Origin of the sequence: Kitasatospora gansuensis, from assembly GCF_014203705.1 — a bacterium.
Classification (GTDB): Bacteria; Actinomycetota; Actinomycetes; order Streptomycetales; family Streptomycetaceae; genus Kitasatospora; species Kitasatospora gansuensis.
The window spans coordinates 4620822-4676795 of sequence record NZ_JACHJR010000001.1; the positions used below are offsets into that span (position 1 = coordinate 4620822).

A 55974-nucleotide genomic window follows, 5' to 3' on the forward strand; every position below is an offset into this window, starting at 1 on the left:
CCGCCGCCAGACCGTCGAGGACCTGCTCGCCCTCGAGGACTGACGGAGCGTCGCCCGGTGGTGCTGCGGCTACTCGTGCCGCAGCCCGCTGGGCCGCATCAGCCGGAGCACCAGCGGCAGCCCGGCCGTGGTGACCAGCAGGACCGAGGCGGCCGCCACGCCCGACAGGGTCAGCATCGAGCCCCAGTCGAAGGCGAAGTCCAGCCCGGCCGTGTACTGGAGCACCGCGCCCATCAGCACCCCGCCCGCCGCGGCCAGCGCCAGCCCGAGGGCCATCGGGATCGCGGTCTGCCACAGCACGGACAGCGCCAGCACCCGGCGCCGGGTGCCGAAGGCGTACAGCACGCCCAGGATCCGGCGCTGCTCCCGGAGCCGTTCCAACTGGCCGACCAGCAGGCTCAGGCTGACCAGCAGCAGGGTCAGCCCGGCTCCGGCGGTGAGCACCCGCTTGACGGCGAGATAGGTGTGGTCCGCCTCGAAGGTGAGCGGGAAGCCGGTCCGGGCCTGCGGGGAGATCACCATGGCGTCCGTGATCAGCTGCTCGGCTTGCTCGGCCTGGTCGGCCTGGTCGGCCTGGTCGGCTTGCTCGGCCGTCCCGGCGGACATCGTCACCAGGACGGTCGCGGGCTGTCCGCGCAGCACGCCGGCCGGGACCGCGCCCGGGGTCAGCAGCAGCTGACCGCCCGTCCGCGGCGTCCCGAACGGCGAGACGCCGAGCCGGGACGGCACGGTGGCGGTGATCGCGGGCACCGTCCAGGCCGGTGCCTCGCCCTCGCCCTGGAAGTACTGGGCCCGGACCTGACTGCCCGCCACCACCACCGGCTCGGCCTGGCCGCTCCCGCCGGTCGGCCCGGTCAGATAGGCGTCGCCGTCCCGGCAGCCGGACAGGGTCGCCAGCTCGGCCAGCGCCGCGCAGTCGGCGACCCGCACCACGGTGCCGTCCCACTCCCGCCCCGCCGGACCGGCCAGGTAGAACTCGGCGTAGCCGAGCGTCCCGGCCACCCCGGGCGAGCGGCCGAGCCGGGCGGCCAGCGCGGCCGCGTCGGCTCCGGCGCCGGGAAAGTCCACGCTCTGCTGGTAGCGGTAGGCCGCCGGGGGCGTCCGCTGCGAGGTGAAGTGGTCGCTGACGCTGAGGAACAGCGTCTGCAGCGCGATCGCCCCGGCCACCGTCACCACCACCCCGCTCACGGCGGTGGCGGCCGGACCGGCGCCGAGCTGGAGCCGGCGGACCGCCAGCTGCCAGGACAGCGAACCGCCCCCGGCCCGCCGGATCACCGCCTCGACCAGCCAGGGCAGCAGGGTGCAGACCGCCGCCAGCATCAGCAGCACACCGAACGAGACCAGCAGCGAACCCCTGGTGTCCTGCACCGGGTTGAACAGGTCGTCGCGGGCGTCACCGGCCGGGTTGTACCCGCTGGGCAGCGCCATCGCCGCGCCGACCACCAGCAGCCCGAGCAGCAGCAGGGCCAGCCGCCACCACAGCCGGCGCTTGTCCGCACCGCTGCGCCGCACCACCCCGAGCGGGTCCACCGTGACCCGGCGCATCGCCAGCAGCGTGACCAGGACGGCCAGCGCGGGCACCACCAGCGCCACCGCGACCGCGATCAGCGGCTCGGGCGAGATGTCGGAGGCGTAGAAGCTGAACCCCGCCACGGTCAGCCGCTCGATCAGCTGACGCCCGATCAGGAACAGCGCCGCCCCGGCGACGAGCCCGAGCACCGAGCCGACCAGTGACTCGCCCGCGGCCAGCCGGGCGGTCATCCGCCGGTCCGCCCCGGCCAGCCGGAGCGCGGCCAGCCGCCGGTCCCGGCGCTCGCCGCCGAACCGCGCGGCCGCCGCCAGGAACACCCCGACCGGCGCCAGCATCACCATCAGCCCGACCACGTTGAGCAGCACCAGCCGGGGGTCCATCGGCTTGGGCGGCGAGAAGTGCCCGTACTCGGTGATCCGGTGCGCCCCACCGTCCACCGACAGGCCCGAGCCGCCCAGCACGAAGGCGTACTGGCCGGGGCCGAGCAGCCCGTCCGGGCCGATCGTGCCGGTCACCGGGTACGGCAGCCGCTCCCTGAGCAGTCGGCTCCCTGGCTCGTTCAGCAGGTCCGCGAGCGCGGGCGAGACGGCCATCCGCCCCGGCCCCGGGAAGGCGGCCAGGCCCGGTGGGAGGGCGGCCCGCTGCCCCTCGGGCTGCACCACCCGTCCCCGGATCGGGCGGTCCCGGTACGTGGTGTCCGCACCGGCGACCAGCACGCTGTGGTCGCTCGGGGCGGCCCGCTCGTCCTCGAAGGTGTCGTTCTGCACGTAGAGCCGGTGGTTGCGCTGCTGGACGATGCCGGGAAAGGAGGCGGTGAACAGCAGCAGCGCCACCCCGAGGCCGACCCCGGCGGCGGTCAGCAGCAGCCGGCCCCAGCCCTCCCGTCCGCTGCCCAGCGCGAGCCGGGCGCCGAGCGCGAACTGCGCCAGCAGCCGGGACCTGACCCGGTCGCCGGGCGGCGGCGCGGGCCTCTCCAGAGTCGGGGCGCTCATGCGGCCGCCGCCAGGGCCTGGGTGCGACCGTCCCTGACCACGACCTCGCGGTCCGCGTACGCGGCCACCCGGGGCTCGTGGGTGACCAGCACGATCGCCGCGCCGGTGTCCTTCGCGGCGCTCGCCAGCAGCGCCATCACCCGCTCACCGTTCAGCGAGTCCAGCGCGCCGGTCGGCTCGTCCGCGAACACCACCGACGGTTCGGTGATCAACGCCCGTGCCACGCCCACCCGTTGGCCCTGCCCACCGGACACCTCGCCCGGCCGCTGCGCCGCCACGTCCCCGACCTCCAGCCGCTCCAGCCAATCCCGCGCCCTGGCCTCGGCGGCCGGCCGCCGCATCCCGTTCAGCCGCAGCGGCAGCGCCACGTTCTCCAGGCAGCTCAACTCCGGTACCAGCTGCCCGAACTGGAACAGGAAGCCGAACTCGGTCCGCCGCAGCGCACTCAGCTCGGCATCCGTGCACCCGGTCAACTCCCGCCCCCGGTACGCCACACTCCCGCCGTCCGGCCGACTGATCCCCGCCAGACAGTGCAGCAACGTGGACTTCCCCGACCCAGACGGCCCCATCACGGCGACGAGTTCACCCGCCGCCACCGAGACCGAGGCGTCCTCCAGCGCGGGCGTCAGCCCGAAGTTCTTGCGCAGCCCTCGGGCCGAGAGCAGCGTGGCAGGTGCGGTCATCGCACGGCTCCGTGTCATGTCGGTCGTTCACAGTACGGCCACCACCACCCCGGGCAGCCCGTCGGGGCCGACTATACACACGGGGTATACATCAGGTGTATACGGCCCTGGCCTCGGGGAATCGCAGTGACCCCCGACCGGGCGCGGGATTGGAAGGGGGCAGGCAGAACGACAGCCGAGCGGTTCGGCCGCTCAGGCGCTGACGAAGCAGAACTCGTTGCCCTCCGGGTCGCGCATGGTCTGGAACGCCCCCTGGTCGTCCCGCAGCAGCTCCCCGGCCCGGGTGGCGCCGAGGCCGACCGCCAGCCGGGCGGCCGCGTCGACGTCGTCCACCGCGAGGTCGAGGTGCAGCCGGTTCTTCCCGGCCTTGCCCTCGGGCACCGGCTGGAACGCGAGCCGCCCGAAGCCGGGCGCCTCGACGTGCGACCACCCCCGCTCCCGGTCCACCGGCTCCCCGCCGATCACCCCGGCCCAGAACCGCACCAGCACCCTCGGCTCCCGGCAGTCCACCACGATCTGACGCAGGCTCACTCGCATGGCCGCGAGCCTACGACGTCCGGAGGCGACGCGGCTGACGGGCGGTCATCCCGGGACGCCGCCGCGACACGTGGCCGGGAGGGGCGCGGCTTCGGGGCGGGGCCGGTGTCCGCAGGTAGCGTTCGACGGGGATCACCGGGTGGTCGCGAAGGCGCTGCCTGCCGTCGTCCGCCCGCCGTTCGGGAGGGAGCGTTACGGGTGGCCGAGCCGCAGTTGGCGCCGGAGATCTTCGACCGGGCGATCGTCGCGATCGCCCTGACCGCGGGGCCCGAGCACCGTCTCGCGTACCGGAACGAGGCTTTCGAGGAGCTCTTCGGGCCCCGGTCGCCGGGGGTGCCGGTGGGGGAGCTGTTCGCCGGGCCCGAACAGGAGGGCTTCGCGCGCACCCTCGACCTGGTCCTCGCGGACGGCACCGCCCGGCAGGTCACCACGCCCCGCACCCTGGACGGCGCGGGCGAGGCCGGCCACCGGCACTGCGTCTACAGCTGTTCGCCGGTCTCCTCCCGGTACGGCCCCGGGGTGCTGATCGCCGCCATCGACACCACCGCGCAGGTGCACTCCACCCAGGACGCCGAGCGGCTCTCCGTCGAACGCCTGCACGCGGTCGAGCGGTACGAGGCCCTGATGACGGCGGTCTCCCAGCTGGTGTGGGTCGCCCGCCCCGACGGGTCGATGACCGAACTGGTGCCCGGCTGGGAGCGACTGACCGGACACCCCTGGCGGGACACCATGGACGAGACCTGGCTGGAGCTCGTCCACCCCCGCGACCGCGAGGGCCTGGTGGAGCAGTGGATGCGCGCGTCGGCGGGCGAGCCCTCGAAGTTCGAGTACACCTACCGGCTGCGGTTCGCCTCCGGGACGTACCGGCACATCACCGCCCGCATCGTGCCGGTGGTGCGCGACGGCGAGCTGGTGGAGTGGATCGGCGCGACCGCCGACGTCGAGGACCGCTGGCGCACCCGGCAGCGCGAACGGCTGCTGGCCGCCACCGTCGCGGTGACCGGGAGTGCCCGGCCCGAGGACGCCTTCGCGGCCGTCGCCGAGCTGGTGGTACCCGATCTCACCGACGCCTGCACGGTGTTCCTGCTCTCCACCCGGCAGAGCACCGGCAGACCCGACCAGACCATCGGTACCCGGATCGCCTCCGCCGCCCGGTCCGGCCTGCCACCGCTGCCCCCGCTGCGCGAACAGACCTTCCGGCTCGGACCGGCCGCCCTCCGGGCCGTCCTCGAACGGACCCCGGTGCTGCTCACCTTCCCGCCCGGGGAGGTGCCGCCCGGCGTGGTGCCCGAGGAGTCCGCCCGCTGGCTGGCCGAGGCCCACGCCACCAGCCTGACCCTGCTGCCGCTGGTCATCGACGGCACCACCGCGGTCCTCGCGGCGGCCGCCACCTGCCAGGACGGTCCGCCGCCGGGCCCCGGCGACATCGAACTCCTCCGCGACGTCCTGCAGCGCACCCAGAGCACCCTGGGCCAGACCCTGGAGCTGCAGCGGACCCGGCAGGTCGCGCTGGTCCTGCAACGCGCGCTGCTCACCGACCCGCCCACCGTCCCCGGCACCGGGATCACCGCCCGCTACCAGCCCGGCAACCGGGCCGCCGAGGTCGGCGGCGACTGGTACGACGCCTTCCTGCTGCCCGGCGGACCGCTCGCGCTGACCATCGGCGACGTGTCGGGCCACGACCTCACCGCGGCCACCACCATGGGCCAACTCCGCGCCATGCTCCGCTCCCTGGCCTACAACCTGACGCCGGACCAGACCCCCGCCGACGTGCTGGCCGCGCTCGACCGGGCCGCCGACGGGCTCGGCGTGGGCACCTTCGCCACCGCCGTCCACCTGCACCTCACCCGCACCGGCCCGGGCTGGCGGGTCGCCTGGTCCAACGCCGGCCACCCGCCGCCCCTGCTGCTGCCCGCCACCGGCGAACCCCGCTTCCTCGCCGCGGCCGAGGCGGACGTCCCGCTCTGCGTGGCCCCGGCCGAGCGGCGCCGTACCCACCACGCCGACATCGCCCCCGGCGACACCCTGCTGCTCTACACCGACGGCCTGGTCGAAGTCCCCGGCGAGGACCTCGACACCGGCCTCGACCGCCTGCTGGCCGCGGCCCGCCGGGCCCGGGCCGGATCCCTGGACGACCTCTGCGACCATCTGCTCGCCCAGGTCCCCGACACCCGCGACGACATCGCCCTGCTCGCCTTCCGGGCTCTCCCCCACAGTCAGTGACGCCGGTCGGTACCACAGTCGGACCGCGAACTGGTGAGACACCGTCAACTTTCCACCGGTCCGGCTGAACTCCGGACTGGGCCGTTCCGGGTCGGGAAGGATCACGGTCGCCCGCGCGTGCCGCGCCGCCGCCCGGCGGACGCCGGTCGGCGCCGGGTCACCGGGAAGGACGGGACGCCGTGTCGGCACGGGACAGCGCGGGGCAGCACACCGATCGGGGGGCCGATGCGGTCCAACTCCTGGCCGGGGTGGTCGATCTCGGGCTCGAACAGGCGGAGGGGCTGCTGCGGCGGGCGCGCGGGGTGCTGGGCCGGGCCGATCTGCACGAGGTGGTGGCGGACGGGCAGGAGGAGCTGAGGGTCCGCGGCGAACTCCTGCTGGGCCGGCTCGCGCCCGCGTCCGAGTCGCACATGGAGGCGGTGGCCCGCCGGGTGGCGGCCGCCCGGCGGGCCTCGCCCGATGGCTGAACCGGTGCGGGACTCGGAGCTCAAGGCGCGGATCGACCAGGTGCTGTCCGCCTTCGTCGAGCAGGAGGCCGGGCTGCTGGTCGCCATCGACGCCCAACTCAAGCCGGTGGCAGACCAGTTGCGGACGGCGGTGGCGGACGGCAAGCGGCTGCGGGCGGCGTTCGCCTACTGGGGCTGGCGGGCGGCGGGGCAGCCGGACAGTGAGGCGATGGTGCGGGCCGCGGCGGCGATGGAGCTGGTGCACGCGGCGGCCGTGGTGCACGACGACCTGATCGACGAGAGCCCGATCCGCCGGGGTGCGCCCACCGCGCACCTGGCCCTGCGGTACGCCGTGGCCGAGGGGCCGGGCCAGGACGCCGCGGGCCGGGCGCTGGCGATGCTGACCGGCGATCTGCTGATGTCCTGGGCGGGGCAGCTGTTCGCCGGCTGCGGGCTGCCCGCCGCCTACCTGGCGCGGGCCCGTCCGCTCTGGGCGACGCTGGCCCGCGAACTGGTCGCGGGGGAGTGCCTGGAGATCCTGCGCACCCGCGCGGCGCCGTCCGAGGCGAGCTCGCTGGAGATCGTCCGCTACAAGACCGCCAAGTACACCGTCGAACACCCGCTGCACCTCGGCGGGCTGCTCGCCGGGGCGCCGCCCGCGCTGCTGGACACCTTCACCGCGTACGGGGTGCCGCTGGGCGAGGCGTTCCAGCTCCGGGACGACCTGCTCGGCGTCTTCGGCGACCCGCGACGCACCGGCAAGTCCAACCTGGACGACCTGGCGGGCGCCAAGCCCACGGCGCTGCTCGCCCTCACCCTGGCCGGCGCGACCGGGCCGGACCGGGCGCGGCTGCGGGCCCTGCTGGGCCGGGACGACCTCGGTCCGGCCGAGTTGGACGGGCTGCGCGGGATCATGATCCGCTCCGGCGCCCGCACCCGGGTCGAGGAGCTGATCGCCGAGCGGGCCACCGCCGCCCGCGGCGCACTCGGACGGGCCGCACTGCCGTCCCAAGCCGCCACCGCCCTGGCCGAGTTGGTCACGGCCGCCACCGCCCGTACCTCCTGACCCCTCAGAAACCGGAGACGACCGTGACACCCGAAGCGATGGACGCCCTGCGTCTGCAGGGCGACCCGATGGCCGACGCCGTGGTCACCGCCCTGTTCGAGCGCGGCGAGATCGGCAAGTTCAACACCGTGATGCGCTGGTTCGCCCAGACCGGCCAGCCGCTGCCCGACGACACACCGGCCGAGGCACGCGCCTACCTGGAGGCCACCGCCACCCCGCCCGACTGGGTGGACTGGGACCAGATGGAGCGGGCCCGGCTGTTCTTCATCGACAACAACGTCCACATCTCCACCGCGCTGTCCTTCGCCTCGATGCCCGCCTGCTACGTCGTCCCGCACATCGCCCAACTGCTCAGCGCGACGCACTCGCTGGCGTACCCGTCCAAACGGATGGCGGAGACCGGGCAGTTCACCCTCTACCTGATGCGGCCGGACGCCTTCGAGGCCGGCGGCCGGTTCATCCCCGCCGCGCAGAAGGTCCGCCTGCTGCACGCCTCGATCCGCCACCACCTGCGCCGGGAGAACCGCTGGGACGAGGCCGCCCTCGGGGTGCCGATCTGCCAGGAGGACATGATCGGGGGTCAGATGATGTTCTCCATCCAGGTGCTGGACGCCCTGCACCGGATGGGCATCCACATCTCCAACGAGGGCGCCGAGGCGTACTTCTACGCCTGGCGGGTGGTCGGCGCGATCCTCGGCATCGACACCGCCGCCGCTCCCGCCGACCTGGAGCAGGCCCGCGACTTCTCCGACCTCTACATGGCCCGGCACATGGGCCCCTCCGAGGAGGGCGTCGCCCTCACCCGCCAGCTCATCGACCTCTACGAGGAGGTGGTCCCGGGCACGCTGCTCGACCCGGTGGTGGCCGCCCTGATCCGCTACCTGATCGGCGACACCTGCGCCGACTGGCTCCAGGTGCCACGCTCCGCCTGGGACAAGGCCATCGGCCTCACCCCGACCCTGCTCGGCGTCCTCGAACGCATCGAGGACGTCTCCCCCCTGGGCGCCTGGGCCCTGGACCGACTCGGCGACCTCACCGCCCGCCTCGAGCTCAGCTCCCTCACCCGCGGCCGGGTCATGCAGTACGCCATCCCCGAACACCTCAAGAACGACTACGGCATCACCTCGGCCAAGCCCCGCACCGACCCCTGGACCCCACCACCGCTCTCCACCAGGCTCCCGGCCTGACGGACGGTCAGGCACCCGTCCGAGCGCCTGGGTGTGCAGGGCCGAGTCCGGGTCGTCGGGCGGTGTCCCGACGGGAACGACCGCAGGAGGCGGAGCGCTCCACGCCTCCTGCGGTTGCCCGTCAGCCGCAGTGCGACCAGCCGGAGGACCAGCTGATGCCCTCCGCGTAGCCGCCCCACGAGATGCACGTGTTCGGGGCGTAGAGCTCGACCGCGCCGGCGTAGTAGAGGTAATAGCCGGCATCGGGGGCCGTCTGGAGGTCGCTCTGCCGCTCGATGTGCACCCGCAGGTCGTACCTGGTGGTCCCGTTCGGGTTTCGCTTCCAGGTGACGGCACAGTTGCTCGACCCGTTGTAGAACAGGTAGATGTCGGCCACCGTGCCGAGGGCGTGGTGGTCGATCTGGTAGTAGCCGCTGCCGCAGGCCCCGCTCGGCGTGCTGGCCGCCTCGGCCGGAGCGGCCACGAACATCGTTCCCGCGGCCATGCCCAGAATGCTGAGCGCGAGGGCCGCCGTCCGCTGTATCTTGCGCACGAATCTCCGTTTCATACATCCATGCCCGGATCTGCCGCAGGCACGATAGCAGCGACCAAGATCGTCTGACTATGGGTCAGTACGCACGATGACCGGAGGTTCGCAGAGCCTGCGGCGATTGCCTCCCGGGCACGGGAGATCACCGAAGCAGGTCAGGGCCAGACCAGGCAGTACAGCTGGTGGCCCGCGTCGTGGAGCCGGTTCGCGAAGTCCTGCCATTCGTGGAGCATCGTGTAGATCACGAAGGCGTCCCGGGGGCCCCGGCGGTCGGGGACGGTGGACCAGATGAAGGCGGCGGCGCCGAGTTCGGTCTCGTCGGCCTTGCGGAGGGGTTCGACGACCGTGTGGGGGAGCTGGACCACGGCGTAGTCGGGGTGCAGGACGACCAGCTCCAGGGGCGGGACCTGGTGCAGGGGGACGCCCTGAATGCCCGTCAGGACCATGGCGGACATGGTCTCGGGCTTGATCTTGGTGGAGAGGTGGCCGTTGGGGGAGCCGCTGGTCTCCATCAGGTCGCCGAGGCGGCCGAGCGAGCCGAGCTCGCCGGCGTCGAGGCCGAGGCCGCCGGGGCCGAGGGCGGTGGGGACTCTGGCGGCGGTGGCGCGGTCGGGTGCGCCGAAGTACTTGTAGGTGACCCCCACTCTGCCTTCGCCCCGCCTTCCCCTGCCGCCCGCACCGGTACCCCCGCCCGCCGCTCCGGCACGCCGACGTGAGCCACCCACGGCCTCGTCGGGGCCGTCCTGCGCCTCGGACACTCGGACCATCCTCACCGGAATTCGCCGCAACCGACAGACCCCCGCACGCTCGGTGTCCCTCCGAACGTGCCCACTACCCGTTCCGCGCTGCCGTACACGGACCGGTCGGTCACAGTCTGACCCATCGGAGTGGGCCGCCGAACGCGGTAGTACGGATAACCGTACCCACGACGCTACAGACCGTACAGTCCGTTCGGGTCACATCGGGCCGCACCCGTCCGGTACCAGGATCATCGTTCCAGATGATCGGGTCCGACATGCGGAGGTGCAGGACACGATTTGAGACCATGTCCGGGTGACCATCCCGAAGAGCTACCCCTACGAGGCCCCGCAGAGCCAGTCGCTGTTCGACCGCGCGTCGGTCGTGACCCCCGGCGGCGTCAACTCCCCGGTGCGCGCCTTCCGCGCGGTCGGCGGCACCCCGCGCTTCATGGTGTCAGGCACCGGCCCCTATCTCACCGACGCCGACGGCCGTGAGTACGTCGACCTGGTCTGCTCCTGGGGTCCGATGATCCTGGGCCACGCGCACCCGGCGGTGATCGAGGCGGTGCAGCAGGCGGTCAGCCGCGGCACCTCCTTCGGTACGCCCGGCGAGGGCGAGGTGCTGCTCGGCGAGGAGATCGTCTCCCGGGTCGCACCGGTGGAGCAGGTCCGGCTGGTGTCCAGCGGCACCGAGGCGACCATGTCGGCGATCCGGCTGGCCCGCGGTTTCACCGGCCGGGCGAAGATCATCAAGTTCGCGGGCTGCTACCACGGCCACGTGGACGCCCTGCTGGTGGCGGCCGGCTCCGGCGTCGCCACCTTCGGCCTGCCGGACACCCCCGGGGTGACGGGGGCTCAGGCGGGCGACACCATCGTGCTGCCCTACAACGACCTGGACGCGGTCGAGGCCGCCTTCGCGGCCAACCCGGGCCAGATCGCCTGCGTGATCACCGAGGCGTCCCCCGGCAACATGGGCGTGGTCCCGCCGCTGCCCGGCTTCAACAAGGGGCTCTCGGAGCTCTGCCGCGACAACGGCGCGCTGTTCATCTCGGACGAGGTGATGACCGGCTTCCGCACCTCCAAGTCCGGCTGGTACGGCGTCGAGGCGGCCGTCGAGGGCTGGGCGCCCGACCTGCTGACCTTCGGCAAGGTGATGGGCGGCGGCTTCCCGGCCGCCGCGTTCGGTGGCCGGGCCGACGTGATGGCGTACCTGGCCCCGGCCGGCCCGGTCTACCAGGCGGGCACGCTGTCCGGTAACCCGATCGCCACCGCCGCCGGTCTGGCGCAGCTGCAGCACTGCACCGACGAGGTGTACGAGAAGGTGGACATGGTCGCCGCCGAGATCTCCGCCCTGGTGAGCCTCGAGCTGACCAAGGAGGGGGTGGCGCACCGGCTGCAGAACGCGAGCAACATGTTCTCGGTGTTCTTCACCGACCAGGCCGTCACCAACTACGACGAGGCGAAGCAGCAGGAGTCGTTCCGCTTCACCGCGTTCTTCCAGAGCATGCTGGCCCAGGGCGTCTACCTGCCGCCGTCGGCCTTCGAGTCCTGGTTCGTCTCGGCCGCGCACGACGAGCGCGCGATCGAGTGGATCGCCGCCGCCCTGCCCGCCGCCGCCCGCGCGGCGGCCGAGGCCCGGCCCGCGTAAGTCCCCGCGTCAGTCATCGCGTCAGTCTTCGAGGAGCGAGCACAGTGAGTGCGAAAGAGATCACCGTCGTCCACCTGATGCGGCACGGTGAGGTGCACAACCCGGAGGGCGTGCTCTACGGCCGGCTGCCGGACTACCACCTCTCCGACCTGGGGCGGCAGATGGCGGACCGGGTGGCCGAGCACCTCGCGGACCGGGACGTCACGTACGTGGTGGCCTCCCCGCTGGAGCGGGCGCAGGAGACCGCCGAGCCGATCGGGAAGGCGCACGGCCTGGAGATCGCGGTCGACGACCGGCTGATCGAGGCGGACAACATCTTCCAGGGCAAGACCTTCGGCGTCGGTGACGGTTCGTTGAAGAACCCGGCCTACTGGCGGTACCTCACCAACCCGCTGCGGCCGTCCTGGGGCGAGCCGTACGTCGAGCAGGCGGTCCGGATGATGGGCGCGCTGGCGGCGGCCCGGGACGCGGCGCGCGGGCACGAGGCGGTCTGCGTCAGCCACCAGCTGCCGATCTGGATCGCCCGCAGCTTCGCCGAGCGGCGCCGGCTCTGGCACGACCCGCGCAAGCGGCAGTGCTCGCTGGCCTCGCTGACCAGCTTCACCTACGAGGGCGACCGGATCGTCTCGATCGGCTACCGCGAGCCGGCCAGGGACCTGCTGCCGGCCCACCTGGTGGGCAAGGGGAAGAAGGGCGACGCGCCGGTCGGCAAGAGCTTCGGCGCCTGACCGGGAGCCGCTCGCGACCGCTCCGGACTGACGGCATGTCAACGCCGATTTGTCTGAATTAAGTGGATCGTAAGCATAAGAACCGCAGGTCAAGGGGGGTCCGATGGCTAACGTCGGACCCCCCTAAATCTGCCCAAAGTCTCATGCGAAACTTTTCACATGTCTGGGACGACCCGCCGTTACCTCCGCCCGGCCGCCGCGCTCGCCGCCGCCGCCGCGCTGACCCTCACCGGTTGCACCGCGGACTCCAGCAGTTCCGACGGTCAGACCGGGTTCATCTCGGGCACGGGCGGTCTGGACACGGCTCCGGCCGGCTCCCGGCAGGCCGCGCCCGCGATCTCCGGCACCACGCTGCACGGTGACAAGGCGGCCCTCGCCGACTACCGCGGCAAGGTCGTGGTGCTCAACGTCTGGGGCTCCTGGTGCAACCCGTGCCGGGCCGAGGCGAAGGGGCTGCAGGAGGTCTGGGTGAAGCACCAGGACCAGGGCGTCCAGTTCCTCGGGATCAACACCCGGGACCCCGACGTCAACAACGCCACCCGGTTCGAGGACAGCTTCGGGATCACCTACCCGAGCCTGTTCGACCCGGACGGCACCGAGATCCTCAAGTTCCCCAAGGGCAGCCTCAACCCGCAGTCCATCCCGACCACGATCGTGGTGGACCGTCAGGGCAGGCTGGCTGCCCGCTCGATGCGGCCGATCTCGGCGGAGGACCTGGAGAAGCTGATCCAGCCCGTCCTGGCCGAGCCGAAGTGAGCGCCGCCCTCCTCCTCGCGGCGGGCCAGAACGAGACCGTCGCGAGCGGCGCGATCCTGCTGGCCGTGCCGATCGCGCTGGCGGCCGGGCTGGTCTCGTTCTTCTCGCCCTGCGTGCTCCCGCTGGTGCCCGGGTACCTGAGCTACGTCACCGGGTTCTCCGCCGCCGACCTGGCCGACGCCACGGGCGCCAAGCGGGGCCGGATGCTGCTCGGCTCGGTGCTGTTCATCCTGGGCTTCACCGCCGTCTTCGTCTCCGGCGGCGCGCTGTTCGGCTACTTCGGGCAGACCCTGCAGGCGAACCAACGCACCATCAGCATCGTGATGGGCTCCCTCACCGTCGTGATGGGGCTCGCCTTCATGGGCCTGCTGCCGGGCCTGTCGATGCGTGAGGTGCGTTCGCACCACCGCCCGGTGATCGGCCTGGCCGGGGCCCCGCTGCTCGGCATCGTCTTCGGCGTGGGCTGGACCCCGTGCGTCGGCCCGACCCTGGCGAGCATCCAGGGGCTGGCCTGGAACCAGGCCTCGCCCTGGCGCGGCGCGCTGCTGATGGCCGTGTACTGCATCGGCCTCGGCGTACCGTTCGTGGTGGCCGCGCTGGCCTTCCGCCGGGCGCTCGGCGCCTTCGGCTGGGTCAAGCGGCACTACCAGTGGGTGATGCGGATCGGCGGCGGCATGCTCGTCGTGGTCGGTCTGCTGCTCGTCACCGGTGCCTGGGACTCGATGGTCCGTGAGATGCAGTCCTTCGCCGCCGACTTCTCGATCGGAATCTGACCCGTGAGCACCCAGACAGACCTCGAGACCGAGGCGGAGCGTCTCAGCAGCGCGCCGACCGAGCAGGACGGACCGTCCGGCATCGGCCTGCTCGGCTGGCTGCGCTGGACGTGGCGTCAGCTGACCTCGATGCGGGTCGCGCTGATCCTGCTGTTCCTGCTCTCGCTGGCCGCGATCCCCGGTTCGCTGATCCCGCAGAACAGCCAGAACAGCTTCAAGGTACAGACCTGGAAGGCGGCGCACCCCGGCGTCAGCCCGGTCTACCAGAAGCTCCAGCTGTTCGACGTGTACAGCTCGGTCTGGTTCTCGGCGATCTACATCCTGCTGTTCGTCTCGCTGGCGGGCTGCATCATCCCGCGCACCTGGCAGTTCGTCGGCGTGCTGCGGGCCAAGCCGCCGGCCGCGCCGAAGAACCTGACCCGGATGCCGGTCTACGCGGCCTGGCACACCGGCGCGGGCCACCAGGCGGTGAACGCCGCCGCGTACGCGCAGTTGAAGCGCCGCGGCTTCCGCACCCACCTGTCCGACGGTGCGGTGGCGGCCGAGAAGGGGTACCTGCGCGAGGTCGGCAACCTGGCCTTCCACCTCTCGCTGTTCGCCCTGCTGACCGGCTTCGCCTGGGCCAGCGTGGCCAGCGGCGAGGGCGGCAAGCTGGTGATCGAGAAGCAGGGTTACTCCAACACCGCGACCCAGCTGGACGACTTCAAGGGCTCCCAGTTCTACGGCCTGAACGACCTGGACCCGTTCGGCTTCAAGCTGGACGGCTTCACCGCCAAGTACGCCACCAGCGGCCCGCAGGTGGGCAGCGCCCGGCAGTTCACCGCGCACGTCCGGTACTGGACCGGCAGCGACACCGGGAAGCTGACCAAGGGTGAGATCGAGGTCAACCACCCGCTGGAGATCGGCGGCAGCAAGGTCTTCCTGATCGGCCACGGCTACGCGCCCGTGGTGACCGTGAAGAACGCCAAGGGCGAGAAGGTCTACTCGGGCCCGACCGCCTTCCTGCCGCAGGACGCCAACCTCACCTCGACCGGCGTGCTCAAGGTCAACGACTACGGCGAGAAGGACGGCAAGAAGACCCAACTGGGCTTCAACGGCTACTTCCTGCCGACCGCCCCGGAGAGCTTCGAGAAGACCGGCCCGGTCTCGCTCTTCCCGGACGCGGCCGACCCGATGCTGGTGCTGACCGCGTACGCGGGCGACCTCGGCACCGACTCCGGCCTGCCGCAGAACGTCTACCAGCTGGACACCAAGCACCTCACCCAGCTCACCCAGGACGGCAACCCGGCCCGCGCCCGGCTCAAGCCCGGCCAGGCCTGGACCCTGCCGGACGGCTACGGGACCCTCACCTTCGAGGGCTACCAGCAGTGGGCGAGCTTCACCGTCTCGCACCGGCCGGGCAACTCGGTCGCCCTGATCGGCGCGGTGGCCGCGATCCTCGGCCTGATCGGCTCGCTGTTCGTCCAGCGCCGCCGGGTCTGGGTGCGCGCCACCGCGGGCCCCGACGGCCGCACCCTGGTCGAGGTCGCCGGACTGGCCAGGAGCGAGTCCGCGAAGATCGCCGAGGAGCTGGCCGAGATCGCCGTCGACCTCCAGGACCACGCCCCGGCCATCGACGACGATGACCCACCCTCAGAAACCGCCGCCCCTGCCGCCCCCGCTGTCCCGGACTCCAAGGAGTAGACGGTGAATCTCGCCTCGTCGGTCGACCCAAGCCTGGCCGCCCTGTCCAACAAACTGATCTACTCGGCGATGGCCGTGTACGTCATCGCGATGTTCGCCCACATCTTCGAGTGGACGTTCGGCAGCAAGGGCGCCGTCGCGGTCCGCTCGGTCGAGCAGGCCGGACTCGCCGCCGCCGTCGCGGCCGCCCAGGCCCCCGCCAAGGGCGCCAAGAAGGTCACCGTCACGGTCGCCTCGGCCGACGGCGGCACCACCACGCTGACCCGCACCGCACTCGCCGACGCCGGCGCCACCGTGGTCACCAGCGGCCGTGACACGGTCGTCGACGTGGACGGCCCCGGCGCGGCCGGCACCAGCGAGAAGGGCGACCTGGCGGGCCGGATCGCGATCTCGCTGGCCGGCCTCGGCGTGGTGCTGCACGCCGGCGCGGTGCTCACCCGGGGCCTCTCGGTGGTGCGCTGGCCGTGGGGCAACATGTACGAGTTCTCCTGCGCCTTCGCGCTCGCCATGGTGGTCGCCTACCTCGGCCTGCTGGCCGCCAAGAAGCAGGTCCGCTGGCTCGGCCTGCCGGTGATGGTCGCCGTGGTGCTCACGCTCGGCCTCGCGGTCACCGTGCTCTACACCGAGTCCGAGCAGCTCGTCCCGGCCCTGCACTCGTACTGGCTGGCGATCCACGTCTCCATGGCGATCTTCTGCGGCGGCGCCTTCTACGCGGCCTTCATCGCCACCGCCCTCTACCTGGGCAAGGACTCCTACGACCGCCGGATCGCCGCCGGGAAGACCACAGGACCGCTCGGCACCCCCGCCTCGATCTGGCAGCGGCTGCCCGCCGCCGCCACCTTCGACAAGCTCTCGTACCGGATCAACGCGATCGTCTTCCCGCTCTGGACCTTCACCATCGTGGCCGGGGCGATCTGGGCCGAGGCGGCCTGGGGCAAGTACTGGGAGTGGGACCCGAAGGAGACCTGGTCCTTCATCACCTGGGTCTTCTACGCCTGCTACCTGCACGCCCGGGCGACCGCCGGCTGGAAGGGCCGCAAGGCCGCCTACCTGGCGCTGCTGGCCTTCGCCTGCTTCTTGTTCAACTACTACGGCGTCAACATCTTCGTCACGGGTAAGCACTCGTACGCCGGAGTCTGACGACCCGTCCGTTCCGCCAAATCCGCGAGGAGGGCCGCACCATGCTGGAGTGCGACGAGGTCATGCTGACCGTCCGAATCACCGCTGCGGAGAGAGCGCTGCTCCGCCGGCTCGCCCAGAGCCATCGGAGCGACGTGTCGGAAGTGATGGCGGACGGACTGCTCGACGTCCTGCCGATGCTGCACCGGCAGGCGGACGCCTACCGGCTGCTGGCGGCGCTCGCGCCGCCGGCGCCGTGCGCGCAGACCGTCTGGCTGCCCGCGGCCCTGGCCGACCTGCTCGTGCTGGCCGCCGCCCGGGTGGCCCAGCTGACGGGGGTCCGGCTCGGCTCGGCCAGCGCGATCCTCGGCGCGGCCGTCCGGCTGTGGCTCTGCCAGGACCCCACCCGCCTGGAGGCCAACCTCAGCGTCATGCACGCGGGGCGGAAAACGTTGGCAGCAGCGTAAGTTGCACTATCCAGGGGCTCGGGGAACTGCGAGGAGATCTGGCGCCGGGGTCACTGCGAAAGTGCCTGACCCCGTAAGCACGTCGAACGCTCCTGAGGTCGGCGTCGCCCACGCGGCGGAGCCGCACATCAGCAGAGCCCCGAGCCCCTGGTGGCTGAGCGCAGCGGTTAGGCGGCCTGCTGCCAGCTGACGGGGGAGTAGTAGGCCGGGCGGCGCTCGATGCGCGACCAGGTGGCGATGGGCTCGACGGGGGCCGCGGTGGCGGTGTGGGCCGCGGCTGCACGGGCCATCAGGACGGCGGTCAGGGCGGCGAGTTCCTCGTCCGACAGGGTGCCACGGACGATGCGGAGCAGCGGTTCGGCGTTGGCGGTCATGAGGTCAGTTCTCCCGCGTCTTGAAGTCTGAAGGGTTCCGAGCAGCGCAACGGCGCGTTACATCGGCGGGTTGCCGTGCTTACGGCTCGGCAGGTCGGCGTGCTTGGTGCGGAGCATGGCGAGCGAGGAGGCCAGCACGGCGCGGGTCTCGGCCGGGTCGATGACGTCGTCCACCAGGCCGCGTTCGGCGGCGTAGTAGGGGTGCATCAGCTCGGTCTTGTACTCCTTGATCTTCTGCGCGCGCATCGCCTCGGGGTCCTCGGCGCCGTTGATGTCCCGGCGGAAGATCACGTTGGCGGCACCCTCGGCGCCCATCACGGCGATCTCGTTGGTGGGCCAGGCGAAGGACAGGTCGGCGCCGATCGAGCGCGAGTCCATCACGATGTACGCGCCGCCGTACGCCTTGCGCAGGATCAGCTGGATGCGCGGCACGGTGGCGTTGCAGTAGGCGTACAGCAGTTTGGCGCCGTGCCGGATGATGCCGTCGTGCTCCTGGTCGACGCCGGGCAGGAAGCCGGGGACGTCGAGCATGGTGACGAGCGGGATGTTGAAGGCGTCGCACATCTGGACGAAGCGCGCGGCCTTCTCGGAGGCGTTGATGTCGAGCACGCCGGCCAGCGACTGCGGCTGGTTGGCGATGATGCCGGTGACGTGGCCGTCGATCCGGGCCAGCACGCACAGCACGTTGGTGGCCCAGCGCTCGTGGATCTCCAGGAACTCGCCGTGGTCGACGATCTCCTCGATCACCTTGCGCATGTCGTACGGGCGGTTGCCGTCGGCCGGGACCAGGTCGAGCAGGGAGTCGTTGCGGCGGTCCACCGGGTCGTCGGTCGGCGCGGCCGGCGGCATCTCGCGGTTGTTCTGCGGGAGCAGCGAGAGGAGGTAGCGGACCTCCTCGATGCAGCTCTGCTCGTCGTCGTAGGCGAAGTGCGAGACGCCGGAGACGCCGGAGTGCACGTCGGCGCCGCCGAGGCCGTTCTGGCTGATCTTCTCGCCGGTGACGGCCTGGACCACGTCGGGACCGGTGATGAACATCTGCGAGGTCTCGCGGACCATGAAGATGAAGTCGGTCAGCGCGGGGGAGTACGCGGCGCCACCGGCGCACGGGCCGAGCATCACCGAGATCTGCGGGATGACGCCGGAGGCGCGGGTGTTGCGCTGGAAGATGCCGCCGTAGCCCGCGAGGGCGGTGACGCCCTCCTGGATGCGGGCGCCGGCGCCGTCGTTGAGGGAGACCAGCGGGGCACCGGCCGCGATGGCCATGTCCATGATCTTGTGGATCTTCTGCGCGTGGGCCTCGCCCAGCGCGCCGCCGAAGATCCGGAAGTCGTGGGCGTAGGTGAAGACGGTGCGGCCGTGCACGGTGCCCCAGCCGACGATCACGCCGTCGGTGTGCGGCTTCTTGGCCTCCAGGCCGAAGCCGGTGGCGCGGTGCCGGCGCAGCGGCTCGACCTCGCGGAAGGAGCCTTCGTCCAGCAGCAGGTCGATCCGCTCACGGGCCGTCAGCTTGCCCTTGGCGTGCTGGGCCTCGGTGGCCTTGTCGCTGGGGCCGCGCAGCACCTGGGCGCGGAGTTCGTGCAGTTCGGCCACTCGCCCCCGGGCGTCGGCCGGGGACCCCGGGATCTCGCCACCGGCGGGCGCCTCGTGCAGAACCGTCATCTCGAACCACTCCAAGTCTGAGGGAACTGTCCGGCGGCGGGCCGCTGTGGCGGGCCGGTCGCTGCGAACACTTCTTCACCTACGACAGTACGAGGGATCATGGCCTCGGCTCGGCGTCGATTCCGTACAAGGTCGGGCGCCAGAAGCTGTCAGGGCTGCACAGAAAGCGGCCCGGCCGAAAGGTCGGCCGGGCCGCGATACTGGGTCCCAGGGGTGCCTGCCGCAGGGGGAAACGCGCAGGTCAGGTGGAGTATTCGGGAGCTTCGGAGGGGCGGTCGCACCGGCTACCGAGGGGTATCCCGGCTCGTAGGGATGCGCCAAAGCAGGTCAGCGCTTGTCGGGGTTCCCCTCGTCGCCCTTGTCGCGCAGTTCCTCCTCGCGGCGGCGCAGGTCGGCCTCCCACTGCTTGAGCAGCTCGGCGTCCCGGTCGCGCTGGTCCTTCTTCAGCGAGGCGAGGAACTCGGGGTTGTCGTCCGGTGCCACCTGGCGGCCGGCCGAGCGGCTCGCGCTCCGGGCCGAGGCCAGGCCGTCGCGCCGCTTGCCGATGGCCAGCCAGGCGATCGAGCCGACCAGCGGGAAGAGCAGCACGACGATCACCCAGATCACCTTGGGCATGTGCTTCACCTCCTGCTCCGGAGTGGTCAGGCAGTCGATGAACGCCCAGATCCAGAGGGCGAGCAGGAGCAGTGGCGGCAGAATCCTCAACACGGTGCGATCTCCCCCGGAGTTACGACAGGTGGGGCCCTCTTGGCGTGGCCAGAGTAGTCCGTATCGGATACTGGCCTGCATGGCATACGACGATCTCCGTTCGTTTCTCCGGGCCCTGGAGCGTGAGGGCGACCTCAAGCGGATCAAGACCGAAGTCGATCCGCACCTGGAGATCGGCGAGATCGTCGACCGGGTGCAGAAGGCCAAGGGCCCCGCGCTGCTGTTCGAGAACGTCAAGGGCTGCTCGATGCCGCTGGCGATGAACGTCTTCGGCACCGAGCGCAGGCTCGCCAAGTCGCTCGGCCTGAAGGGCCCGGAGGAGATCTCGGAGAAGATCGCCGGGCTGCTCAAGCCGGAACTGCCGCAGGGTTTCACCGGTTTCCGGGACGCGTTCGGCAAGCTGGCCTCGATGGCGCACGTGCCGCCGAAGAACGTGAAGTCCTCGGACGCGCCGGTCCAGGAGGTGGTGCTGACGGGCGATCAGGTCGACCTCGACCAGCTCCCGGCGCTGTTCACCTGGCCGCTGGACGGCGGCTCGTTCTTCAACCTGGGCCTGACCCACACCAAGGACCCGGACTCCGGCATCCGCAACCTCGGTCTGTACCGCCTGCAGCGGCACGACAAGCGGACCATCGGGATGCACTGGCAGATCCACAAGGACAGCCGCAACCACTACGCGGTGGCCGCCAAGCGCGGCGAGCGGCTGCCGGTCGCGATCGCCTTCGGCTGTCCGCCCGCCGTGACGTACGCGGCCACCGCGCCGCTGCCCGGTGACATCGACGAGTACCTGTTCGCGGGCTTCGTGGCCGGCGAGCGGGTGCGGATGGTGGACTGCAAGACCGTCCCGCTCCAGGTGCCGGCCGACGCCGAGGTGGTGCTGGAGGGGTGGCTGGAGCCCGGGGAGATGCTGCCCGAGGGTCCGTTCGGCGACCACACCGGGTTCTACACGCCGCAGGAGCCGTTCCCGGCGCTGACCATCGACTGCGTGACGATGCGGAAGCGGCCGATCCTGCAGTCGATCGTGGTCGGCCGGCCGCCGACCGAGGACGGGCCGCTGGGGAAGTTCACCGAGCGGTTCTTCCTCCCGCTGCTCAAGATCATCATCCCGGACATCGTGGACTACGACCTCCCCGAGGCGGGCGGCTTCCACAACTGCGTGATCGTCTCGATCGACAAGAAGTACCCCAAGCACGCCCAGAAGACCATGCACGCGATCTGGGGCGCCCACATGATGTCGCTGACCAAGCTGATCATCGTGGTGGACGCCGACTGCGACGTGCACGACTACCAGGAGGTCGCCTGGCGGGCCCTGGGCAACACCGACTACAGCCGCGACCTGACCGTGGTCGAGGGCCCGGTGGACCACCTGGACCACGCCTCCTACCAGCAGTTCTGGGGTGGCAAGGCGGGCATCGACGCCACCCGCAAGCTGCCCGAGGAGGGCTACACCCGGGACGGCGGCTGGCCCGAGATGGTCAGCTCCGACCCGGAGACCGCCGCCCTGGTCACCGCACGCTGGAAGGAGTACGGGCTGTGAGCGCGATCGCCGCCGTCCCGCCGAACAAGGTCCGGGCCTTCCTCAACCTGGTCCTGATCGAGCACTCGATCTTCGCCCTGCCGTTCGCCTACATCGCCGCCTTCACCGCGATGTACCTGACGGACGGTCGGATGCACTGGGGCACGCTGGCCCTGGTCACCGTCTGCATGGTCGGCCTGCGCACCTTCGCGATGGCCGCCAACCGGATCATCGACCGCGAGATCGACGCCCGGAACCCGCGCACCGCCAACCGCGAACTGGTCACCGGCGCCGTCTCGATGCGCACCGCGTACGTCGGCTCGGGCGTCGCGCTGCTGGTCTTCCTCGGCTCCGCGGCACTGCTCAACCCGCTCTGCCTGGTCCTCGCCCCGGTCGCCGTCGTCCCGATGGTGGTCTACCCGTACGGCAAGCGGTTCACCGACTTCCCGCACGCGATCCTCGGCCTGGCCCAGGCGATGGGCCCGATCGGCGCCTGGCTCGCCGTCACCGGCAGCTGGTCCTGGGACGCGGTCGTGCTCGGCCTCGCCGTCGGCATCTGGATCGGCGGCTTCGACCTGATCTTCGCCACCCAGGACGTCACCGCCGACCGCGCCGAGGGCGTCCGCTCCTTCCCCGCCCGCTTCGGCGTCCCCGCCGCCCTGTACGGCGCCCGCGCCTGCCACGCGGTGACGCTGGCCCTGCTCGTCTGGTACGCCCTCCTCTCCGACGCGGGCCCGGCCTTCTGGGTCGGCCTGGCCGTGGTCGCGGCGGCCTTCGTCTACGAGCACACCATCGTCAAGCCGCACGACCTCTCGAAGCTGAACCGCGCCTTCTTCACCACCAACGGCTTCGTCGGCATGTCCCTCTTCGCCTTCGCCCTGCTGGACCTGATCCTGCGGGGGCTCAGCCTCTGAGCCTCAGAGGTCGAGCGGGAGCAGCCGGAACGCGGGGTGCGCGGTGAGGGGCCGGACCAACCGGAAATGCTTGACGTCGAGGGTGAGCAGGCAGGACGTACGGAACTCCCGCGCCAGGACGACGTTCATGGCGTCGGTGAGCCCGATGTCGGGATAGGTCTGCATGACCGCCCGTGCGGCCGGGAGGTGCGCGCCGACCTCGGGCACCTCGAAGCGCGAGCGGAGCACGCCCTGTGAGATGTAGCCGAGGGCGCTGAGCGCCGCCGGGCTGCCGGCTCGCGCGGTCAGCAGGTAGTCCAGCTCGGCCAGCACGAAGGGCGGAACGACCAGGTGGCCGAGCTGACGGAGCGCCAGGCGGCACTGGCCGTGGTGCGGGTCGCGCGGGTTGAAGAACGCCAGCAGGCCGGAGGTGTCGGCGACGGCGACCGCGAGGTCGGGGCGGTCAGTCAAGGCCGAACCCCTGCCGCATCAGGTCATCCTGCTCGTCCACGTCCATCGGTTCGAACTCGATGGTCGGCGGTTCCTGGAAGTACGGGTCCTCGCCCATCGGGTCGGTGCGGAACCCGTAGGAGGGCGGGTCGTCCAGGCCGTACGGCCGCAGTATGGCGACTGGGCGGCCATTCTTGGTGACCGTGACCGTCTCGCCGGCCTCCACCCGGGCGAGGATCTGGGCGGTCTGCTGGTTGAGCTCACGCGCCGGCACTTCGCTGGAGGTAGCCATGGGACCAGCGTACTACTCGTAGTACATCGTCCCCTTGGGCGTCCGGGCTGAACGTCACCGTGTCCTCGGCCGGTCCGGCCCGGTCGGCGGGATGCTGGAGGGGCACAGGTCCCCGTCTGCTCCAGGAGTGGTCCCGATGATCGGCAAGCTGCAGTGCGTGGTGCTCGACTGTCACTACCCCGCCGGGTTGGCGCACTTCTACGCCGCCCTGCTCGGCGGCGAGGTGGACCGCCCCGACCCGCGCTGGTCGCTGGACGAGTACTGGTCGACGGTGCACGCGCCCGGTGGGATGGTGCTCGGCTTCCAGCGGGTGGAGGACTACCGCCCGCCGATGTGGCCGGACCCGGCCCACCCGCAGCAGCTCCACCTGGACCTCGAGGTCGCGGACCTGGACGCGGCCGAGGCCCGGGTGCTGGAGCTGGGCGCGGTCCGCAAGGACGCCGAGACCGGCTGGCGGGTGTACGTGGACCCGGCGGGTCACCCGTTCTGCCTGGTGCAGGAGCAGGCGGGCTGACGGCCTATCATGTCGCCATGGCTGCCGCTGAGTTGATCAGGATCGTGTCCCGCTCCTCGCCGATGGCGCTCGCCCAGGTGGAGCGGGTCCGGGCCGAGCTCGCCGTGCTGCACCCGGGGGTCGTGACCGAGGTGGTGCCGGTGGTCACCTCCGGCGACCGGTGGATGGGCGACCTGGCCAAGCTGGGCGGGAAGGGCGCGTTCACCAAGGAGGTCGACCAGGCGCTGCTGGCCGGCGAGGCCGACCTCGCGGTGCACTGCCTCAAGGACGTGCCCGCCGACCGGCCGCTGCCGGCCGGCACGGTCTTCGCCGGCTACCTGCGGCGCGACGACATCCGCGACGCGGTGATCCACCCCGAGGGCCTGACGCTGGACCAGCTCCCGCCCGGCAGCCGGATCGGCACCTCCTCGGTACGCCGGATCGCCCAGCTCGCCGCCTCGCACCCGCACCTGGTGTGCGTACCGATCCGGGGCAACGCCAACAGCCGGCTGGCGAAGCTGGCGGCCGGCGAGGCCGACGCCCTGCTGCTGGCGGCCTCCGGCCTCGAGCGGATCGGCGAGAGCGACCGGATCAGCGAGATCCTCCCGCTGGACTCCATGTGCCCGCCGATCGGCGCGGGCGTGCTCGCCCTGCAGTGCCGGGAGGACGACCACGCCGCCATCGAGACCGTGGCCGGCCTCGGGCATCACGACACCTGGCGGGAGGCGACGGCCGAGCGGATGTTCCTGCACGTCCTGCAGGGCCACTGCAACAGCCCGATCGCCGGCTACGCGACCGCCGAACCGGACGGCCGGCTCGCCCTGCGCGGCCGGGTCTTCTCCCCGGACGGCAAGCGGATCCTGGACGCCCACGAGTGGGCGGGCGCGCTCAGCCCCGAGGACCTCGGGACCTCGGTCGCCCTCGCCCTCAAGCGGCAGGGCGCGCACGAGCTGATCGCCGCCATCCCGCACTGATCCGCCGTCAGACGGTCGTGGCCTCCGCGCGGGGCCGGATCGGGGCGCTGAGCACCCGCCGGGCCAGGCGCTCGGCCACGGCCGTGACGAAGGTGCGCGGGCGGCGCGGCGAGAGGTGTGCGGTCACGGCGTTGGTGAGGCCCGGCGTGACGTACGCGCGGTCGCGGTCGAGCGCGCGCAGAGCGGCCCGGACGACCGGCTCCGGGGTGGTGAAGGAGCCCGTCACGGCGGCCTCCCGGGTGCCGATCACGTCGAAGAAGCCGGTCTCCACCGGGCCCGGGCAGAGGGTGAGCACCCGGATGCCCCGGCGGCGGTACTCCTGGCGGAGCGCGAGGCCGAAGTTGAGCACGAAGGTCTTGGACGCGCTGTAGACGGCGAAGTAGGGCGAGGGCTGGAAGGCCGCCACCGAGGCGACGTTGACCACCGCGCCGGAGCCGCGGGCCAGCATGCCAGGCAGCAGCTCGTGGGTGAGGTCGACCAGGGCGACCACGTTGACCATCAGCTGGTCGTGGTCGCGCTGCCCGTCGGTCTCCTCGAACCGGCCGCAGGTGCCGAACCCGGCGTTGTTCACCAACAGGTCCACGGTCAGGCCGCGTTCGGCCAGCTCGGCGGCGATCCGCCGGGCGGCGTCGGGCTGCGCGAGGTCCTGGACCACCACCTCGGCCCGGACGCCGTGGGCGGTGCGCAGCCGCTCGGCGAGCGCCGTCAGCCGGTCGGCGGAGCGGGCGGTGAGGATCACGTCGTGCCCGCGGGCGGCGAGCTGGGCGGCGAACTCGGCACCGAGGCCGGAGGAGGCGCCGGTGACCAGGGCGGTGGGGCTCATGGGGTGCTCCTGCGATCGTCCGATATCTGCAACATGAGAGTAGCTGTTATCCGTAGAACTGCAACAGCAATGATGCAGATATCCGTGTGTATCGTTCCCGGGGAGGGTGCACAGGAGGAGGAGCGCATGAGCAGCAGTACGACGGGTCGCCCGCTGCGGGCCGACGCGGAGCGCAGCGTGCGCGCGATCCTGGAGGCCGCCGAGCGGGTGCTGACCGAGAATCCGGCCGCCTCGATGGAGCAGATCGCGGAGGCCTCCGGCCTGGCCAGGACCACGGTGCACCGGCGCTTCGCCAGTCGCCAGGCGCTGATCGAGGCGCTGGCCGCCTCGGCCGCCCGGCAGCTCTTCCAGGCCATCGAGGACGCCTACCCCGAGGACGCCCCGCCGCTGGTCGCCCTGCACCGCGCCACCGCCAACGTCCTTCGGGTGAAGGGCGCCTGGGGCTTCGCGCTCGGCCCGGCCGCCGCCCAGAGCGCGCAGGCCGCCGAGCTGCACGAGCAGATCGACCGCCGCTGCCTCGAACTCCTCGGCCGGGCCCGCGCCGAGGGCGTGTTCGCCCCCGACGCGGACCTGGGATGGATCTGCCGGGTCCTCTACGCCCTGATCGGCGAGAGCCTGCACGGCACCGGCCCGGCGGGCCGGGACGTGGCCGGCCAGGACCCGGAGGCGCTCGCCACCCGGATCGTCGACACCCTGCTGCACGGCCTCGGCGCCTGACGGTCCGGCAGCCGGGGGCCGGGTTCTACGGTGCGGTGCGGGTGATGGTCAGGATGGTGGAGGAGGTACGGGCCACCAGCCGCAGGTCGAAGCCGCTGTCGGCCAGGGTGCCGACCGACTCGTGCGGACCGTCCGGCTTTGCGGCGAGGGCGAGTTGCTCGGCGATCCAGGTCCTCGGTCGCGGGGTCGCGGTGCCGTCGAAGGTGATCTCCGCACACTCGGCCAGGGTGGCCGCGACCTGGGGCGAGACGGAGTTCTCCGCCATGCACTCCACCCGGTGCGGATGCCCGCCGGCGTCGCGGTTCAGCCGTACCCAGAGCGTGAAGCCCTCCGGCAGCACCTTCTTCGCCTCCAGCCGGCCCGGGATGCCCTCCCTCGCCGGGTGCCGCTCGACCGACAGGCCCCACCGGGTGGCGATCCGCCCCATGATCTCGTCGGTCCCGATCCCCGGGAAGGCCGGCGAGCCCCAGGACACCGTGGGGGAGGGTGTGGGCGAGGCCGAAGTGGGTGGTGGCGGCGGTGCGGGAGCCGGTGCTGACGTACAGCCCGTCAGGGCGAGCGCCGCGCACGCCATCAGCCCCCGGAGGCCGAGAGCGGTGCGCCGCCGCGGCCCTGATGTGTGATCAGTCATGGCCGAGACCTTAGCGAGCGTCAGCCGAGCGTGAGGTGGTCGCCGACCCGCAGGTGCCCGGGATGGGTGACGGTCGCCAGGGCGTCCAGGCGGGCGTCGTGGGCCTGGGTGAGGGCCTTGAGGATCTCGGGGGCGTGCGGCAGGCCGGGTTGGGCCGTACCGGACATGACGCACCGTTCGCTGGCCTGGACGAAGGCGAGGGCCAAGCCGCCGGGGGTGGTGGCCGAGTGGCCGAACCAGCCGTCCTCGACGAACGGGGCGGTGCCCGGCGGGGTGCGGAGCAGGATGTTGGGGCGGAACCGGCGTTCGTCCACCACGGTGCCCGGCAGGGCCGCCCGGATCCAGTCCAGGGTGGCGGTGGTGAGCACGCTGACGGGCAGCTGGTCGAAGTGCGAAACCGTGTCCTCGCGGGCGAGTTCGACGTCGTCCCGCTGGAGGTAGGCGCACAGGAAGGCGTTCGGGTCCGCCACGGGGCGGCCCAGCGGGTCGAGCAGTTCGGGGGCGGTCAGCCGGTTGCCGAGCCGGGAGCCGAGGCGGAGCAGGCCGTCCATCCGGCGGAACCGCCGGGTGTTCTTCCCGGAGCCGAGTCTGCCGGTGCTGTCCCGGACCGCGTACAGCCGGTCTCCGGCGAGCCCGCGCTCGTCCACCTCCACGGAGCCGAGTCGCTCGCCCCCGGTCGACTTGACCGGGTAGCGCCACAGCCGCTCGATCACCCCGATGATCTCTGCCATGGCGGGAGCCTAGCGCCGCCGCCGGGGGATGGTCTAGACCAAGAGGGGGCCGCGGCCGGGATGCCCCGGTCGCGGCCCTCCGGTGGTGGAAGGTCGATGCGTCAGCCGACGGAGTTGCCGCAGATGTTGATCGGGATGCTGATCGGGATCTGGATGTTGTTGCCGGAGAGCACGCCGGGCGAGCCCACCACGATCGCGGAGGCGCTGGCCCCGCCGGTGTTCACGCAGGTGGTGCCGCCGCCGGCGAAGTCGGGGGCGTACTGCTCCTCCTGCTGCGCCGGGCCGTGGCCGTCGCAGTCGTCGGCCAGGGCCGGGGCGGCGCAGCTGAGGGTGAGGGCGAGGCCGAGACCGACGGTCGCCGCGAACTTCTTGGTTCGGTTCATGCCGGGAGGAGTATCCCGATCCGGCCCGGGCCAGCCGCTCGGGGCGGTCCGGTCACCCGGTCGACAGATCGGGATCACACCTGACACATGTTCGACTGAGGCAAGTGGACGACCCGGGAGGCGAGACGCCGGAACCAGGGGCTGTCTCTTGGATCGGGCCGGGCGGCCGCCGCCGGGGCACGCGCCCTCCTGCCCGGCATCGGGCAGGAGGGGCCCTTCGCCGGCTTCTCGTCGGTCGCCGATGCGCTGCATCAGGCTCCCTCCTCGGCACCGCCGAGCCACGCACCCCAACGCCGCCCGCTGATCCGGCCCGATCCAAGAGACAGCCCCTACCCCAGCCGGGCGACGGCCCGGACCGGGGCGCCGTCGGCGGCGGTGAGCCGGAGCGGGAAGAAGGAGACCGTGACCGCGAGACCGGCGGCCGAGGCGTCGAGCAGCGGCGTCAGGTCGGTCAGGTTCTCGCACAGGACGGCGCCGCCCGGGCTGCCGAGCAGCGCCCGGTGGGCGGCCAGGGTGGGTACGTCCGGGGCGGGGTCGTGCTCGTCGGTCAGGTCGGCGAGCAGCGCGGCCACCGCCGGGTCGGCCGGGCCCGGATCGGGGGTCGGGTCGATGCTCAGCGCGTCCACGCCCACGCTGCGCACCCCGGCGGCGGCGATCGCCTCGGCGGCGCCTGGGGTGAGCCAGGGGTGCGCGTAGTAGTGGTCGGTGGCCCAGTACCGGTGCCACCCAGTGGCCAGCAGCAGGACGGCGCCGGGCGTCACGGCGGCCAGCGCGGGGGCGAGCTGACCGGCCGTCACCCCGGTGCGCGGGGCCAGCCCGCGCAGGTCGGCGAGCACGGCTCGGCCGGTGAACAGGCCCAGCGGCAGCCCGTCCAGGGTCGGCCAGGTCACGTCCACGTGGTACGGCGCGTCCACGTGTGTGCCGGACTGCGAACCCAGGTGCAGCGAAAGCACGTTGACCCCGTCGGCGGCCGTGGTGAGCGCGGGTCGCAGCGACACGGCCGGGTCGCCCGGGTACACCGGCATCCCGGTGGTGACCGGGTGGGTGAGGTCGATCAGCGTCGGCGGCATGACGCCCATCTTGCCCGCCACAGCGGCGAACTGTAGGTTCCCTGGCACCGCCGGGCGTGCTGGGCCCGGCTCCTCCTCACCCTCCCGGTCGGCAGCCCGGCTTGTCCGCTGCCTTTAGGACGCGAGGGAGTTCGGGTGAAGACCGAAGTCACGACGTTGCGGGTCTCCTGCACGGCAGCACGGAGCGGGGAAGGCCCCGTGACCTGGGGTCAGCACGCCATCTGGAATGCGCTGCAGAAGCTGAGACCGGGTGACCACGCGTACAACGTGCCGCTCGACGGACCGGTCCCGGGCGGTATGCCGCTGGAGGTGATCGAGCGGGCGTTCAGCGGGCTGCTGTACGTCCACGACGCCCTGCGCACCCGGGTGGTGGCCGGGCCGGACGGCGAGCTGCGCCAGCAGCTGGACGGGGACGGCTCCGCACCACTGCACCTGCGCCACGGCACGCCGGAGCAGGCGGCCGGGATCGGGGCCGCGCTGCGGGACGAGCTCTGGGGGCGGGCCTTCGACTACGCCGGGGAGTGGCCGGTGCGGTTCGGCGCGGTGGTCGCCGAGGGGCTGGTCCACCACGTGGTGGTGATCTTCTCCCACACGGCGGCCGACGCCTGGGGCCTGCCGCGGCTCCAGGGCGATCTGCAGGCGCTGAGCCTCGGGGCGGACCCGGCCGAGGTCCGGGCCGGGGCCGAGGAGGCCGGGGTGCTCCAGCCGCTGGAGCAGGCGGCCGAGCAGACCTCCCCCCGAGGACGGCGGCTGGACGCGGCGGCCCGGCGGCAGTGGCGCTCGGCGGCGGCCGGCGCCCGCGCCCCGCAGGTCACCCCGGCCGCCGCCGTGCCCGGGGCACCCCGTTACCGCCGGGCCCACCTGCTCTCGCCCGCGCTGCCGGGCGCACTCGCCCGGGTCTGCGAGACCCACCGGGCCGGCTCGGCGACCGTCCTGCTCGCGGCCACCGCCGAGACCATGGCCGACTGGGCCGGCACCGGCCGGTGCGGACTCCAGCTGATGGTCAACAACCGCTTCCACAGCGGCCTCGGCCAGGCCAGCGGACCACTCGCGATGGAGGGCTACCTCGCGGTCCGCACCGAGGACGCCGCCGACTTCGGGGAGCTGCTGGCCCGGACCAGGAGCGCCTCGCTGGCCACCTACCGCAGCGCCTACTACGACAAGCGCGCCCTGGAGGCCGACCTCGCCCCGTACGCCGAGGACGCGGGCGTCGTCTTCGAACGGTCCTGCTGGTACAACGACCAGCGGGTGGCCACCCTCGAACCGGCCGCGGCCGACTGGTCCCCCGTTACCGCCGGGGAGTCGACCCTCAGCTGGGAGCCCGCGACCGACCACGGCGGCACCGTCAGCTACGTCCTGCACATGGCCGACAAGCCGGACGGGATCGAGATCGCGATGACCGCCGACACCCACCTGTTCACCCCGGCCGAGATGGAGCGGCTGCTGCGCGCCATCGAGGCGACCGTGCTCACCCAGGCGGGCTGACGCCCTTTACCGGGACGGGACACCCTTTCCGGTACGGTGCCGCGAGCGTGATCCGGATGATCAAGGGGGCGATCGTGTCACGGCGGCGTTGGGTACGAGGGCTGCTCGGGGTGGTGGCGGCGACGGTGACGGTCGAGCTGATCGGCTGGCTGAACCGGCAGGACGGCGGGTTCGTGCTGCTGCGCGGACTGCACCAGCCGGGGCTCGTGTTCCCGGTGGTCCTGCTGGCGCTGCTGTCAGCTGTGCTGCTCGGGTGCGAGGACACCTGGATCAAGGTGGGCACGTCGCTCGTGGCGGCCCTGCTGCTGTTCGTCTCGATGCCGTTCTACCTGATGGACGGCTTCGAGGACCCCGAGCGGACCAAGACCTTGGCCGCCCCCGACGGCAGCGGCCGCCGCCTGGTGGTCGAGGAAGGGGCAGCGATGATTGACCCGCTCTGGTGGGTCTCGGTGGAGTCCGGCAGCGGGGTGACCGCCCGGCGCTGGAAGGTCGGTTACTTCAACGGGGACGACTACGTGAACGGTCTGAACGAGGTGGCCTGGGACGGCCCGGACCGGGTCCGGCTGGTCACCGGTGACAGCCGGGTCCACCTGATCGACGTGGGCGCCGACGGCCGTCCGGACCGGACGCTGTCGCTCGGTCGGTAACCGCTCGGCCGGACTATCGTGCCCGGTATGAGCAGTGATCAGCAGCAGACGCCACGTCAGCCCTGGGTGGTCGGAGTCTCCGGGGCGTCCGGGACGCCGTACGCCGCCTCGGTGATCCGCGCGCTGCTGGCGGCCGGGGAGACGGTCGATCTGGTGGTCAGCCGGGCGGCCCGGCTGACCATCCTGGACGAGACCGGGATCTCGTTCCGGGACGCGCACTGGCGGGCCGATCTGGCCGAGTGGCTGGGGACCGAGGAGCTGGACGGTGTCCGGTACTGGGCGGCCGGGGACTTCGCGGCGGGGCCGTCCAGCGGCTCGTACCCGGCGAAGGGGATGCTGGTGGTGCCGGCCACCACCGGGGCGGTGGCCGGGATCGCGCTGGGGCTGAGCAAGGACCTGCTCCAGCGGGCGGCCAGCGTCACCCTGAAGGAGCGTCGGCCGCTGGTGCTCTGCCTGCGCGAGACACCCCTCAACGGGGTGACGTTGAAGCACTTGGTGGAGCTGGACGCGCAGGGCGCGGTGGTGCTGCCGGCCGCGCCGGGCTTCTACGCCGGGGGCTCCACGGCCCGGGAACTGGTGGACTTCGTGGCCGGCCGGGTGCTCGACGCGGTGGGTGTGACACACACGCTGTACCGGCGCTGGGCAGGCGAGTTGGGCGACGGGGGGAAGGTCGCGTAAGCGGAGCGGCCCGGGGAAGGTATGTTCATTGCGATATCCGGGTCGATCCAGGTGTGACACCTTCGAATCCGGATAATGATCTGTGGGTCTGGAGAGGTTCGGAAGGACGCGGGCGGATACATGGACACGGTGGACAGACAGCTCATCCAGGCGCTCCGGGAGAACGGCCGCGCGTCCTACGCCGAACTGGGCCGCCTGGTCGGCCTGTCGGGCCCGAGCGTGACGGACCGGATCAACCGGCTGGAGCAGGCCGGGGTGATCACCGGCTACCGCGCCACCGTCAACCCGGCCTCGCTGGGCTTCGGGGTCACCGCCCTGATCGGCCTTCAGCTCACCGACGCCGCCGACCACGAGGACGTGGCGCACCGGCTGAAGGACCTCGGCGAGGTCGAGGACTGCTGGTTCATCGCGGGCGACGACTCGTACATGCTCAAGGTCCGGGTCTCCGACGTGGAGGGCCTGGAGTCGGTGGTCAAGCGGCTGTCCGGCACCAAGGGCGTGGCCCGGACCAGGACCACCGTCGTTCTCTCCACCAAGTGGGAGAACCGGGTCAGTGAACTGCCTTTGGAACCAGGGGAGTAGCGGACGATGGCACTGATCGGCCTGGAGGAGCTGCGCGCGGCGCAGCAGCGGATCGCGGGAGTGGCGGTCAGGACCCCGCTGATGCCCTGCCCGTGGGCGGCGCAGGGGGACCGGGCGCTCTGGCTCAAGCCGGAGGGCCTGCAGCCGACCGGCGCGTTCAAGATCCGCGGGGCGTACAACCGGCTCGCCGCGCTCACCGAGGCCGAGCGGGCCCGTGGGGTCGTCGCGCAGTCCAGCGGCAACCACGCCCAGGCCGTCGCGTACGCCGCCCAGCTGCTCGGCATCAAGGCCGTCATCGTGATGCCGGACGTCTCACCCACCGTCAAGGTCGAGAACACCCGCGCCTTCGGCGCCGAGGTGATCCTGGTCGGGGCCGGCGAGCGGGACACCCTGCCCGCCGAACTGGCCGAGCGGCACGGCTACGTCTGGGTGCCGCCGTACGACGACCCGTACATCATCGCGGGCCAGGGCACGGTCGGCCTGGAGATCGCCGAGGACGCCCCCGACGAGCTGGACACCGTGCTGGTGCCGGTCAGCGGCGGCGGCCTGATCAGCGGCACCGCCGCGGCGCTCAAGCTGGCCTGCCCGGGCGTCCGGGTGATCGGCGTCGAGCCCGAGCTGGCCGCCGACGCCCAGGCCAGCTTCCGGGCCGGCGAGCGGCTGAGCTGGCCCACCAAGGACACCTACCGGACCATCGCCGACGGGCTGCGCACGCCCAGCGTCGGGGTGCTCCCGTTCGACCACATCCAGGCGTACGTGGACGACATCGTCACCGTCTCCGAGCAGGAGATCAGGGACACCGTGGCGCTGCTGGCCCGGCGCGGCCGGCTGGTCGCCGAGCCCTCGGGCGCGGTCGCCCCGGCGGCGTACTTCCACCGCGCGGCCGAGCTGGAGGGGCGGGTGTTCGGCGCCGTCGTGAGCGGTGGGAACATCGATCCGAGCCTGCTCGCGGAGCTGCTCTCCGTGTAGGCGTAGGCTCGGCGAAGGTCAATTTCGACGGTACGAGGAGGCAGGTCACCGCATGGACGCAGGGCTGAAGCGTGAGCTGGAGGCGAAGGTCTACGCGGGCGAGCGGCTGACCCGCGAGGACGGGATCGCGCTCTACGAGAGCGACGACCTGGCCTGGCTCGGCGGTCTGGCGCACCACGTGCGGACCGAGAAGAACGGCGACGTGGTCCACTTCAACGTCAACCGTCACCTCAACATGACCAACGTCTGCGCCGCCTCCTGCGCGTACTGCTCGTTCCAGCGCAAGCCGGGCGAGAAGGACGCGTACACCATGCGGATCGAGGAGGCCGTCCGGCTGGCGAAGGCGATGGAGGTCGACTCGCTGACCGAGCTGCACATTGTCAACGGTCTGCACCCGACCCTGCCGTGGCGCTACTACCCGCGCAGCCTGCGGGAGTTGAAGGCCGCGCTGCCGAACGTCTCGCTGAAGGCGTTCACCGCCACCGAGATCCACTGGTTCGAGCGGATCAGCGGTCTGACGGCCAGCGAGATCCTGGACGAGCTGATCGACGCCGGTCTGGAGTCGCTCACCGGCGGCGGCGCGGAGATCTTCGACTGGGAGGTCCGCCAGCACATCGTCGACCACGAGACCCACTGGGAGGACTGGTCGCGCATTCACCGCCTGGCGCACGAGAAGGGTCTGAAGACCCCCTCGACCATGCTCTACGGGCACATCGAGGAGCCCCGGCACCGGGTCGACCACGTGCTCCGGCTGCGCGAGCTGCAGGACGAGACCGGCGGCTTCCAGGTCTTCATCCCGCTGCGCTACCAGCACGACTTCCACGACTCCAAGGACGGCGTGGTCCGCAATAAGCTGATGGCCCGCACCGAGATGGCCACCGGCGCCGAGGCGCTGAAGACCTTCGCGGTCTCCCGGCTGCTGTTCGACAACGTCCCGCACGTCAAGGTGTTCTGGGTGATGCACGGCGTCACCACCGCGCAGCTGGCGCTCAGTCACGGTGCGGACGACATGGACGGTTCGGTGGTCGAGTACAAGATCACCCACGACGCGGACAACTTCGGCACCCCGAACAAGCTGGGCCGCGACGACCTGCTCGACCTGATCCGGGACGCCGGCTTCCGCCCGGTCGAGCGGAACACCCGGTACGAGATCATCCGCGAGTACGAGGGCCCGGACCTCGGCCGCCGGGAGATCCCGCAGGCCATGCGCCTCTGACTGCTCCGTCACACTGCCCTCCGAGCCCGAACCGGCTCGGAGGGCAGTGGCGTGTTCCGGGTGCGCGTATGCTCACAGGCTCACCACACGCCAGGGGTTCCGTTTCGGCCCACGGCTTTGGAAGGATCGTCCGTATGTCCGGTTCCCATCGTGCCAAGCCCCGCAGTCGGGCCGACGAGCCCGCCGCTGCGGCGGCCAGGCCCCGTGGGCACCGCCGGAAGGCGAAGAAGAAACGTGGTGGCCGTGCCCTGATGGGCAGTACGGCGATGCTGCTGGCCGCCGTCTCGGGCTGGTTCACCGTCGGCCCCGGCCGCTCCGTCACCGAGGTCGCCGCCGCCGGGATGCCGGACCGGCCGCTCCCTGACACCTCGTCGGCCACCCCCACCCCGGACGCCGCAGCGGCCCAGGCCGGCCAGCGGACCGAACAGCCCGCCGCCGACCGCTCCGACCGGAGCGACGGCAGCGTGGCGGTGATCCCCGGCCTCGGCCCCAAGTTCACCGCGCAGATCCCCGCCGACACCCGGCAGCTGGTGGTCGCCACCGGCAAGGACAAGAACGCCTCGGAGACCGGCGTCACGCTCTGGAGCCGGACCGCCGACAACCGCTGGAAGCCCGGCGCGGCCTGGGCCGGCCACAACGCGTACAAGGGCTGGACCACCGACCACCGCCAGGGCGACCTGCGCAGCCCGATCGGCATCTACGCGCTGACCGATGCGGGCGGCCGCAAGGCCGACCCCGGCAGCAGGCTCCCGTACGACCAGGACAGCGACTTCGTGATCGACGGCGACGGCTTCAACGGCGAACCGCTGGCCGGCTCCTTCGACTACGTGGTGGCGATCAACTACAACCGGGTGGCCGGCACCTCGCCGCTCAGCACCAAGTACCCCGAGGGCGTCGCCAAGGGCACCGGCATCTGGCTGCACGTCGACCACGGCGGCCCCACCCACGGCTGCGTCTCGCTGCCGGAGGCGCAGATGGTCGAACTGATCAAGGCGCTCGACCCGGCCGCCAAGCCCATGATCGTCATGGGGGACGCCGCCTCATTGGCGGCCTGACGCCTTTTCGGGCGGCTCGGAGGGCCATGCCCCGCAAGGGCTATTGTCCGGCCCCTACAGGTTCCGACCTTGGACGTTGTACCCGGGCGTCACCCACGGACCGGTCGGTAACGTTGTTGAGTGGCGGTATGACCGCCTCCCGTATCGTGTCGCTCGGCCACTTCCAGCCGCCGAAGGTCCTCACCAACGACGACCTCGCCCTGCTGGTCGACACCGACGACGAGTGGATCCGCTCCCGGGTCGGCATCAGGTCCCGGCACCTCGCCGAGGACGAGACGCTGGTCGACATGGCCACCGAGGCAGCTCAGAAGGCCCTCGCCAACAGCGGCCTGCTGCCCGAGCAGATCGACCTGGTGGTGGTCGCCACCTGCACCGCGGTCGAGCGCAGCCCCAACACCGCCGCCGCCGTCGCCGCCCGGCTGGGCATCCGCTCGCCCGCCGCGTACGACATCAACACCGTCTGCTCCGGCTTCTCCTACGCGCTCGCCACCGCCGACCACGCGATCCGGGCCGGTTCGGCCACCAGGGCGCTGGTGATCGGCGCCGAGCGGATGTCCGACACCATCGACTGGAGCGACCGGACCACCTGCGTGATCTTCGCGGACGGGGCCGGCGCCGCCGTGGTGGAGGCGGTTCCTGACGAGCAGTCCGGGATCGGTCCGGTGCTCTGGGGTTCCGAGCCCGACAAGGGCGACGCCGTGGTGATCACCGGCTGGGACCCGACGATCAGTCAGCAGGGCCAGACCGTGTTCCGCTGGGCCACCACCCAGCTCGCCCCGCTGGCCCGGGAGACCTGCCGCAAGGCCGGCATCGAGCCGTCCGAGCTGCGCGGCTTCGTCGCGCACCAGGCCAACCTGCGGATCATCGACGCGATCGCGAACAAGCTCGGGCTGGCCGAGGACGCGGTGGTCGCCCGCGACGTGGTGGAGTCCGGCAACACCTCGGCCGCCTCGATCCCGCTGGCGCTGAGCAAGCTGGTCGAACGGGGCGAGCTGCGGACCGGTGACCCGGTCCTGCTCTTCGGCTTCGGCGGCGGGCTCGCGTACGCGGGGCAGGTCGTCCGCTGCCCGTAGCCGGCTGAGCACGTGCGGAAGGGGCGGCCCGGGTGGGCCGCCCCTTCGTGGGGTTTGTGCGTGCTGCGCGGTCAACGTCGGCGAACCTCCCCCGAGGACACGGCCGCCGTCCGACGCGTCCCGGACAGGAAACCGGGACGGAGCACGCGGGGTGGACGGGGTGGGTTACTTGGGCGGCTTCTTGCCCGTCACACCCAGGTAGACCTGGAGGGCGAGGTTGGGTTTGAGGTCCTTGACCTTCACGCCCCAGGCGGTGAAGGCCTTGGAATGCTCCGCCGCCGAGGCGAGGAGCGAGACCAGGGACCCGGAGAGAGCGGCCGGATCGACCGACTTGTCGGTCTTGGCCTGGTTGGCCTTGATGGCTTCACCGAGCGGTCCGGCCACCGAGTTGAGGACCTTCATGCGGATCTTGAAGAACCGCTTGTCCCCTTCGGCTGCACCGAGAGTGACCACTCGGAGAATGGCATCGTTCTTGCGCCAGAAGGCGAGAAATCCGTCCACCAGGTCTTCCGACGTGGTGAAGCCGGTCTTTCCCGCCCAGGACTTTCCATCGAGGAGCTCCTTGAGCTCCACGCTGTCCTCGGCCATTTCCTCGGCGATTTCGAGGACAGCGCCCTCGACATCCGGGAAGTACTGGTAGAAGGTCGCGGGGGAGGTACCCGCCATACGGGCGACGTCGATGACCTTGACGTCCCGGTAAGGCGACGTGCTGAGCATCTCGCGGAGGCAGTCGAGCAGCTTCTGCCGCGTCTCCTGTCCGCGTCGCCCGGCGACGCGACCGTCGACGGTGCGAACTTGTCCTGTCATGCCGTCAGCTTACCGTGGCACGATCTTGGCGCGATTCGGTGATGTGACTATTACTCCAGCCGGGGTGTGATCAGCCGACGGATATTCAGCTGCGGTCCCGGCGAACGATGCCCCCCCGTGTTCTGACGGAGCCCCAGCGTGACGGGGTGTCGGCTGAGGGGTGGTCGGGTCGCGCAGAGTGACCGGGCGGGCCGGGAGCCGTCGGTCCGTCAGTTCCGGTCCGGCGCGGCCCGGCCGGGGGCCCCGAGCAGCACCGATCCGCCCGGCGGCGGGGGAGATTGGATCAGGCGGCGCGGGCATTGGAGAATCGGGGGCGGCGCACCCCGACGGGGTGGCCGCAGGACGGGGAGGTGGCAGCGGAGTGGACCAGCTTTCAGCGCACGATCCGAGGCGGATCGGGCCCTTCGAGGTGCTCGGGCGGCTCGGTGCGGGCGGGATGGGACTGGTCTACCTGGCGCGCTCCGCGTCCGGCCGACGGGTCGCGATCAAGACCGTCCGGGGGGAGCTGGCCGAGGACGAGCTGTTCCGGGTCCGGTTCGCCCGGGAGATCGCGGCGGCCAAGACGGTGGGCGGCTTCTACACCGCCGCCGTGGTGGACGCCGACGCGGACGCCCCGGTGCCGTGGCTGGCCACCGCGTACGTGCCCGCGCCCTCGCTGGAGGAGCTGATCGGCCACTGCGGGCCGCTCCCGGTGGACGCCGTCCGCTGGCTGATCGCGGGCATCGCCGAGGCCCTGCAGTCCATCCACGCGGCCGGGTTGGTGCACCGCGACCTCAAGCCGTCCAACGTCCTGGTGGTCGAGGACGGCCCCCGGGTGATCGACTTCGGGATCGCCGCCGGGGTCTCCAGCTCCCGGCTCACCATGACCAACGTCGCGGTCGGCACCCCCGCCTACATGTCGCCGGAGCAGGCCAAGGACAGCCGCAGCGTGACCGGCGCCAGCGACGTCTACTCGCTCGGCTCGCTGCTGGTCTTCTGCGCCACCGGCCACGCCCCCTACCGGGGCGCCAACCCGGTGGAGACGGTCTTTCAGCTGCTCCGCGACCAGGCCGACCTGTCCGGTCTGCCGGTCGAACTGGCCGACCTGGTCCACGCCTGCATGCGGCCCGCGGCCGAGAACCGGCCGACGCCCGCGCAGATCCAGGCCGAGCTGGCCCCGCACCTGTTCTCCCGGGACGACGCGGCCGGCGAGGCCGGGGACTGGCTGCCGCCCAACGCGCTGGACCTGATCGAGCGCAAGCGCACCCGCCGGACCGTCGCCCCGCCCCCGCCGGTCCTGCCGCCGCCGGTGCCTCAGCAGGCGCCGGGCCCCGCCTCGGTGGTCACCGAGAAGATCGCCGAGCGCCGGGCCCCGGCCGCCGGAGAGATCCGGCTGGCGGGCGCCGCTGTGCCGATAGGGCCCGGGCCGCGGGCGGAGGCCGCCGTCGTGACCGGGGCCGCCGCACCCGGCACGGACTGGGTCAGGCGGGCCGCCCCGGCCGCCCCGCCCGCGCCCCGCTGGCGGCCGTGGCGGTTCCGGATGTCCAACGACGTCTGGGGGACGCCCGTGGTCGCCGGAGGCACCCTGTTCGTCTCCAGCTTCGAGGTGCACGCCCTGGACATCGGCTCCGGGCAGCGCCGCTACAAGACCCGGGACGTGGCCTGGGCGCTGGCCGTGGACGCCGGACGGGTGCACGCCGCCGATGGCCCGCACCTCTACACCGTCGACGTGGCCGACGGCACCGAGCGCTGGCGCAACTCGCTGGACGGCTGGATCTACTCGCTGGACGCCGCCGACGGCGTCCTCTGCTGCGGCATCAGGGGCGGTGGCGTACAGCTCCGTTCGGCCGCCAGCGGCGCCGAACTGTGGCGGGCCGACGACGCCCAGCAGGACTACGAGAACCCGCAGTCCGGGCCCGCGCTGGTGGCTGGTGCGGCGTACTACTACGGCGGGGGACGGCTGCGCTGCGTCGACCCGCGCGGCGGGCGGCTGCGGTGGGCCTTCCAGCTCGGCGAGGAGGTGCCGTCCCGGCCGGTCGAGCTGGGCGGGACGCTCTATCTGACCTCCGGTACCCGGGTCTACGCGCTGGACGCCGCGACCGGGGCCGAGCGGTGGCGGTTCGAGGCGGCCGTGGTGCTCTTCACCCCACCGGCGGTCGACGGCGGGGCGGTGTACGTCGCGGACTACCTCGGGACGGTGTACTCGCTGGACGCCGCGACCGGGCGCGACCGCTGGCGGGGCCGGACCGGCAGCCGGCAGGGGGCCGAGCCCGTGGTCGTCGCGGGCGGCACCGTCCTGGTCGGGGCCGGGGACACCCTGCACGCCTTCGACACCGGCTCCGGGCGGGAGCGCTGGCGCTACAGCGCGCGCGGCGAACTGGTCGGCTCCCCGGCCGTCGCGGACGGCCTGGTCCACCTCGGCAGCCGGGACCACTCGCTGCACACCCTCGACCTGACCACGGGTCAGCTCCGCTGGGAGCTCGGCACCAAGGGCGAGCTCACCGGCTCCCCGGTGGCGGTCGGCGGACGGGTCTTCGTCGGCAGCAAGGACCGCTGCGTCTACGCCCTCGACGCCTTCTACGGCACGGCCGTGCCCGGGTAGGCACCACCAGGGGCTCGGGGAACTGCGACGCCGACCTCGGAAAAGGTGATCCATGCGTAGGTGGTCAGGCACTTTCGCAGTGATACCCGCCAGCCACGAACCGTCGCCGTTCCCCGAGCCCCCGGTGGCTGATGCTCAGCGCGAGAAGCTCAGCGCAGCTGCCAGGCGTTCCAGGCGGAGGTGACCATGGCGTCGATGTCGTACCGGGCTTTCCAGTCGAGCTCGTGGTGGATCAGGTCGGCGGCAGCCACCACGCGGGCGGGGTCGCCGGGGCGGCGGGGGGTCACCTCGGGTGCGGTGGGGTTGCCGGTGACGCGGGCGATGACGGCGAGCATCTCGGCGACCGAGACGCCTTCGCCGCGGCCGATGTTGAGGGTGAGCGAGAGCGGTTCGGTGGCGGTGTCCAGGCGGTGGACGGCGGCGACGTGGGCGGCGGCGATGTCGGCGACGTGGATGTAGTCGCGGACGCAGGTGCCGTCGGGGGTGTCGTAGTCGTCGCCGAAGATCAGCGGGGCCTGACCGTCGGTCAGGCGCTGGAAGGCCATCGGGACCAGGTTGGAGACGCCGTCGTCGGCCAGGCGGGGTGACGAGGTGCCGGCCACGTTGAAGTAGCGGAGCGAGACGGTGGAGAGGCCGTGCGCCCGGCCGACGGAGTTGACCAGCCATTCGCCCGCGAGTTTGGTCTCGCCGTACGGGTTGATCGGGGCGCAGGGGGTTGACTCGGTGACCAGATCGACGTCCGGCATGCCGTAGACCGCGGCGGAGGAGGAGAAGACCACGTTCCGGACCCCGCCCGCGACGGCGGCGGCGAGGACGGTCTGCAGGCCGGTGAGGTTCTCCCGGTAGTAGAGCAGGGGTTCGGCGACCGACTCGCCGACCTGCTTCTTGGCGGCGATGTGCACCACGCCGGTGATCCCGTGCTCGCGGACGGTGCGGTCGAGCAGGGCCCGGTCCAGGGTGGAGCCGACGACCAGCGGGACGCCGTCCGGGAGCCGGTCGGGCGAGCCGCTGCTGAGGTCGTCGAGGACGACCACCGGCCGGCCCGCCTCGGCCAGCTGGTGCACGGTGTGTCCGCCGATGTAGCCGGCTCCGCCGGTGATCAACCAGGTCATAGCGGAAATCCTATGCCGCGGGGGAGTGCGGCCCGTGGCGTGCGGCGGGCCGGGGGAGCTGACGGCGCGCCGGTTCCGTTGAAACGGACATTTCGGTGCAATGCTGCCCAATGCTGTCCGCGTACGGATCCGGAGGAAGCTCAGGTGCACCCCAAGAAGGAACCCACCCGCCCGATCCCGGCGGGGCCCCGCCCGACCGGTCCCCGCCTGCTGTTCTCCGGGGCGGCCCTGGTGCTGGCCGCCGCCCTGGTCACCGGCTGCAGCAGCAGTGGCGGCTCCTCCTCTTCCTCGCCCGGTGCCTCCGGCAGTCCCTCCGCGCCGGCGCCGTCCAGTGGGAACCAGCTCCAGGACGACTACCAGAAGGTGATCGCCAACGTGCTGCCCTCGGTGGTGCAGATCACCACCGCCACCGGTCTCGGCTCGGGCATCGTCTACGACACCAAGGGCAACATCGTCACCAACGCCCACGTGGTCGGCAGCGCCAAGACCTTCACCGTCACGCTGGCCAACAGCAGCAAGGCCCTGGAGGCCACCCTGGTCGCCAGCTACCCCGAGTCCGACCTCGCGGTGGTCAAGCTGAACAGCCCGCCCAGCGGACTCAAGCCGGCCACCTTCGGTGACTCCGGCAAGGTCGAGGTCGGCCAGATCACGCTGGCCATGGGCAGCCCGCTCGGTCTCTCCTCCAGCGTCACCCAGGGCATCGTCTCGGCCACCGGCCGGACCGTCTCCGAGCCCAAGGGCGGCGACTCGCCGGGCGCCACCATCGGCAACATGGTGCAGACCTCGGCCGCGATCAACCCGGGCAACAGCGGTGGCGCGCTGGTCAACCTCTCCAGCCAGGTGATCGGCATCAACACCCTGGCCGCCACCGACCCGGACATGAACGGCAGCGCCGCCCCCGGCATCGGCTTCGCCATCCCGGCCGCCACCATCACCAACATCGCGGACCAGCTGATCAAGGACGGCAAGGTCGGCAACTCCGGCCGGGCCGCGCTCGGCATCTCCGCCCGTACCTACTTCAACGCCGACTTCCAGCCGTCCGGCGCGGTGGTCGTGTCGGTCACCGCGGGCGGCCCCGCCGCCAGTGCCGGGATCCAGCCCGGCGACGTGATCACCAAGGTCGGCGACACCACCGTCACCACCCTGAACGGCCTGACCACCGCCCTGGCCGCACTACAGCCCGGCGCCAAGGTCACCGTGACCTATCAGCGCGACGGCGCCACCAAGACGGCCGAGGTCACGCTCGGCAGTCTCTGAACCAGACCCCACGACAGCCGGGCCCGGCAGGCCACCCACCGCGCAAGGGGGGTGCGGCCTGCCGGGCCCGGTGCTGTCGTACCGTCAGCGCGACACCCTGGTCCGCCAGGGGAGTTCGACGGTGACGGCGGTCGGGCCGCCGGCGGGGCTGTCGACCAGCAGCAGGCCGTCCACCGCGCCGATCCGTTCGGTCAGGCCGGCCAGGCCGCTGCCGGGGTAGGAGGCGGCGCCGCCCTTGCCGTCGTCCTTGACCAGGAGCATCAGGCGGTCGGCGGCCTGCCAGACCTCGACCGAGGCGGACCGGGCGCCGGCGTGCTTGGAGATGTTGGTGAGCAGCTCGCTGACGGTGAAGTAGGCGATGCCCTCCACCGCCGAGTCCGGCCGGCCCGGCAGGTCGACGTGGACGGTGACGCCCTCGGGGACGGTGCAGCGGGCGGCGATCGCGGAGAGGGCGGCGTCCAGCCCACGGTCCGTCAGGACCGCCGGGTGGATGCCCCGGGCCAGGTCGCGCAGCTCCTGCAGGGCGAGCTTCACCTCGCCGTGCGCGGCGCCGACCATCTCGGCGGCCGCCTCGGGGTCTTCGGTGAGCTTCTCCTTGGCCAGGCCGAGGTCCATCGCCAGCGCCACCAGCCGGGCCTGGGCGCCGTCGTGCAGATCGCGCTCGATCCGGCGCAGGTCGGCGGCGGCGGTGTCGACCACCGCGCCCCGGTCGTCCTCCAGTTCGCGGACCCGCGCGGAGAGCGGGTTCGGGCTGAGCAGGCTGTCCACCAGGATCCGGTCCACGGCGGAGAGGAAGCGGGCCGCCCACGGCAGCAGGGGCCAGCCGACCAGGACCAGCACCACGGTGAGGGTGAAACTGATGATCCCCCAGGGCAGCAGCAGCACCGCGTAGAGCGCCGAGCGCCAGCCCAGCGCGTCCGTCAGGGCGGCCGAGACCCGGCCGGCGATACCCGGACGGGTGGCCCGGACCGGCGGTGCCTCGGTCATCTCCAGATCCAGCGCCAGCGCGCAGCGCCGGCGGGCGAACTGGCCGAACAGGCGGCAGCCGGCCAGGCCCGCGGCCAGCAGCGGCAGACCGACCACCGTCACGGCGAGGGCGAGCCCGACGCTCAACAGCGTGACCGTGAAGGTGAATCCGGCCAGCCCGAGCGGCAGGTTGAGCAGTAGGTGCTGTACCTGGCGCCAGAGCTTCGCCCCGTAGAGCGGGGGACGGTCCGGGGTCTCCTTCATCATGCACCAAGCCTCTCGTAGAACCTCTGCGACCAGCATCGCGGTTCGGGACGGACCGGGACCATGGGGGCAGTTGGCATTCAGGGGGTGGGGATATCCCCACCACGCGCCGTCTTGCGCGGCGTCTTACGGGTCGGGCAGGGGGTAAGGCGACGAGGGCGCTGCACTTAGACTCACGCCTTGACGGTTTTGGCGTGTGGGATCAGTGGTGCACGGGAGGCGAACGCATGGAGGGGCAGTTGGCCGCTGCCGACCCTGCCGTGGGTGGTGGCTACTTCGACGCGTACGCGGCGGTGGGCCTGCTCGCGGTCGTCGGCGTGGTGTTCATCGCGGTGTCCTTCACCGCCAACCGCCTGCTCCGGCCGGTGGTCGACTCGCCGGAGAAGCGGCTCGCCTACGAGTGCGGCGTGGACCCGGTCGGTGAGGGCTGGGCGCACACCCAGATCCGCTACTACGTCTACGCCTTCCTCTATGTGATCTTCGCGGTCGACGCGATCTACCTCTTCCCGTGGGCGACCGTGTTCGCCGCCGCCGGGTTCGGGGCGGCCACGCTGGTGGAGATGTTCGTCTTCATCGGCTTCCTCGCGGTCGGGCTGCTCTACGCCTGGAAGAAGGGCGTTCTGGAATGGACGTGACGCACTCGCACGGTGCCGGGGGCCCGATCCTGCTGGGCATCCCCGACCCGGCCACCCCCGGCGCGGTGGAGCCCGCCCGGCTCGGCCCGCTGGCCCGGCTGGCGCCGGACCCGGTCAAGGTGGTGCTCAACTGGGGCCGCCGGTACAGCCTCTGGTGCTTCAACTTCGGGCTGGCCTGCTGCGCGATCGAGTTCATCGCCGCCTCGATGGCCAAGCACGACTTCATCCGGATGGGTGTGATCCCGTTCGCGCCCGGCCCCCGGCAGGCCGACCTGATGATCGTCTCGGGCACCGTGACGGACAAGATGGCGCCCGCCGTGAAGCGGCTGTACGAGCAGATGCCCGAGCCCAAGTACGTCATCTCGTTCGGCGCCTGCGCCAACTCCGGTGGCCCGTACTGGGATTCGTACTCCGTCACGAAGGGCGTCGACCAGATCATCCCGGTCGACGTCTACGTGCCCGGCTGCCCGCCGCGCCCCGAGGCGCTGCTGCAGGGCATCCTCAAGCTGCAGGAGAAGATCGCGGCCGAGTCGCTGCCGCAGCGGTACGCGGCGCCCGCCGCCGCACTGCGCAGACCGCTGGTGGCCGGGCCGGAGGCAGAGCAGAAGTGACCGACCCGCAGACACCCGCCGACGCCACCCCCGCCGACGAGTTGATCACGGCCGCCGAGGCCGCCGTCGCCGCGATCGGTGACTGGGCCATCGCCACCGAGGCGTACCAGCTGCTCACCGTGGACGTGCCCGCCGAGCACTGGATCGAGGCGCTCACCGCCGCCCGGGACACCCTCGGCCTCAGCTACTTCGACTGGCTGAGCGCCGTCGACGAGCTGGCCGACGGCTTCTCGGTCGCCGCGCACCTGGCCGACGCGGGCGCAGGCCCCGTGCGCCACCTGCTGCTGCGCACCAAGGTGGCCAGGAACGCCGCCGCGCTGCCCACCGCCGTCGGCCTGTACGCCGGGGCCGGCTGGCACGAGCGGGAGACCGCCGAGATGTTCGGCATCGACTTCACCGGCCACCCGCACCTGATCACCCTGCTGCTGCCGGACGGCTTCGAGGGCCACCCGCTGCGCAAGGAGTTCGTGCTCGCGGCCCGGGTCGCCAAGGCCTGGCCCGGCGCCAAGGAGCCCGGCGAGAGCGAGGGCGACGGCCCGGCCCGCCGCAAGATGCAGCCGGCCGGTGTGCCCGACCCGAACGAGTGGGGTCCGCTCAAGGGCACCCTGCCGCCGATCGCCGAGCGCCCGGCCCGCGCCGCCCGTACGCCGCGTGCGGCTGCTGGTGCCGCCGCCGGTGCCGCCGCCGCTCCTGCGGCCGAGGGGGCGGAGGGCGCGCCCGCGCCCCGGCCGCGCCGGACCCGCAGCATCAGCGACGGCTCGGTCAGCCAGAGCGAATCCGCTCCGGCGCCCGAGCGCCCGCGCCCGGCGCGCACCCAGTCCACGGACGCCCCCTGGCACAACCCGGTCCCGGCCACCGCTGACGAACCGTCGGCTCCGGCCGCCCCGCCCGCTCCGCCGGTGAGTGGCGGCCCGGGCGCCCCGGCGGTACCGCCGACCGCCACCGAGCCCGAGCCGAAGGACGGAGACAGCGCATGAGCTTCCTCGAAATGCTGCTGCGCTGCGTCGCGGTGCTGGTGGTCTTCCTGGTGTTCCCGCTGGTGATCGGTCAGACCGAGCACAAGGTGATGGCGCACATGCAGGGCCGGCTCGGCCCGATGTACGCGGGCGGCTTCCACGGCTGGGCCCAACTGGTGGCCGACGGCGTGAAGTTCGTCCAGAAGGAGGACATCGTCCCGGCCGAGGCCGACCGCCGGGTCTTCCAGCTGGCGCCCGCCGTCGCGCTGCTGCCGTACCTGGTGGTGCTGCTGGCGATCCCGGTCGGGCCCGGCGGCTTCGTCGGGCAGGCGATCGACGCGGGGATCTTCTTCGTGCTCGCCGTGATGGGCATCGGGGTGCTCGGTTCGCTGATGGCGGGCTGGGCCTCGGCCAACAAGTTCTCGCTGCTCGGCGGTCTGCGCACGGCCGCCCAGCTGATGGCGTACGAGCTGCCGATGCTGCTGGCCGCCGCCTCGGTGGCGATGGCGGCCGGCACCCTCTCGCTGCCCGGCATCCTGGAGCAGTTCGAGTGGTGGTGGGTGCCGTGGCAGATCGTCGGCGCCTTCGTGTTCTTCGTGGCCGGCCTGGCCGAGCTGCAGCGCCCGCCGTTCGACATGCCGGTGGCCGACTCCGAGATCATCTTCGGCGCGTACACCGAGTACACCGGCATCCGGTTCGCGTTCTTCCTGCTCTCCGAGTACGCGGGCATCCTGGTGATCTCCGCGCTCACCACGGTGCTGTTCCTGGGCGGCTGGCACGGTCCGCTGCCGGACCAGCTCGGCTGGCTCTGGACGGTCCTGAAGACCTTCGCCCTCGCCCTGGTGGTGATCTGGCTCCGGGTCACCTTCCCCCGCCTGCGCGAGGACCAGCTGATGCGGTTCGCCTGGACCACGCTGATCCCGCTCGCTCTGGCGCAGCTCGCGCTGACCGGCATCGTGAAGGTGGCGATCGCATGAAGCTCCCCGGCAGCGGCCTGGCCAAGGGCCTGGCCGTCACCCTCCGCACCATGACCAAGAAGACGGTCACCGCGCAGTACCCCGAGGTGCAGCCCGACCTCGCCCCGCGTACCCGGGGTGTGATCGCGCTGCTGGAGGAGAACTGCACGGTCTGCATGCTCTGCGCCCGGGAGTGCCCGGACTGGTGCATCTACATCGACTCCCACAAGGAGACGCTGCCCGCCGCCGACCCGAACGCCCGGGCCCGTACCCGCAACGTGCTGGACCGGTTCGCGATCGACTTCTCGCTCTGCATGTACTGCGGGATCTGCATCGAGGTCTGCCCGTTCGACGCGCTGTTCTGGTCCCCGGAGTTCGAGTACGCCGAGACCGACATCCTGGAGCTGACCCACGAGCGGGACCGGCTCCGGGAGTGGATGTGGACGGTGCCCGCACCGCCCGCGCTCGACCCGGCGGCCGAGGAGCCCAAGGAGATCGCGATGGCCCGCAAGGCCGCCGACAAGGCGCACGCGGCCCTGCAGAAGGGTGACGAGTCGTGAGCCTGCTGGCCGCCGCCGGTCCGCTGGAACCGGCCGCCCGTTCCTTCCTCTCCCCGACCGGGGTGGAGATCGTCTTCCTGCTGGTCGGCGTCGCCGTGCTGGGCGCCGCCCTGCTCACCGTGACCACCCGTCAGCTGGTGCACGCCGCGCTCTGGCTGGTGGTCGCGCTCGGCGGCCTGGCGGTGGAGTTCCTGCTGCTCACCGCCGAGTTCATCGCCTGGGTGCAGGTGCTGATCTACCTCGGCTCGGTGGTCGTGCTGGTGCTGTTCGGCCTGATGCTCACCAAGGCCCCGATCGGCCGCTCCCCGGACGCCGACTCCGGCAACCGGTGGGCCGCGCTGGCGGTCGGCCTGGCCGCCGCCGCCACCCTGGTGACCCTGGTGGTGGACGCCTTCCGCACCTCCTGGATCGACCTCGGCGCGGGCGCCGGCAGCACCAGGGCCACCGGCGAGTACCTGTTCCGGCACTGGGTGCTGCCCTTCGAGGCGCTCTCCGTGCTGCTGCTGGCCGCGCTGGTCGGCGCGATCGTGCTGTCCCGCCGGGACGGCGAGAACAAGCCGAAGCCCCGCCCCGGCAAGCTCCGCGCGGGCAAGCCCGTCGGCACCACCCGGGAGCGCTGACGATGCATCTCGCCTACCCCGCCGTCCTGGCCGCCCTGCTCTTCGCGATCGGCGTCTACGGCGTGCTCGCCCGGCGCAACACGGTGCTGGTGCTGATGTCCGTCGAGCTGATGCTCAACGCCGTCAACCTCAACCTGGTCGCCTTCGACGTCTGGCTGCGCGACGCGCTGCACGGCGGCCAGGCGCTCACGCTCTTCACCATCACGCTGGCCGCCGCCGAGATCGGCCTCGGCCTGGCCATCGTGCTGCTGGTCTTCCGCACCCGCCGCACCGCCGACATCGACCGGCTCACCGCGCTCGGCGACCCGGCGGAAGACGACGCCACGTCGGACGACACGTCAGCAGAGGCCGTCGCATGAACCTCGCCCTCCCCGTCCTGGTCCCGGTGCTGCCCGCACTCGGCGCCGCCGCCACGCTGGCCACCGGCCGGCGCGCCCCGGGCCTGACCCGGCCGCTGGCGATCCTGCCGGTCGCCGCCTCCGCCGTGCTCGCGGTGCTGGTCGCGCTCCAGCTCGGCACCGGCCAGAGCCTGGACGCCGCCACCCGGCTGGCCCCGACCGGCGGCCCCGAGCTCTCGCTCGCCCTGCACCTGGACGGCTTCAGCTCGCTGATCTCGATCCTGGTCGGCCTGGTCGCCACCTGCGTGCAGGTGTACTCGACCGCCTACCTCAAGGACGACCCGCGCTACCCCTCGTACGCGGCACTGGTCTCGCTCTTCACGGCGGCGATGTTCCTGGTCGTCTACTCGGGCGACCTGGTGGTGCTGCTGGTCGGCTGGGAGGTGATGGGCATCTGCTCGTACTTCCTGATCGGCCATCACTGGGAGACCGCCGACGCCCGCTCCGCCTCGCTCAAGGCCTTCCTGGTCACCAAGCTCGGCGACGTGCCGTTCCTGATCGGCATCTTCCTGCTCGGCGCGGACGCGGGCACGTTCCGGATCGAGGGTGTGCTGAAGGCCGCCACCGACGGGCAGCTCTCGCACCCGACGCTGACCGCGCTGCTGCTGCTCGCCGGTGTCGCGGGCAAGAGCGCCCAGTTCCCGCTGCACACCTGGCTGCCCGACGCGATGGCCGGCCCGACGCCGGTCTCCGCGCTGATCCACGCCGCCACCATGGTCGCCGCCGGCATCTACCTGGTGGCCCGGCTGCTGCCGGTCTTCCTGGCCTCCGGCGCCGCGCTGCTGGTGCTGTCGGTGATGGCGGCCGTCACCATGGTCGGGTCCGCCCTCTGCGCGCTGGCCCAGGACGACCTCAAGCGGGTGCTGGCGTACTCGACGGTCGGTCAGCTCGGCTACATGGCGGGTGCGCTGGCCGCCGGTGACCGGCAGGCCGCGGTCTTCCACCTGGTCAGCCACGGTGCCTTCAAGGCGCTGCTGTTCCTGGCCGCCGGTGTGATCATCCACGCCGCGCACACCAACTCGCTGAGCGCGATGGCCCGGATGCCCGAGCTGCGCAAGAAGGTGCCGGACGCCTACTGGACGACCGGCATCGCGCTGATCGCGCTGATCGGCCTGCCGCCGTTCTCGGGCTTCTTCAGCAAGGAGGCGGTGCTCACCGCCGCCGAGCACGCCGCCACCGGCGAGGCGCTGACCAACGGCCTCGGCCCGGCCTCCGCCGTGCCGGCCACGGCTGGCTGGATCGTGCTGATCGCCGCCGGGCTGACCGCGCTGCTCACCGCCGCGTACGCCGCCCGGCTCTGGCTGCTGGCCTTCCACAGCGCGCCGGTCGCGCTGACCGCCGCCGCCGACGCCCCGTACTCCGCCGAGATCGACGAGGCCGACCCGGCGCACGCCGAGCCGCACGCGATGCGCTGGCCGCTCTGGGTGCTGGCGATCCCGACCATGGGCTTCGGCGTCCTCGGCCTGCGCTCCGACTGGCTGCCCGCGCTGCTGGACGGCGGCTCGCTCCGCCCGTCCACGGTGACCGCCGTGATCGGCACCGGCTGCGCCCTGGCCGGCGTCCTGATCGGGTACGGCGCCTGGCGCTCCGTCACCGCCCGGGCCGCCGCCGCCGCGCAGCGGGTACCGGAGCAGGCGGGCCCGCCCGCCGCCGAGACGCTCACCCCGGCCGCCCTGCCCAAGCCGTTGGCCGACCCAGGACGGCTGCTGCTCGGGCCGCTGTTCGGCCCGGCGCTGCACGGCTTCCACGTGGACCGGCTGTACAGCGCGCTGTTCGTCCGCCCGACCCTGGCCGCCGCGCGGCTGGTCCGCTTCCTGGACCGCGAGGTCGTCGAGACCTACGTCCGGGGCACCGGCACCGGTGCCAACCTGCTCGGCTGGGCGGTCCGCCGGAGCCAGACCGGCAACGCCCAGACCTACCTGAGCGTGCTGCTCGGCGCCGTCGTGGTGCTCACCGTGCTGGTGGCGGTCGGCTCATGACCCTCTCTCACCGCTTCGGAGGCAGGGCCTCGTGAACGTGCTCCTCATCGCTCTCCTGGCCCTGCCGCTGCTGGGCGCCGCGCTGACCCTGGCCCCGCTCGGCGAGCGCGCCGCGCTCCGCCTCGGCGTCGGGGTCACCGGCGCTGTGCTGGCGGGCACCATCGCGCTGGCCGCCTGGTTCGACCACTCCGCGCCGGGCCGGATGCAGGCCGTCACCGACGCGAGCTGGATCCCCGCCATCGGCGTCCGGTTCCACCTCGGGGTGGACGGCATCTCGCTGCCGCTGCTGGTGCTGACCGCGCTGCTCACCTTCCTCTGCGCGGTGTACTCGACCCGGAAGCTCCCGGCCGGGCCCGGCGCGCGGGCCTTCACCGGCCTGGTGCTGCTGCTCGAGGTCGGCATGCTCGCCACCTTCGTGGTGCTCGACCTGGTGCTGTTCTTCCTGGCCTTCGAGATCGTGCTGATCCCGATGTACTTCCTGATCGCCCGTTGGGGCAGCGGCGCCAAGGTGCCCGCCGCCAACCGGTTCATCCTGTACACGCTGCTCGGCTCCGCCGTGATGCTGCTCGGCTTCCTGCTGATCGGCAGTCAGGCCGGCACCTTCGACCTGACGCAGCTGGCCACCGCGCACGGCAGCGGCCTCACCCACGCCACCCAGGTGACCGCCGCGCTGGCGATCATGCTCGGCCTGGCGGTGAAGGCCCCGGCCTTCCCGCTGCACAGCTGGCTGCCGGACGCGCACACCGCCGCGCCCACCGTCGGCTCGGTGCTGCTGGCCGGCGTGCTGCTCAAGATGGGCACCTACGGCCTGGTCCGGGTGCTGCTCCCGGTGGTCCCGGACGGCACCGCCACGCTGGCCCCGTACCTCGGCGCGCTGGCCGCCGTCGGCATCGTCTACGGCTCGCTGGCCTGCCTGGCGCTCGCCAGGCCCGGCGCCAAGGGCGACCTCAAGCGGCTGATCGCGTACTCCTCGGTCGGCCACATGGGCTTCGTGCTGCTCGGCATCGCCTCGCTCACCCCGAGCGGGGTGAACGGCGCGCTGTTCGCCAACATCGGCCACGGCCTGATCACCGGCCTGCTGTTCTTCCTGGTCGGCGCGGTCAAGGACCGCTACGGCACCGCCGACCTGGACACCCTCGCCGGTGCCACCGGCGCCGCCCTCTACGGCCGGGCACCGCGGATCGGCGGGCTGCTCGCCTTCGCCGCCGTGGCCAGCCTCGGCCTGCCGGGCCTGGCCGGCTTCTGGGGCGAACTGCTCGCCATGTACGGCGCCTTCGACCCGGCCGCCGGGCTCTCCCGTCCGGCCTTCCTCACCTACCTGGTGCTGGCCGGCCTCGGCACCCTGCTCACCGCCGGCTACCTGCTGGTGGTGGTCAAGCGGGTCTGCATGGGTGACCCTCGGCAGACCGGACCCGAGCTGACCGACCTTCAGGCGTACGAGGCCGTCAGCTGGACCCCGCTCGCCGCGCTCACCGTGGTCGCCGGGCTCTGGCCCGCACTGCTGCTCGGCCTCTCCGACCCGGCCGTCAAGCACCTGCTCGGAGGTGGCTGACCTTGCTCGCCTCCACTCCACTCCTTCTGGGGCAGCCCGCCATGACTCCTCTCGCCGTCGCCGACCCGGGCGGCCTGGTCCAGTCCGTCGACTGGGTGGCCATCGCGCCGCCGCTGATCGCCGCGCTGGCCGGTCTGGTGGTGCTGGTTGCCGACCTGTTCCTGAAGGGGAGTCAGAAGAAGGCGCTGTCCTGGCTCGCGATCGGCGGCCTGACCCTGGCGCTCGCTTCGCTGCTTCCGCTCGCGCTCGGCGACCCGCGCTCGACCTTCTGCGTCTCCGGCGCGGGCTGCTCGTACGTGGTGGACCACTTCACGCTCGCGTTCCAGCTGCTCGCGCTCGGCGGCGCGCTGATCGCCGCGCTGCTCTCGGTGCACACCGTGGCCGAGGACCGGTTGCCCGGCGGTGAGTTCTGGTTCCTGCTGCTCAGCAGCGCCGCCGGGGCCGCCCTGCTGCCCGCCTCGCGGGACCTGGCCACCCTGGTGGTCGCGCTGGAGGTGGCCTCGCTGCCCGCCTTCGCGCTGGTCGCGCTGCGCCGGGACGGCCGGGGCGCGGAGGCCGCGCTCAAGTTCTTCCTCTCCTCGGTCACCGCCACCGCCGTGATGCTGCTCGGCGTCAGCTTCGTCTACGCCGCGACCGGCACCCTGCACCTGTCGGCGATCGCCGACGCGCTCACCACGGCCCCCGCGCAGCTGCGCCACCTGGCCGAGGCCGGGGCGGTGCTGACCCTGGTCGGGTTCGCCTTCAAGACCGCCGCCGTCCCGTTCCACTTCTGGGTGCCGGACACCTACGTCGGCGCCCCGGTGCCGGTCGCGGGCTACCTCTCGGTGGTTGGAAAGGCGGCCGGCCTGGCCGGGCTCGCGCTGGTCACCACCGTGGCGTTCCGCCCGTACGGGCACACCTGGGGCCTGGTGCTCGCGGTGCTCGCCGCCGTCACCATGACCGCCGGGAACGTCGCCGCGCTGCGCCAGCGGGCCGCCGCCCCCAACAGCGCGGTGCGCCTGCTCGCCTGGTCCTCCGTCAGCCAGGCCGGCTACCTGCTGGTGCCGCTGGCCGCCGCCGGGTACGCCGACTCCGGCCGCCCGGTCGGGGCCACCGTGGCGTACGCGCTGGTCTACGGCGTGGTGAACCTCGGCGCCTTCGCGGCGGTCGCCGCCACCGGGCACTCCCGGCTGGACGACTACCAGGGCCTGTTCGCCCGGAACCGCTGGACCGCGCTGGCGCTGGCCTTCTTCCTGCTCTGCCTGGCCGGGCTGCCGCCGGGCGTGGTCGGCCTGTTCGGCAAGGTGGTGGTCTTCCGCGCGGCGGTGGACGCCGGTCTCGGCTGGCTGGCGGTGGTGATGGCGGCCAACGTGGTGGTCGCGCTCTACTACTACCTGGCCTGGACGGCGAAGCTCTTCGCCCCCGCCGAGGACGCCGTCCGGACCCGGATCCCGGGCCCGCTGACGGCCACCCTGGGGCTCACCGCCGGGGTCGCCGCGGTGCTCTCGGTGGCCCCGCAGCTGGTGCTCCAGGTGGTCTCGGGCTCGCTCTTCTGACCCCACTCCCGCCGGTGCCGGGAACGAAGCCGCCTCGTCCTGCCGTTGATCCTGGCAGAGGGACGAGCTCAGAAGGCTTCCCACCGCACCACTTGGAGGGCCTGCGTGCACCGGCAGCACAACGGGTTGAGGACGGCTGCACTGCTCGGCGGGCTGTCGGCGCTGATCCTGGTGATCGGCAGCTTCTTCGGCCGGACGGGCTTCGTGCTCGCGCTGCTCGTCGCCCTCGGCACCAACGCCTACGCGTACTGGAACAGCGACAAGCTCGCCCTGCGGGCGATGCGGGCCCGCCCGGTCAGCGAGATCGAGCAACCCCGGCTGTACCGGATCGTCCGCGAGCTCTCCACCTCGGCCCGGCAGCCGATGCCCCGGCTGTACATCTCGCCCACCCCGGCCCCGAACGCCTTCGCCACCGGGCGGAACCCGCGGAACGCGGCGGTCTGCTGCACCGACGGCATCCTGCGGCTGCTCGACGAGCGGGAGCTGCGCGGGGTGCTCGGCCACGAGCTCAGCCACGTGTACAACCGGGACATCCTGATCTCCTCGGTGGCCGGGGCGCTGGCCACGGTGGTGATGTTCCTGGTGAACTTCGCCTGGCTGGTCCCGTTCGGCCGGAGCGAGGACGACGACGGGCCCGGCCTGTTCGGGATGCTCGCGATCATGATCCTCGGCCCGCTCGCCGCCACCCTGATCCAACTGGCCGTCAGCCGCTCCCGGGAGTACCAGGCCGACGCCGACGGAGCCCGGATCACCGGCGACCCGCTCGCCCTGGCCAGCGCCCTGCGCAAACTCGAGACCGGCACCCAACGCCTCCCGCTGCCCCCCGAGCCCCGCCTCAAGACCGCCAGCCACATGATGATCGCCAGCCCGTTCCGCACCGGCGAGAGCGGCACCCGCCTCTTCACCACCCACCCGCCGATGGCCGAACGCATCGCCCGCCTGGAGCGGATGGCCGGCCACCGGCTGCCGTGACGGCTTAGACCGACCGGCAATTGGTGGGCGGCGTCGCGGCGCCGGGGCACGCACCTCGCCGGCTTCTCGTCGGTCGCCGATGCTCCGCATGGACTTCCTCCTCGGCGCCGCCGAGGCACGCACCCCACCGCCGCTCCTTCCCCCGCCCACCAATTGCCGGTCGGTCTTAGTCCCGGTAGGTGCAGAGGGCCCAGATGACGAAGGCGTTCAGGGCGATCGCGATCAGGGACCAGAGCGGGTAGTAGGGCAGGAAGAGGAAGTTCAGCAGCAGATTGACCGAGACCAGCGCGATGCCGATCACCCGGGCCCAGGCGGCGCCCGTGAGCACGCCGAAGCCGACCACCGCGAGCACGATGCCCATCGCCAGGTGGATCCAGCCCCAGGTGGTCAGGCTGAACTGGAAGACGTAGTTCGGGGTGGTCAGGTAGACGTCGTCCTTGGCGATCGCGACGATGCCCTGGAAGATCCCCAGCACGCCGTCGATCAGCATCATCACCCCGGCGAACAGCACCAGGCCGGTGACGGCGCCGCTGTTCCGGCGGCCCCCGCCCGAGACCGGGACGGGACCTGACGGGTCGTAGAGCGGGCCGGATGCCTGGGCCATGACTGCCTCCTGTGGACCAACTGACGGTGTACCAGTTTGTCCAAGTATGTGAGGCAGGTCAGTATCCGGCATTTCGGACGGAGCGGCAGATGGACGGCCGACCGGCGCGGGGAGACGATGAGGGTGGCATGGAGAGGGGTCAGCATGAACGAGCACCGTTTCCACCGGGACCACGGCAACCACTCGGTCACCGTCAACCTCCGGCGCGGTCTGCACACCGAGATCGAGCTGCTGGTGGACGGCAAGGAGGTCGGCCTGCAGCGCGTCCACGGCGGCGGCCCGTGGACGGTACGGGACGCGCTGCCGGACGACCCGCCCCGGCCGTTCTCGGTCCGGGTCGGCCCTGAGGGCCCGGCCTGCGTGCTGGAGATCGACGGCGCCGAGTGGCCGATGCCGGTCAGCTGAAGCGCAGCTCGGCTCCGGTCGGCGGGTTGGCCCCGGCCCGGGAGACGGTGATCGCGGCGGCCCGGCCGGCGTGCCGGAGCAGCTCGGCCAGGACGTCCGGGGCGAGCGCGGCGAGGGCCGGGCGGGCGCCCGCGCCGAGCAGGCCGCAGGTGGCCAGCGCGTCCAGGACGGCCGCCATGAAGGAGTCACCCGCGCCGACGGTGTCGACCACGGCCGCCGGTACGGCGGGTTCCTGGGCGGTGCCGTACCGGGTGAAGGCGGCTGCCCCGGCGCCGCCCCGGGTGATCAGGACCAGCCCGGGGCCGAGACCGAGCCAGTGCTCCGCCACCCGCTGCTCCGACCACCCCGGGTAGAGCCAGGCCACGTCCTCGTCGCTGGCCTTCACCAGATCGCTGAGCGCCACGCAGCGCTCGACCCGGGCCGGCGCCCCGTCCGGCGCGCCGAACAGGGCGGGCCGGACGTTCGGGTCGTAGCTGACCGAGGCACCCGGCCGGAGCCGCTGCACCAGCCCGAGCGCGGCCTCCGCGCCGGGCGGCAGGACGGCCGCGATCGAGCCCAGGTGCACGTGATCGGCCGGGACCGGCGGCTCCACCGGCCGCAGCGACCAGTGGATGTCGAACGCGTACCCGGCCTTGCCGTCCGGATCGAGCGTGACGATCGCGGTCGGCGTCCGCACC

General features: G+C 72.3%; 59 protein-coding genes (2 of these 59 running past the window's edge). 39 read left to right on the forward strand and 20 right to left on the reverse strand.

Annotation, left to right across the window (positions count from 1 at the left end):
- Positions 1-43: the 3' portion of a diaminopimelate decarboxylase gene (gene lysA, locus F4556_RS20570; protein WP_184918311.1), read on the forward strand. The gene continues 1190 nt to the left of window position 1, outside the view; the window shows 43 of its 1233 coding nt (coding positions 1191-1233); its start codon lies off the left edge, out of view; the stop codon is at positions 41-43.
- 26 nt (positions 44-69) lie between these two features.
- Here lysA and F4556_RS20575 read toward each other — a convergent pair whose 3' ends face one another.
- The 3 genes from F4556_RS20575 to F4556_RS20585 form a co-directional block, all read right to left on the reverse strand.
- On the reverse strand, positions 70-2523 hold the full coding sequence (locus tag F4556_RS20575) for an FtsX-like permease family protein (protein WP_184918313.1): 2454 nt from the start codon (positions 2521-2523) through the stop codon (positions 70-72).
- A complete protein-coding gene (locus tag F4556_RS20580; protein WP_184918315.1) occupies positions 2520-3206 on the reverse strand; it encodes an ABC transporter ATP-binding protein in 687 nt (228 codons plus the stop codon). The genes F4556_RS20575 and F4556_RS20580 overlap by 4 nt, the downstream gene beginning before the upstream one ends.
- A 192-nt stretch (positions 3207-3398) precedes the next feature.
- Positions 3399-3743, reverse strand: a complete 345-nt coding sequence (locus tag F4556_RS20585) for a VOC family protein (RefSeq protein WP_184918317.1) — start codon at positions 3741-3743, stop codon at positions 3399-3401.
- Positions 3744-3941: 198 nt separating this feature from the next.
- Here F4556_RS20585 and F4556_RS39140 point away from each other — a divergent pair, with 198 nt between their 5' ends.
- The 4 genes from F4556_RS39140 (at position 3942) to F4556_RS20605 (ending at position 8665) form a co-directional block, all read left to right on the forward strand.
- Positions 3942-5966, forward strand: a complete 2025-nt coding sequence (locus F4556_RS39140; protein ID WP_184918319.1) for a SpoIIE family protein phosphatase — start codon at positions 3942-3944, stop codon at positions 5964-5966.
- A 179-nt stretch (positions 5967-6145) separates the two neighbouring features.
- Positions 6146-6433, forward strand: coding sequence for a hypothetical protein (locus F4556_RS39145; protein ID WP_184918321.1), 288 nt, complete (start codon positions 6146-6148; stop codon positions 6431-6433).
- Complete coding sequence (locus tag F4556_RS20600) at positions 6426-7478, forward strand: polyprenyl synthetase family protein (RefSeq protein ID WP_184918323.1); 1053 nt, start codon at positions 6426-6428, stop codon at positions 7476-7478. The genes F4556_RS39145 and F4556_RS20600 overlap by 8 nt, the downstream gene beginning before the upstream one ends.
- A gap of 38 nt (positions 7479-7516) precedes the next feature.
- Positions 7517-8665 (forward strand): oxygenase MpaB family protein, encoded by a 1149-nt coding sequence (locus tag F4556_RS20605; protein WP_184924885.1) that lies wholly within the window; start codon positions 7517-7519, stop codon positions 8663-8665.
- Between the two features lie 121 nt (positions 8666-8786).
- On the opposite strand, the gene F4556_RS20610 is transcribed toward F4556_RS20605, so the two are convergent.
- Positions 8787-9197 carry a hypothetical protein gene (locus F4556_RS20610; protein ID WP_221503662.1) on the reverse strand — a complete coding sequence of 137 codons (411 nt, stop codon included), beginning with the start codon at positions 9195-9197 and terminating at the stop codon, positions 8787-8789.
- A gap of 152 nt (positions 9198-9349) precedes the next feature.
- A complete protein-coding gene (locus F4556_RS20615; protein ID WP_057231582.1) occupies positions 9350-9838 on the reverse strand; it encodes a hypothetical protein in 489 nt (162 codons plus the stop codon).
- A 409-nt stretch (positions 9839-10247) separates the two neighbouring features.
- Here F4556_RS20615 and hemL point away from each other — a divergent pair, with 409 nt between their 5' ends.
- From hemL to F4556_RS20650, 7 genes are all read left to right on the forward strand, one after another.
- Positions 10248-11582, forward strand: a complete 1335-nt coding sequence (gene hemL, locus F4556_RS20620) for a glutamate-1-semialdehyde 2,1-aminomutase (protein WP_184918325.1) — start codon at positions 10248-10250, stop codon at positions 11580-11582.
- Between the two features lie 77 nt (positions 11583-11659).
- Positions 11660-12310, forward strand: a complete 651-nt coding sequence (locus tag F4556_RS20625) for a histidine phosphatase family protein (RefSeq protein WP_184924889.1) — start codon at positions 11660-11662, stop codon at positions 12308-12310.
- Between the two features lie 159 nt (positions 12311-12469).
- Positions 12470-13066 (forward strand): TlpA family protein disulfide reductase, encoded by a 597-nt coding sequence (locus F4556_RS20630; RefSeq protein ID WP_184918327.1) that lies wholly within the window; start codon positions 12470-12472, stop codon positions 13064-13066.
- A complete protein-coding gene (locus tag F4556_RS20635) occupies positions 13063-13839 on the forward strand; it encodes a cytochrome c biogenesis CcdA family protein (protein WP_184918329.1) in 777 nt (258 codons plus the stop codon). The genes F4556_RS20630 and F4556_RS20635 overlap by 4 nt, the downstream gene beginning before the upstream one ends.
- 3 nt (positions 13840-13842) lie before the next feature.
- Positions 13843-15522 carry a cytochrome c biogenesis protein ResB gene (resB, locus tag F4556_RS20640; protein WP_313068409.1) on the forward strand — a complete coding sequence of 560 codons (1680 nt, stop codon included), beginning with the start codon at positions 13843-13845 and terminating at the stop codon, positions 15520-15522.
- A 3-nt stretch (positions 15523-15525) separates the two neighbouring features.
- A complete protein-coding gene (gene ccsB / locus F4556_RS20645; protein ID WP_184918331.1) occupies positions 15526-16662 on the forward strand; it encodes a c-type cytochrome biogenesis protein CcsB in 1137 nt (378 codons plus the stop codon).
- Between the two features lie 41 nt (positions 16663-16703).
- Positions 16704-17108 (forward strand): hypothetical protein, encoded by a 405-nt coding sequence (locus F4556_RS20650; protein ID WP_184918333.1) that lies wholly within the window; start codon positions 16704-16706, stop codon positions 17106-17108.
- Between the two features lie 167 nt (positions 17109-17275).
- Here F4556_RS20650 and F4556_RS20655 read toward each other — a convergent pair whose 3' ends face one another.
- The 3 genes from F4556_RS20655 to F4556_RS20665 form a co-directional block, all read right to left on the reverse strand.
- Positions 17276-17482: an acyl-CoA carboxylase subunit epsilon gene (locus F4556_RS20655; protein WP_184918334.1), complete on the reverse strand. Its 207-nt coding sequence runs from the start codon at positions 17480-17482 to the stop codon at positions 17276-17278.
- A gap of 57 nt (positions 17483-17539) precedes the next feature.
- Positions 17540-19141: an acyl-CoA carboxylase subunit beta gene (locus tag F4556_RS20660; protein WP_184918336.1), complete on the reverse strand. Its 1602-nt coding sequence runs from the start codon at positions 19139-19141 to the stop codon at positions 17540-17542.
- 327 nt (positions 19142-19468) lie between these two features.
- Positions 19469-19849, reverse strand: coding sequence for a PLD nuclease N-terminal domain-containing protein (locus F4556_RS20665; RefSeq protein ID WP_184918338.1), 381 nt, complete (start codon positions 19847-19849; stop codon positions 19469-19471).
- Between the two features lie 79 nt (positions 19850-19928).
- On the opposite strand from F4556_RS20665, the gene F4556_RS20670 reads away from it, so the two are divergent.
- Both F4556_RS20670 and mqnP read left to right on the forward strand, forming a co-directional pair.
- Positions 19929-21386, forward strand: coding sequence for a menaquinone biosynthesis decarboxylase (locus F4556_RS20670; protein ID WP_184918340.1), 1458 nt, complete (start codon positions 19929-19931; stop codon positions 21384-21386).
- Positions 21383-22279, forward strand: a complete 897-nt coding sequence (gene mqnP, locus F4556_RS20675) for a menaquinone biosynthesis prenyltransferase MqnP (protein ID WP_184918342.1) — start codon at positions 21383-21385, stop codon at positions 22277-22279. Before F4556_RS20670 ends, mqnP begins: the two co-directional genes overlap by 4 nt.
- 3 nt (positions 22280-22282) lie before the next feature.
- Here mqnP and F4556_RS20680 read toward each other — a convergent pair whose 3' ends face one another.
- Positions 22283-22729: a PIN domain-containing protein gene (locus tag F4556_RS20680; protein WP_184918344.1), complete on the reverse strand. Its 447-nt coding sequence runs from the start codon at positions 22727-22729 to the stop codon at positions 22283-22285.
- Positions 22722-23000 (reverse strand): type II toxin-antitoxin system Phd/YefM family antitoxin, encoded by a 279-nt coding sequence (locus F4556_RS20685; RefSeq protein ID WP_184918346.1) that lies wholly within the window; start codon positions 22998-23000, stop codon positions 22722-22724. The genes F4556_RS20680 and F4556_RS20685 overlap by 8 nt, the downstream gene beginning before the upstream one ends.
- 136 nt (positions 23001-23136) lie before the next feature.
- On the opposite strand from F4556_RS20685, the gene F4556_RS20690 reads away from it, so the two are divergent.
- Both F4556_RS20690 and hemC read left to right on the forward strand, forming a co-directional pair.
- Entirely contained in the window at positions 23137-23514 is a 378-nt protein-coding gene (locus tag F4556_RS20690; protein ID WP_184918348.1) for a VOC family protein, read from the forward strand.
- A gap of 17 nt (positions 23515-23531) precedes the next feature.
- Complete coding sequence (hemC, locus tag F4556_RS20695) at positions 23532-24467, forward strand: hydroxymethylbilane synthase (RefSeq protein WP_184918350.1); 936 nt, start codon at positions 23532-23534, stop codon at positions 24465-24467.
- A 7-nt stretch (positions 24468-24474) separates the two neighbouring features.
- Here the strand turns inward: hemC and F4556_RS20700 are convergent, their stop codons facing one another.
- On the reverse strand, positions 24475-25290 hold the full coding sequence (locus F4556_RS20700) for an SDR family NAD(P)-dependent oxidoreductase (protein WP_184918352.1): 816 nt from the start codon (positions 25288-25290) through the stop codon (positions 24475-24477).
- A 126-nt stretch (positions 25291-25416) separates the two neighbouring features.
- Here F4556_RS20700 and F4556_RS20705 point away from each other — a divergent pair, with 126 nt between their 5' ends.
- On the forward strand, positions 25417-26007 hold the full coding sequence (locus F4556_RS20705) for a TetR/AcrR family transcriptional regulator (RefSeq protein ID WP_184918354.1): 591 nt from the start codon (positions 25417-25419) through the stop codon (positions 26005-26007).
- Positions 26008-26032: 25 nt separating this feature from the next.
- On the opposite strand, the gene F4556_RS20710 is transcribed toward F4556_RS20705, so the two are convergent.
- The 4 genes from F4556_RS20710 to F4556_RS20725 all read right to left on the reverse strand — a co-directional run bounded on the left by F4556_RS20710 (position 26033) and on the right by F4556_RS20725 (position 28843).
- The gene (locus tag F4556_RS20710) at positions 26033-26482 is read right to left on the reverse strand and encodes a hypothetical protein (protein WP_184918356.1); all 450 of its coding nucleotides are present in this window, start codon (positions 26480-26482) and stop codon (positions 26033-26035) included.
- A 176-nt stretch (positions 26483-26658) separates the two neighbouring features.
- Entirely contained in the window at positions 26659-27369 is a 711-nt protein-coding gene (locus F4556_RS20715; protein ID WP_184918358.1) for an MOSC domain-containing protein, read from the reverse strand.
- 101 nt (positions 27370-27470) lie between these two features.
- Positions 27471-27752 (reverse strand): chaplin, encoded by a 282-nt coding sequence (locus tag F4556_RS20720; RefSeq protein ID WP_184918360.1) that lies wholly within the window; start codon positions 27750-27752, stop codon positions 27471-27473.
- Between the two features lie 329 nt (positions 27753-28081).
- A complete protein-coding gene (locus tag F4556_RS20725; protein ID WP_313068412.1) occupies positions 28082-28843 on the reverse strand; it encodes a cyclase family protein in 762 nt (253 codons plus the stop codon).
- Between the two features lie 177 nt (positions 28844-29020).
- Between F4556_RS20725 and F4556_RS20730 the strand changes: the two genes are divergently transcribed.
- From F4556_RS20730 to F4556_RS20765, 8 genes are all read left to right on the forward strand, one after another.
- Positions 29021-30307 (forward strand): condensation domain-containing protein, encoded by a 1287-nt coding sequence (locus F4556_RS20730; protein ID WP_184918362.1) that lies wholly within the window; start codon positions 29021-29023, stop codon positions 30305-30307.
- A 74-nt stretch (positions 30308-30381) separates the two neighbouring features.
- On the forward strand, positions 30382-30954 hold the full coding sequence (locus F4556_RS20735) for a hypothetical protein (protein ID WP_184918364.1): 573 nt from the start codon (positions 30382-30384) through the stop codon (positions 30952-30954).
- Between the two features lie 27 nt (positions 30955-30981).
- Complete coding sequence (locus tag F4556_RS20740; protein ID WP_184918366.1) at positions 30982-31632, forward strand: UbiX family flavin prenyltransferase; 651 nt, start codon at positions 30982-30984, stop codon at positions 31630-31632.
- Positions 31633-31752: 120 nt separating this feature from the next.
- Positions 31753-32214 (forward strand): Lrp/AsnC family transcriptional regulator, encoded by a 462-nt coding sequence (locus tag F4556_RS20745; protein ID WP_057231532.1) that lies wholly within the window; start codon positions 31753-31755, stop codon positions 32212-32214.
- 6 nt (positions 32215-32220) lie between these two features.
- A complete protein-coding gene (locus F4556_RS20750) occupies positions 32221-33183 on the forward strand; it encodes a threonine ammonia-lyase (RefSeq protein ID WP_184918368.1) in 963 nt (320 codons plus the stop codon).
- Positions 33184-33235: 52 nt separating this feature from the next.
- Positions 33236-34399 (forward strand): aminofutalosine synthase MqnE, encoded by a 1164-nt coding sequence (mqnE, locus tag F4556_RS20755; protein ID WP_184918370.1) that lies wholly within the window; start codon positions 33236-33238, stop codon positions 34397-34399.
- A gap of 134 nt (positions 34400-34533) precedes the next feature.
- Complete coding sequence (locus F4556_RS20760) at positions 34534-35454, forward strand: L,D-transpeptidase family protein (RefSeq protein ID WP_184918372.1); 921 nt, start codon at positions 34534-34536, stop codon at positions 35452-35454.
- 128 nt (positions 35455-35582) lie between these two features.
- Complete coding sequence (locus tag F4556_RS20765) at positions 35583-36527, forward strand: beta-ketoacyl-ACP synthase III (protein WP_184918374.1); 945 nt, start codon at positions 35583-35585, stop codon at positions 36525-36527.
- A 165-nt stretch (positions 36528-36692) separates the two neighbouring features.
- On the opposite strand, the gene F4556_RS20770 is transcribed toward F4556_RS20765, so the two are convergent.
- The gene (locus F4556_RS20770) at positions 36693-37334 is read right to left on the reverse strand and encodes a TetR family transcriptional regulator (protein WP_184918376.1); all 642 of its coding nucleotides are present in this window, start codon (positions 37332-37334) and stop codon (positions 36693-36695) included.
- Positions 37335-37695: 361 nt separating this feature from the next.
- Here F4556_RS20770 and F4556_RS20775 point away from each other — a divergent pair, with 361 nt between their 5' ends.
- Positions 37696-39915 carry an outer membrane protein assembly factor BamB family protein gene (locus tag F4556_RS20775; RefSeq protein ID WP_184918378.1) on the forward strand — a complete coding sequence of 740 codons (2220 nt, stop codon included), beginning with the start codon at positions 37696-37698 and terminating at the stop codon, positions 39913-39915.
- 149 nt (positions 39916-40064) lie between these two features.
- On the opposite strand, the gene galE is transcribed toward F4556_RS20775, so the two are convergent.
- Positions 40065-41027 carry a UDP-glucose 4-epimerase GalE gene (galE, locus tag F4556_RS20780; protein WP_184918380.1) on the reverse strand — a complete coding sequence of 321 codons (963 nt, stop codon included), beginning with the start codon at positions 41025-41027 and terminating at the stop codon, positions 40065-40067.
- 174 nt (positions 41028-41201) lie between these two features.
- Here galE and F4556_RS20785 point away from each other — a divergent pair, with 174 nt between their 5' ends.
- Positions 41202-42284 (forward strand): S1C family serine protease, encoded by a 1083-nt coding sequence (locus tag F4556_RS20785; protein WP_313069228.1) that lies wholly within the window; start codon positions 41202-41204, stop codon positions 42282-42284.
- Positions 42285-42368: 84 nt separating this feature from the next.
- Here the strand turns inward: F4556_RS20785 and F4556_RS20790 are convergent, their stop codons facing one another.
- Positions 42369-43517, reverse strand: coding sequence for a sensor histidine kinase (locus F4556_RS20790; protein ID WP_184918384.1), 1149 nt, complete (start codon positions 43515-43517; stop codon positions 42369-42371).
- A gap of 224 nt (positions 43518-43741) precedes the next feature.
- On the opposite strand from F4556_RS20790, the gene F4556_RS20795 reads away from it, so the two are divergent.
- The 11 genes from F4556_RS20795 (at position 43742) to htpX (ending at position 54288) form a co-directional block, all read left to right on the forward strand.
- On the forward strand, positions 43742-44149 hold the full coding sequence (locus F4556_RS20795; protein ID WP_184918386.1) for an NADH-quinone oxidoreductase subunit A: 408 nt from the start codon (positions 43742-43744) through the stop codon (positions 44147-44149).
- Positions 44140-44760: an NADH-quinone oxidoreductase subunit B gene (locus tag F4556_RS20800; protein WP_184918388.1), complete on the forward strand. Its 621-nt coding sequence runs from the start codon at positions 44140-44142 to the stop codon at positions 44758-44760. The genes F4556_RS20795 and F4556_RS20800 overlap by 10 nt, the downstream gene beginning before the upstream one ends.
- Positions 44757-45737, forward strand: a complete 981-nt coding sequence (locus F4556_RS20805) for an NADH-quinone oxidoreductase subunit C (protein WP_376775731.1) — start codon at positions 44757-44759, stop codon at positions 45735-45737. The genes F4556_RS20800 and F4556_RS20805 overlap by 4 nt, the downstream gene beginning before the upstream one ends.
- A complete protein-coding gene (nuoH, locus tag F4556_RS20810) occupies positions 45734-46693 on the forward strand; it encodes an NADH-quinone oxidoreductase subunit NuoH (protein WP_184918391.1) in 960 nt (319 codons plus the stop codon). The genes F4556_RS20805 and nuoH overlap by 4 nt, the downstream gene beginning before the upstream one ends.
- On the forward strand, positions 46690-47232 hold the full coding sequence (locus tag F4556_RS20815; protein ID WP_184918393.1) for a NuoI/complex I 23 kDa subunit family protein: 543 nt from the start codon (positions 46690-46692) through the stop codon (positions 47230-47232). Before nuoH ends, F4556_RS20815 begins: the two co-directional genes overlap by 4 nt.
- A gap of 2 nt (positions 47233-47234) precedes the next feature.
- The gene (locus F4556_RS20820) at positions 47235-47852 is read left to right on the forward strand and encodes an NADH-quinone oxidoreductase subunit J family protein (protein WP_221504353.1); all 618 of its coding nucleotides are present in this window, start codon (positions 47235-47237) and stop codon (positions 47850-47852) included.
- Positions 47853-47854: 2 nt separating this feature from the next.
- Positions 47855-48211: an NADH-quinone oxidoreductase subunit NuoK gene (gene nuoK / locus F4556_RS20825; RefSeq protein ID WP_184918397.1), complete on the forward strand. Its 357-nt coding sequence runs from the start codon at positions 47855-47857 to the stop codon at positions 48209-48211.
- Positions 48208-50229, forward strand: coding sequence for an NADH-quinone oxidoreductase subunit 5 family protein (locus tag F4556_RS20830; protein ID WP_184918399.1), 2022 nt, complete (start codon positions 48208-48210; stop codon positions 50227-50229). The genes nuoK and F4556_RS20830 overlap by 4 nt, the downstream gene beginning before the upstream one ends.
- Before the next feature lie 31 nt (positions 50230-50260).
- A complete protein-coding gene (locus F4556_RS20835) occupies positions 50261-51781 on the forward strand; it encodes a complex I subunit 4 family protein (protein ID WP_184918401.1) in 1521 nt (506 codons plus the stop codon).
- A gap of 41 nt (positions 51782-51822) precedes the next feature.
- Positions 51823-53316, forward strand: coding sequence for an NADH-quinone oxidoreductase subunit N (locus F4556_RS20840; protein WP_184918403.1), 1494 nt, complete (start codon positions 51823-51825; stop codon positions 53314-53316).
- Positions 53317-53421: 105 nt separating this feature from the next.
- Positions 53422-54288: a zinc metalloprotease HtpX gene (htpX, locus tag F4556_RS20845; protein ID WP_184918405.1), complete on the forward strand. Its 867-nt coding sequence runs from the start codon at positions 53422-53424 to the stop codon at positions 54286-54288.
- A 166-nt stretch (positions 54289-54454) separates the two neighbouring features.
- Here the strand turns inward: htpX and F4556_RS20850 are convergent, their stop codons facing one another.
- Positions 54455-54892 (reverse strand): DUF7144 family membrane protein, encoded by a 438-nt coding sequence (locus tag F4556_RS20850; RefSeq protein ID WP_246511052.1) that lies wholly within the window; start codon positions 54890-54892, stop codon positions 54455-54457.
- Positions 54893-55036: 144 nt separating this feature from the next.
- Here F4556_RS20850 and F4556_RS20855 point away from each other — a divergent pair, with 144 nt between their 5' ends.
- Positions 55037-55297 (forward strand): hypothetical protein, encoded by a 261-nt coding sequence (locus tag F4556_RS20855; RefSeq protein WP_246511053.1) that lies wholly within the window; start codon positions 55037-55039, stop codon positions 55295-55297.
- Here the strand turns inward: F4556_RS20855 and F4556_RS20860 are convergent.
- On the reverse strand, positions 55290-55974 hold the 3' portion of the coding sequence (locus F4556_RS20860) for a carbohydrate kinase family protein (RefSeq protein WP_184918409.1). The gene runs 248 nt beyond the window's last position; 685 of the gene's 933 nt are visible here — the last part of the coding sequence; its start codon lies beyond the right edge, outside the window; its stop codon occupies positions 55290-55292. The two genes, F4556_RS20855 and F4556_RS20860, sit on opposite strands and share 8 nt — an antisense overlap.

Coding starts and splice junctions, on each gene's coding strand:
- F4556_RS20740 (WP_184918366.1), top strand. CDS start 30,982: ATGAGCAGTGATCAGCAGCAGACGCCACGTCAGCCCTGGGTGGTCGGA.
- F4556_RS20605 (WP_184924885.1), top strand. CDS start 7,517: ATGGACGCCCTGCGTCTGCAGGGCGACCCGATGGCCGACGCCGTGGTC.
- F4556_RS20585 (WP_184918317.1), bottom strand. CDS start 3,743: ATGCGAGTGAGCCTGCGTCAGATCGTGGTGGACTGCCGGGAGCCGAGG.
- F4556_RS20600 (WP_184918323.1), top strand. CDS start 6,426: ATGGCTGAACCGGTGCGGGACTCGGAGCTCAAGGCGCGGATCGACCAG.
- F4556_RS20715 (WP_184918358.1), bottom strand. CDS start 27,369: ATGGCAGAGATCATCGGGGTGATCGAGCGGCTGTGGCGCTACCCGGTC.
- galE (WP_184918380.1), bottom strand. CDS start 41,027: ATGACCTGGTTGATCACCGGCGGAGCCGGCTACATCGGCGGACACACC.
- F4556_RS20855 (WP_246511053.1), top strand. CDS start 55,037: ATGAACGAGCACCGTTTCCACCGGGACCACGGCAACCACTCGGTCACC.
- F4556_RS20815 (WP_184918393.1), top strand. CDS start 46,690: ATGAAGCTCCCCGGCAGCGGCCTGGCCAAGGGCCTGGCCGTCACCCTC.
- F4556_RS20790 (WP_184918384.1), bottom strand. CDS start 43,517: ATGATGAAGGAGACCCCGGACCGTCCCCCGCTCTACGGGGCGAAGCTC.
- F4556_RS20655 (WP_184918334.1), bottom strand. CDS start 17,482: ATGACCGCCAACGCCGAACCGCTGCTCCGCATCGTCCGTGGCACCCTG.
- nuoK (WP_184918397.1), top strand. CDS start 47,855: ATGCATCTCGCCTACCCCGCCGTCCTGGCCGCCCTGCTCTTCGCGATC.
- F4556_RS20625 (WP_184924889.1), top strand. CDS start 11,660: ATGCGGCACGGTGAGGTGCACAACCCGGAGGGCGTGCTCTACGGCCGG.
- F4556_RS20700 (WP_184918352.1), bottom strand. CDS start 25,290: ATGAGCCCCACCGCCCTGGTCACCGGCGCCTCCTCCGGCCTCGGTGCC.
- F4556_RS20850 (WP_246511052.1), bottom strand. CDS start 54,892: ATGGCCCAGGCATCCGGCCCGCTCTACGACCCGTCAGGTCCCGTCCCG.
- F4556_RS20770 (WP_184918376.1), bottom strand. CDS start 37,334: ATGACAGGACAAGTTCGCACCGTCGACGGTCGCGTCGCCGGGCGACGC.
- nuoH (WP_184918391.1), top strand. CDS start 45,734: ATGAGCTTCCTCGAAATGCTGCTGCGCTGCGTCGCGGTGCTGGTGGTC.
- F4556_RS20690 (WP_184918348.1), top strand. CDS start 23,137: ATGATCGGCAAGCTGCAGTGCGTGGTGCTCGACTGTCACTACCCCGCC.
- F4556_RS20580 (WP_184918315.1), bottom strand. CDS start 3,206: ATGACCGCACCTGCCACGCTGCTCTCGGCCCGAGGGCTGCGCAAGAAC.
- mqnE (WP_184918370.1), top strand. CDS start 33,236: ATGGACGCAGGGCTGAAGCGTGAGCTGGAGGCGAAGGTCTACGCGGGC.
- F4556_RS20575 (WP_184918313.1), bottom strand. CDS start 2,523: ATGAGCGCCCCGACTCTGGAGAGGCCCGCGCCGCCGCCCGGCGACCGG.
- F4556_RS20685 (WP_184918346.1), bottom strand. CDS start 23,000: ATGGCTACCTCCAGCGAAGTGCCGGCGCGTGAGCTCAACCAGCAGACC.
- F4556_RS20705 (WP_184918354.1), top strand. CDS start 25,417: ATGAGCAGCAGTACGACGGGTCGCCCGCTGCGGGCCGACGCGGAGCGC.
- F4556_RS20720 (WP_184918360.1), bottom strand. CDS start 27,752: ATGAACCGAACCAAGAAGTTCGCGGCGACCGTCGGTCTCGGCCTCGCC.
- F4556_RS20765 (WP_184918374.1), top strand. CDS start 35,583: ATGACCGCCTCCCGTATCGTGTCGCTCGGCCACTTCCAGCCGCCGAAG.
- F4556_RS20830 (WP_184918399.1), top strand. CDS start 48,208: ATGAACCTCGCCCTCCCCGTCCTGGTCCCGGTGCTGCCCGCACTCGGC.
- hemC (WP_184918350.1), top strand. CDS start 23,532: ATGGCTGCCGCTGAGTTGATCAGGATCGTGTCCCGCTCCTCGCCGATG.
- F4556_RS20760 (WP_184918372.1), top strand. CDS start 34,534: ATGTCCGGTTCCCATCGTGCCAAGCCCCGCAGTCGGGCCGACGAGCCC.
- F4556_RS20840 (WP_184918403.1), top strand. CDS start 51,823: ATGACTCCTCTCGCCGTCGCCGACCCGGGCGGCCTGGTCCAGTCCGTC.
- F4556_RS20745 (WP_057231532.1), top strand. CDS start 31,753: ATGGACACGGTGGACAGACAGCTCATCCAGGCGCTCCGGGAGAACGGC.
- F4556_RS20750 (WP_184918368.1), top strand. CDS start 32,221: ATGGCACTGATCGGCCTGGAGGAGCTGCGCGCGGCGCAGCAGCGGATC.
- F4556_RS20630 (WP_184918327.1), top strand. CDS start 12,470: ATGTCTGGGACGACCCGCCGTTACCTCCGCCCGGCCGCCGCGCTCGCC.
- F4556_RS20670 (WP_184918340.1), top strand. CDS start 19,929: ATGGCATACGACGATCTCCGTTCGTTTCTCCGGGCCCTGGAGCGTGAG.
- F4556_RS20660 (WP_184918336.1), bottom strand. CDS start 19,141: ATGACGGTTCTGCACGAGGCGCCCGCCGGTGGCGAGATCCCGGGGTCC.
- F4556_RS20650 (WP_184918333.1), top strand. CDS start 16,704: ATGCTGGAGTGCGACGAGGTCATGCTGACCGTCCGAATCACCGCTGCG.
- F4556_RS20800 (WP_184918388.1), top strand. CDS start 44,140: ATGGACGTGACGCACTCGCACGGTGCCGGGGGCCCGATCCTGCTGGGC.
- F4556_RS20795 (WP_184918386.1), top strand. CDS start 43,742: ATGGAGGGGCAGTTGGCCGCTGCCGACCCTGCCGTGGGTGGTGGCTAC.